This window comes from Caballeronia zhejiangensis, assembly GCF_000698575.1.
GTDB classification, from domain to species: domain Bacteria; phylum Pseudomonadota; class Gammaproteobacteria; order Burkholderiales; family Burkholderiaceae; genus Caballeronia; species Caballeronia zhejiangensis.
The window spans coordinates 1-56375 of the sequence record NZ_JFHD01000029.1 but is presented as its reverse complement, the minus strand read 5'-3'; the positions used below and the strand labels follow the sequence as shown (position 1 = coordinate 56375).

General features: G+C 64.2%; 58 protein-coding genes (1 of these 58 running past the window's edge). 41 read left to right on the top strand and 17 right to left on the bottom strand.

Annotated elements, in window-relative coordinates; all coding sequences use genetic code 11:
- The 7 genes in view from BG60_RS27180 to BG60_RS27150 are tightly spaced (at most 60 nt apart) and all read left to right on the top strand, a layout consistent with a single transcriptional unit that may run on beyond the window.
- On the top strand, positions 1-1015 hold the 3' portion of the coding sequence (locus BG60_RS27180) for an acetyl-CoA C-acyltransferase (protein WP_034473389.1). It extends 164 nt beyond the left edge of the window; 1015 of the gene's 1179 nt are visible here — the last part of the coding sequence; its start codon lies off the left edge, out of view; the stop codon is at positions 1013-1015.
- A gap of 60 nt (positions 1016-1075) precedes the next feature.
- Positions 1076-1378: a Dabb family protein gene (locus BG60_RS27175; protein WP_008349702.1), complete on the top strand. Its 303-nt coding sequence runs from the start codon at positions 1076-1078 to the stop codon at positions 1376-1378.
- Positions 1379-1383: 5 nt separating this feature from the next.
- Positions 1384-1866, top strand: coding sequence for a PaaI family thioesterase (locus BG60_RS27170; RefSeq protein ID WP_008349701.1), 483 nt, complete (start codon positions 1384-1386; stop codon positions 1864-1866).
- 27 nt (positions 1867-1893) lie between these two features.
- On the top strand, positions 1894-2898 hold the full coding sequence (locus BG60_RS27165) for an NADP-dependent oxidoreductase (RefSeq protein WP_034473387.1): 1005 nt from the start codon (positions 1894-1896) through the stop codon (positions 2896-2898).
- Positions 2898-3758, top strand: coding sequence for an SDR family oxidoreductase (locus BG60_RS27160; protein ID WP_034473386.1), 861 nt, complete (start codon positions 2898-2900; stop codon positions 3756-3758). Before BG60_RS27165 ends, BG60_RS27160 begins: the two co-directional genes overlap by 1 nt.
- A gap of 49 nt (positions 3759-3807) precedes the next feature.
- The gene (locus BG60_RS27155; protein WP_008349697.1) at positions 3808-4767 is read left to right on the top strand and encodes an alpha/beta hydrolase; all 960 of its coding nucleotides are present in this window, start codon (positions 3808-3810) and stop codon (positions 4765-4767) included.
- Positions 4768-4807: 40 nt separating this feature from the next.
- Positions 4808-5044 (top strand): hypothetical protein, encoded by a 237-nt coding sequence (locus BG60_RS27150; protein WP_008349694.1) that lies wholly within the window; start codon positions 4808-4810, stop codon positions 5042-5044.
- Here BG60_RS27150 and BG60_RS27145 read toward each other — a convergent pair whose 3' ends face one another.
- Together BG60_RS27145 and ygfZ are read right to left on the bottom strand one after the other, a co-directional pair.
- On the bottom strand, positions 5045-5863 hold the full coding sequence (locus tag BG60_RS27145; RefSeq protein ID WP_008349692.1) for an NRDE family protein: 819 nt from the start codon (positions 5861-5863) through the stop codon (positions 5045-5047). It abuts the gene before it with no gap.
- 12 nt (positions 5864-5875) lie between these two features.
- The gene (gene ygfZ / locus BG60_RS27140; protein WP_008349691.1) at positions 5876-6862 is read right to left on the bottom strand and encodes a CAF17-like 4Fe-4S cluster assembly/insertion protein YgfZ; all 987 of its coding nucleotides are present in this window, start codon (positions 6860-6862) and stop codon (positions 5876-5878) included.
- A gap of 104 nt (positions 6863-6966) precedes the next feature.
- Between ygfZ and mltG the strand changes: the two genes are divergently transcribed.
- The 9 genes from mltG (at position 6967) to BG60_RS27095 (ending at position 15976) form a co-directional block, all read left to right on the top strand.
- Positions 6967-7977 carry an endolytic transglycosylase MltG gene (mltG, locus tag BG60_RS27135; RefSeq protein ID WP_034473385.1) on the top strand — a complete coding sequence of 337 codons (1011 nt, stop codon included), beginning with the start codon at positions 6967-6969 and terminating at the stop codon, positions 7975-7977.
- Entirely contained in the window at positions 7978-8598 is a 621-nt protein-coding gene (gene tmk / locus BG60_RS27130; protein WP_008349687.1) for a dTMP kinase, read from the top strand. It begins immediately after the preceding gene.
- Positions 8599-8616: 18 nt separating this feature from the next.
- Complete coding sequence (locus tag BG60_RS27125) at positions 8617-9654, top strand: DNA polymerase III subunit delta' (RefSeq protein ID WP_008349685.1); 1038 nt, start codon at positions 8617-8619, stop codon at positions 9652-9654.
- Between the two features lie 61 nt (positions 9655-9715).
- Positions 9716-10501, top strand: a complete 786-nt coding sequence (locus tag BG60_RS27120; RefSeq protein ID WP_008349683.1) for a TatD family hydrolase — start codon at positions 9716-9718, stop codon at positions 10499-10501.
- A 54-nt stretch (positions 10502-10555) separates the two neighbouring features.
- Positions 10556-11302, top strand: a complete 747-nt coding sequence (locus BG60_RS27115) for an ankyrin repeat domain-containing protein (RefSeq protein WP_033535925.1) — start codon at positions 10556-10558, stop codon at positions 11300-11302.
- 103 nt (positions 11303-11405) lie between these two features.
- The gene (locus tag BG60_RS27110) at positions 11406-11762 is read left to right on the top strand and encodes a Rap1a/Tai family immunity protein (RefSeq protein ID WP_008349679.1); all 357 of its coding nucleotides are present in this window, start codon (positions 11406-11408) and stop codon (positions 11760-11762) included.
- A 188-nt stretch (positions 11763-11950) separates the two neighbouring features.
- A complete protein-coding gene (locus BG60_RS27105; protein ID WP_008349676.1) occupies positions 11951-13189 on the top strand; it encodes a mechanosensitive ion channel family protein in 1239 nt (412 codons plus the stop codon).
- A 101-nt stretch (positions 13190-13290) separates the two neighbouring features.
- Positions 13291-14676 (top strand): alpha,alpha-trehalose-phosphate synthase (UDP-forming), encoded by a 1386-nt coding sequence (otsA, locus tag BG60_RS27100; RefSeq protein WP_008349674.1) that lies wholly within the window; start codon positions 13291-13293, stop codon positions 14674-14676.
- A gap of 229 nt (positions 14677-14905) precedes the next feature.
- A complete protein-coding gene (locus BG60_RS27095; RefSeq protein WP_008349671.1) occupies positions 14906-15976 on the top strand; it encodes a glycosyltransferase family 4 protein in 1071 nt (356 codons plus the stop codon).
- Between the two features lie 111 nt (positions 15977-16087).
- Here the strand turns inward: BG60_RS27095 and BG60_RS27090 are convergent, their stop codons facing one another.
- The 3 genes from BG60_RS27090 to BG60_RS27080 form a co-directional block, all read right to left on the bottom strand.
- The gene (locus BG60_RS27090) at positions 16088-16678 is read right to left on the bottom strand and encodes a BPSL1445 family SYLF domain-containing lipoprotein (protein WP_008349670.1); all 591 of its coding nucleotides are present in this window, start codon (positions 16676-16678) and stop codon (positions 16088-16090) included.
- Between the two features lie 399 nt (positions 16679-17077).
- Complete coding sequence (locus BG60_RS27085) at positions 17078-17548, bottom strand: hypothetical protein (protein ID WP_008349668.1); 471 nt, start codon at positions 17546-17548, stop codon at positions 17078-17080.
- 225 nt (positions 17549-17773) lie between these two features.
- Positions 17774-18070, bottom strand: coding sequence for a PsiF family protein (locus tag BG60_RS27080; RefSeq protein ID WP_008349666.1), 297 nt, complete (start codon positions 18068-18070; stop codon positions 17774-17776).
- A 227-nt stretch (positions 18071-18297) separates the two neighbouring features.
- On the opposite strand from BG60_RS27080, the gene BG60_RS27075 reads away from it, so the two are divergent.
- The 12 genes from BG60_RS27075 (at position 18298) to BG60_RS27020 (ending at position 33840) form a co-directional block, all read left to right on the top strand.
- Positions 18298-18579 carry a hypothetical protein gene (locus BG60_RS27075; protein WP_008349664.1) on the top strand — a complete coding sequence of 94 codons (282 nt, stop codon included), beginning with the start codon at positions 18298-18300 and terminating at the stop codon, positions 18577-18579.
- 254 nt (positions 18580-18833) lie between these two features.
- Positions 18834-19796, top strand: a complete 963-nt coding sequence (locus tag BG60_RS27070; protein ID WP_008349661.1) for a sugar ABC transporter substrate-binding protein — start codon at positions 18834-18836, stop codon at positions 19794-19796.
- Between the two features lie 158 nt (positions 19797-19954).
- Positions 19955-21544, top strand: coding sequence for a sugar ABC transporter ATP-binding protein (locus BG60_RS27065; protein ID WP_008349659.1), 1590 nt, complete (start codon positions 19955-19957; stop codon positions 21542-21544).
- Complete coding sequence (locus tag BG60_RS27060; protein ID WP_008349658.1) at positions 21545-22534, top strand: ABC transporter permease; 990 nt, start codon at positions 21545-21547, stop codon at positions 22532-22534.
- 217 nt (positions 22535-22751) lie between these two features.
- Positions 22752-23774: a LacI family DNA-binding transcriptional regulator gene (locus tag BG60_RS27055; RefSeq protein ID WP_008349655.1), complete on the top strand. Its 1023-nt coding sequence runs from the start codon at positions 22752-22754 to the stop codon at positions 23772-23774.
- A gap of 36 nt (positions 23775-23810) precedes the next feature.
- A complete protein-coding gene (rbsK, locus tag BG60_RS27050) occupies positions 23811-24743 on the top strand; it encodes a ribokinase (protein ID WP_034473383.1) in 933 nt (310 codons plus the stop codon).
- Positions 24744-24925: 182 nt separating this feature from the next.
- Complete coding sequence (locus BG60_RS27045; protein ID WP_008349650.1) at positions 24926-26641, top strand: methyl-accepting chemotaxis protein; 1716 nt, start codon at positions 24926-24928, stop codon at positions 26639-26641.
- Positions 26642-26757: 116 nt separating this feature from the next.
- Positions 26758-27519 (top strand): hydratase, encoded by a 762-nt coding sequence (locus BG60_RS27040; protein WP_008349648.1) that lies wholly within the window; start codon positions 26758-26760, stop codon positions 27517-27519.
- A gap of 386 nt (positions 27520-27905) precedes the next feature.
- Positions 27906-29828, top strand: coding sequence for a PrkA family serine protein kinase (locus tag BG60_RS27035; RefSeq protein ID WP_008349646.1), 1923 nt, complete (start codon positions 27906-27908; stop codon positions 29826-29828).
- Between the two features lie 204 nt (positions 29829-30032).
- Positions 30033-31298, top strand: a complete 1266-nt coding sequence (locus tag BG60_RS27030; RefSeq protein WP_008349643.1) for a YeaH/YhbH family protein — start codon at positions 30033-30035, stop codon at positions 31296-31298.
- Positions 31295-32959 (top strand): SpoVR family protein, encoded by a 1665-nt coding sequence (locus BG60_RS27025; protein ID WP_008349642.1) that lies wholly within the window; start codon positions 31295-31297, stop codon positions 32957-32959. The genes BG60_RS27030 and BG60_RS27025 overlap by 4 nt, the downstream gene beginning before the upstream one ends.
- Positions 32960-33129: 170 nt before the next feature.
- Complete coding sequence (locus BG60_RS27020; protein WP_034473394.1) at positions 33130-33840, top strand: LysM peptidoglycan-binding domain-containing protein; 711 nt, start codon at positions 33130-33132, stop codon at positions 33838-33840.
- Between the two features lie 514 nt (positions 33841-34354).
- Here BG60_RS27020 and BG60_RS27010 read toward each other — a convergent pair.
- Both BG60_RS27010 and BG60_RS27005 read right to left on the bottom strand, forming a co-directional pair.
- Entirely contained in the window at positions 34355-35584 is a 1230-nt protein-coding gene (locus BG60_RS27010; protein ID WP_152563234.1) for a hypothetical protein, read from the bottom strand.
- 120 nt (positions 35585-35704) lie between these two features.
- A complete protein-coding gene (locus tag BG60_RS27005) occupies positions 35705-36766 on the bottom strand; it encodes an AI-2E family transporter (protein ID WP_008349635.1) in 1062 nt (353 codons plus the stop codon).
- A 244-nt stretch (positions 36767-37010) separates the two neighbouring features.
- Between BG60_RS27005 and rarD the strand changes: the two genes are divergently transcribed.
- Positions 37011-37886 carry an EamA family transporter RarD gene (rarD, locus tag BG60_RS27000; RefSeq protein WP_008349632.1) on the top strand — a complete coding sequence of 292 codons (876 nt, stop codon included), beginning with the start codon at positions 37011-37013 and terminating at the stop codon, positions 37884-37886.
- A gap of 4 nt (positions 37887-37890) precedes the next feature.
- On the opposite strand, the gene BG60_RS26995 is transcribed toward rarD, so the two are convergent.
- Together BG60_RS26995 and BG60_RS26990 are read right to left on the bottom strand one after the other, a co-directional pair.
- A complete protein-coding gene (locus BG60_RS26995) occupies positions 37891-38886 on the bottom strand; it encodes an aldo/keto reductase (protein ID WP_008349630.1) in 996 nt (331 codons plus the stop codon).
- A gap of 40 nt (positions 38887-38926) precedes the next feature.
- Entirely contained in the window at positions 38927-40318 is a 1392-nt protein-coding gene (locus BG60_RS26990; protein WP_008349628.1) for a DHA2 family efflux MFS transporter permease subunit, read from the bottom strand.
- A 153-nt stretch (positions 40319-40471) separates the two neighbouring features.
- Between BG60_RS26990 and BG60_RS26985 the strand changes: the two genes are divergently transcribed.
- Together BG60_RS26985 and BG60_RS26980 are read left to right on the top strand one after the other, a co-directional pair.
- The gene (locus BG60_RS26985; protein ID WP_008349626.1) at positions 40472-41332 is read left to right on the top strand and encodes a LysR family transcriptional regulator; all 861 of its coding nucleotides are present in this window, start codon (positions 40472-40474) and stop codon (positions 41330-41332) included.
- 113 nt (positions 41333-41445) lie between these two features.
- On the top strand, positions 41446-43104 hold the full coding sequence (locus BG60_RS26980) for a tannase/feruloyl esterase family alpha/beta hydrolase (RefSeq protein ID WP_008349624.1): 1659 nt from the start codon (positions 41446-41448) through the stop codon (positions 43102-43104).
- Between the two features lie 18 nt (positions 43105-43122).
- On the opposite strand, the gene BG60_RS26975 is transcribed toward BG60_RS26980, so the two are convergent.
- Positions 43123-43521 carry a DUF2917 domain-containing protein gene (locus BG60_RS26975; RefSeq protein WP_008349622.1) on the bottom strand — a complete coding sequence of 133 codons (399 nt, stop codon included), beginning with the start codon at positions 43519-43521 and terminating at the stop codon, positions 43123-43125.
- Between the two features lie 276 nt (positions 43522-43797).
- Here BG60_RS26975 and BG60_RS26970 point away from each other — a divergent pair, with 276 nt between their 5' ends.
- The 4 genes from BG60_RS26970 to BG60_RS26955 all read left to right on the top strand — a co-directional run bounded on the left by BG60_RS26970 (position 43798) and on the right by BG60_RS26955 (position 47618).
- Positions 43798-44151, top strand: a complete 354-nt coding sequence (locus BG60_RS26970; RefSeq protein WP_008349620.1) for a YciI family protein — start codon at positions 43798-43800, stop codon at positions 44149-44151.
- A gap of 77 nt (positions 44152-44228) precedes the next feature.
- A complete protein-coding gene (locus BG60_RS26965; RefSeq protein ID WP_008349619.1) occupies positions 44229-44627 on the top strand; it encodes a VOC family protein in 399 nt (132 codons plus the stop codon).
- Complete coding sequence (locus BG60_RS26960; RefSeq protein ID WP_051996652.1) at positions 44624-45928, top strand: RNA polymerase sigma factor; 1305 nt, start codon at positions 44624-44626, stop codon at positions 45926-45928. Before BG60_RS26965 ends, BG60_RS26960 begins: the two co-directional genes overlap by 4 nt.
- 304 nt (positions 45929-46232) lie before the next feature.
- The gene (locus BG60_RS26955) at positions 46233-47618 is read left to right on the top strand and encodes a glycosyltransferase family 9 protein (RefSeq protein ID WP_034473380.1); all 1386 of its coding nucleotides are present in this window, start codon (positions 46233-46235) and stop codon (positions 47616-47618) included.
- A gap of 4 nt (positions 47619-47622) precedes the next feature.
- Here the strand turns inward: BG60_RS26955 and BG60_RS26950 are convergent, their stop codons facing one another.
- Positions 47623-48129 (bottom strand): CBS domain-containing protein, encoded by a 507-nt coding sequence (locus BG60_RS26950; protein WP_034473379.1) that lies wholly within the window; start codon positions 48127-48129, stop codon positions 47623-47625.
- Positions 48130-48189: 60 nt separating this feature from the next.
- Positions 48190-48501: a TFIIB-type zinc ribbon-containing protein gene (locus tag BG60_RS26945; RefSeq protein ID WP_008349612.1), complete on the bottom strand. Its 312-nt coding sequence runs from the start codon at positions 48499-48501 to the stop codon at positions 48190-48192.
- A 244-nt stretch (positions 48502-48745) separates the two neighbouring features.
- Here BG60_RS26945 and BG60_RS26940 point away from each other — a divergent pair, with 244 nt between their 5' ends.
- The 3 genes from BG60_RS26940 (at position 48746) to BG60_RS26930 (ending at position 50231) form a co-directional block, all read left to right on the top strand.
- Positions 48746-49444, top strand: a complete 699-nt coding sequence (locus BG60_RS26940) for a carbonic anhydrase (RefSeq protein WP_008349610.1) — start codon at positions 48746-48748, stop codon at positions 49442-49444.
- An 84-nt stretch (positions 49445-49528) separates the two neighbouring features.
- A complete protein-coding gene (locus BG60_RS26935) occupies positions 49529-49753 on the top strand; it encodes an FmdB family zinc ribbon protein (RefSeq protein WP_008349608.1) in 225 nt (74 codons plus the stop codon).
- 202 nt (positions 49754-49955) lie between these two features.
- Positions 49956-50231, top strand: a complete 276-nt coding sequence (locus tag BG60_RS26930; protein ID WP_008349606.1) for a DUF1488 family protein — start codon at positions 49956-49958, stop codon at positions 50229-50231.
- A 39-nt stretch (positions 50232-50270) separates the two neighbouring features.
- On the opposite strand, the gene BG60_RS26925 is transcribed toward BG60_RS26930, so the two are convergent.
- Together BG60_RS26925 and BG60_RS26920 are read right to left on the bottom strand one after the other, a co-directional pair.
- A complete protein-coding gene (locus tag BG60_RS26925; protein ID WP_008349604.1) occupies positions 50271-50726 on the bottom strand; it encodes a response regulator in 456 nt (151 codons plus the stop codon).
- A gap of 68 nt (positions 50727-50794) precedes the next feature.
- Positions 50795-51277: an ElaB/YgaM/YqjD family protein gene (locus BG60_RS26920; RefSeq protein WP_034473377.1), complete on the bottom strand. Its 483-nt coding sequence runs from the start codon at positions 51275-51277 to the stop codon at positions 50795-50797.
- A gap of 323 nt (positions 51278-51600) precedes the next feature.
- On the opposite strand from BG60_RS26920, the gene BG60_RS26915 reads away from it, so the two are divergent.
- On the top strand, positions 51601-52551 hold the full coding sequence (locus tag BG60_RS26915) for a DMT family transporter (protein ID WP_008349600.1): 951 nt from the start codon (positions 51601-51603) through the stop codon (positions 52549-52551).
- A gap of 4 nt (positions 52552-52555) precedes the next feature.
- Here BG60_RS26915 and BG60_RS26910 read toward each other — a convergent pair whose 3' ends face one another.
- The 3 genes from BG60_RS26910 to BG60_RS26900 all read right to left on the bottom strand — a co-directional run bounded on the left by BG60_RS26910 (position 52556) and on the right by BG60_RS26900 (position 53790).
- Entirely contained in the window at positions 52556-53089 is a 534-nt protein-coding gene (locus BG60_RS26910) for a cupin domain-containing protein (protein WP_008349599.1), read from the bottom strand.
- Positions 53090-53157: 68 nt separating this feature from the next.
- Positions 53158-53409, bottom strand: coding sequence for a hypothetical protein (locus BG60_RS26905; RefSeq protein WP_235366340.1), 252 nt, complete (start codon positions 53407-53409; stop codon positions 53158-53160).
- Positions 53410-53439: 30 nt separating this feature from the next.
- Positions 53440-53790 (bottom strand): hypothetical protein, encoded by a 351-nt coding sequence (locus BG60_RS26900; RefSeq protein ID WP_008349595.1) that lies wholly within the window; start codon positions 53788-53790, stop codon positions 53440-53442.
- A gap of 235 nt (positions 53791-54025) precedes the next feature.
- On the opposite strand from BG60_RS26900, the gene BG60_RS26895 reads away from it, so the two are divergent.
- Positions 54026-54943, top strand: coding sequence for a LysR family transcriptional regulator (locus BG60_RS26895; RefSeq protein ID WP_008349593.1), 918 nt, complete (start codon positions 54026-54028; stop codon positions 54941-54943).
- Between the two features lie 166 nt (positions 54944-55109).
- Positions 55110-56375, top strand: a 1266-nt coding sequence (locus BG60_RS26890) for a two-partner secretion domain-containing protein (protein ID WP_241484895.1), incomplete at its 3' end; no start/stop codon positions are given.

The following is a 56375-nucleotide window of genomic DNA, read 5'->3' as shown; positions in this document are numbered from 1 at the left end:
CTGCGCGAATCCGGAAGGCGCGACGGGCGCGAACATCGCGCGGCAGATCGCGTTGCGCGCGGGCTTGCCGGTTTCCGTCCCCGGCATGACGGTGAACCGCTTCTGCTCGTCGGGCTTGCAGACGATCGCGCTTGCCGCGCAGCGCGTGATGACGGGCGAGGGCGATGTGTTCGTCGCGGGCGGCGTCGAATCGATCTCGTGCGTGCAGAACGAGCTGAACCGTCACATGCTGACCGAAGGCTGGCTCAGGCAACACAAGCCCGAAATCTACTGGTCGATGTTGCAGACCGCCGAGAACGTCGCGAAGCGCTACGAGATAGCGAAAGAGCGGCAGGACGAATACGGCGTGCGCTCGCAGCAGCGCGCGGCGGCGGCGCGGGCGGCGGGCAAGTTCGACGATGAAATCGTGCCGATCACCGTGCTTGCCGGCATCGCCGATCAAGCGACGGGGCGCATGTTCACGCAAGAAGTGACGCTCGCCGCCGACGAAGGCATCCGCGCCGATACGACGCTCGAAGGCGTGTCGAAGATTCGCACCGCGCTGCCTGGCGGCGTCATCACGGCGGGCAACGCGAGCCAGTTCTCGGATGGCGCGTCGGCGTGCGTCGTGATGAGCGCGACGCTCGCCGAGAAGGAAGGTCTCGCGCCGCTCGGCATTTTTCGCGGCTTCGCGGTCGCGGGCTGCGAGCCGGACGAAATGGGCATCGGTCCGGTGTTCGCCGTGCCGAAGCTTTTGAAGCGCGCGGGCCTGTCCGTCGACGATATCGGCTTGTGGGAGCTGAACGAAGCGTTCGCCGTGCAAGTGCTCTATTGCCGCGACCGGCTCGGCATTCCCGACGAGCGCCTGAACGTGAACGGCGGCGCGATCGCGGTCGGGCATCCGTACGGCGTGTCGGGCGCGCGCCTGACGGGTCACGCGCTCATCGAAGGCAAGCGGCGTGGCGCCAAGTTCGTCGTGGTCACGATGTGCATCGGCGGCGGACAGGGCGCGGCGGGTCTTTTCGAAATCGTGTGAGCATTTGCGGCCCGGCGATTTTTGCTACGCTTCGAGATTCGTTCGATAACAGGAGTCGCCGTGCTACGTCACATCGTCATGTGGAAGCTGAAGGAAAACGCCGAGGGCGCGAGCCGCGCCGAAAACGCGCAGAAGCTGAAGGCGAAGCTCGAAACCTGCCGCAGCATCGTGAAAGGGCAAGGGCATTTCGAAGTCGGCACCGCGCAGCCGGGTTTCGATTGCACCTATGACGTCGTGCTCGTGTCCGACTTCGACGACAAGGCGGCGCTCGAAGCGTATCAGGTGCATCCGAAACATCAGGCGCTGAAGGACTTCGTCGCGGCGATCCGCGAAGTGCGTCAATGCGTCGACTACGAAGTGTGAGCGCGATGTCCTCTTCCGATCAACCTGCAAGCAACGGCGTCGCGCTCGAGAGCCCGTTCATCGATACGCTCGGCGTCGAGCTCGTCAAGGCGCAGGACGGCGAAAGCGAAGTGCGGCTGCCGCTTCGCGACGAACACCTGAACACCTGGGGCATCGCGCACGGCGGCGTCACGATGACGATGCTCGACGCATCGCTGGCGCTCGCCGCACGCAGCGTCGCGGGCGATGGCATCGGCGTCGTCACCGTCGAGATGAAGGTCAATTTCATGCAGCCGGGGCGCGGCGAATTGCGCGGTTACGGCCGCGTGTTGCATCGCTCGACGACGATGGCTTATTGCGAAGGCGAGATTCGCGACAGCGAAGGCCACTTCGTCGCGAAGGCGCTCGGCACGTTCAAGTACATGAAGCGGCTCGCGGTCGGGCGCGACATCGTCCGGCAGAAGATGCGGTCCGATCCGAAGGCGACGCCCGGTCCGAGCGACGCCTGAACACCATTCGAGCGAAGGAGGTTCAGCATGGCAGACGCACAGATCAACCGACAAATTCTGCTCGTGTCGCGTCCGCAAGGCGAGGCGTCGGTGTCGAATTTCAGGCTCGTCGAGACGCCGCTTGCGCCGCTGAAGGACGGCGAAGTGCGCGTGCGCAATCACTATCTGTCGCTCGATCCGTACATGCGCGGCCGCATGGACGACGCGAAGTCGTACGCCGCGCCGCAACCGCTCGATGAAGTGATGATCGGCGGCACCGTGGGCGTCGTGAGCGAATCGCGCAATCCGGCGTTCAAGGCGGGCGATAGCGTCGTCGGCATGTTCGGCTGGCAGGAATACGGCACATCCGATGGCACCGGCCTGAACAAGGTCGATGCCTCGCGCGTGCCGCTTTCCGCGTATCTCGGCGCGGTCGGCATGCCGGGCGTCACGGCGTGGTACGGACTGAACCGCATCATCGAGCCGAAGGCGGGCGAGACGGTCGTCGTGTCGGCGGCGAGCGGCGCTGTGGGCAGCGTCGTCGGGCAACTGGCGAAGGCGGCGGGCTGCCGCGTGGTCGGCATCGCGGGCGGCGCGGACAAGTGCCGCTATGTCGTCGAGACGCTCGGCTTCGATGCGTGCGTCGATTACAAGGCCGGCAAGCTGCACGAAGATCTGAAAGCCGCGACGCCCGATGGCATCGACGGCTACTTCGAGAACGTCGGCGGCGACGTGCTCAATGCCGTGCTCGCGCGCATGAACGCGTTCGGGCGCATCGCCGTATGCGGGATGATCTCCGGTTACGACGGCAAGCCGACGCAATTGGACGCGCCACGGCTGATCCTCACGCAGCGGTTGAAGCTGCAGGGCTTCATCGTCTCCGAACATCTCGATGTCTGGCCGCAGGCGCTGAACGAACTCGGCGAGCGTGTCGCGACGAAGAAGCTGCATTTTCGCGAGAGCATCGCCGAAGGGCTCGAGAATGCGCCTGAGGCATTTCTCGGCCTCCTGCGCGGCAAGAACTTCGGCAAGCAACTGGTGAAACTCGTGTGATGGATCGCTTCGAAGGCAAGGTCGCCGTCATCACGGGCGCGGGCAGCGGATTCGGGCGCGAGTTCGCGAAGAAGGGCGCGGCGCTCGGCATGAAGCTCGTGCTCGCCGATCTCGACACCGCCGGGCTCGCCGCGACCGTCGATGCGCTACGCGCGGCGGGCGGCGACGCGATCGGCATCACGACGGACGTATCCGACGCTGCTCAGGTGCACGCGCTCGCGCAGGCATCGCTCGACACTTACGGCGGCGTGCACATGCTCTTCAACAACGCGGGCGTCGGCGCGGGCGGCTTCGTGTGGGAGAACAGCGCGAACGACTGGCAATGGGTCTTCGGCGTGAACGTGATGGGCGTCGCGAACGGCCTGCGCGCGTTCGTGCCGATCATGCTCGAACAGAACGAGCCGGCGCATATCGTCAATACGGCGTCGGTGGCGGGCCTGCTCGCCGCGCCCGCGATGGGCGTCTACAACGCATCGAAGCACGCGGTCGTCGCGCTGACCGAGACGCTGCATCACGATTTGCGGCTGGCGGGCGCGTCGATGATCGGCGTGTCGCTGCTGTGTCCGGCGTTCGTGCCGACTGGCATCGCGGATGCCGAGCGCTCGCGCCCCGACGCGCTCGCCAACGACGCGCCGTACACCGCCTCGCAAAAGCTCGCGGCGCGGCAACTCACGCGGGCGGTAGAGGGCGGGAAGCTGTCGGCGCGCGACATCGCCGATTTGACGTTCGATGCGGTGCGCGAAGGGCGCTTCTATGTCATCACGCATCCGGCCATCATGCCGTCGGTGCAACTGCGGCTCGACGATATCGCGCAACTGCGCAACCCGACCGATCCGATGTCTCTGAAACGTCCGCGTTGATGTGCACGGTTCGTGGCATGATCGTGTCCCTTTGACGCTCTTTCCGCCGATGCCGCTCAATCCAAAGATCGCGCAAATTCTGGAGATGGTCGCGCGCGCGAATCGACCGCCGTATCACACGCTCACGCCGAAAGAGGCGCGCGCAGCCTACGCGATGAGCGCGCAGATTCTCGATATCGCGCCATTGCCGGTGCACGCCATCGAGGATCTGCGGATTCCCGTGCGCGATGGCGCAACGATCGGCGTGCGCGTCTATCATCCGATCGAGCCGAGCTGGGCGCAGCCTTCTCCGGGGCTTCTTTATTTTCACGGCGGCGGCTTCACCGTCGGCAGCGTGGCGACGCACGACGCGCTGTGCCGCAAGCTCGCGCACGATGCGCAATGCGCGGTCGTATCGGTCGATTACCGGCTTGCGCCGGAGCACAAGTTTCCCGTCGCCGTGACCGATGCCTTCGATGCGCTGCAATGGCTGGCGCGCGAGGCTCCGACGCTCGGCATCGATCCGGCGCGGCTCGCGGTTGGCGGGGACAGCGCGGGCGGCACGCTCGCGATCGTGTGCGCGGTGCTCGCGCGCGATGCGGGCATCGACCTGAAACTGCAATTGCTGATCTATCCGGGCACGAGCGCGTGGCAAAAGAGCGATTCCCATGCGCGCCTCGCGGACGGGTATCTGCTCTCAGGCGAAACGATTCAGTGGTTTTTCGCGCAGTATCTGCGTGATGATCGCGATCGCGACGATTGGCGTTTCGCACCGCTCGATGCGGCGCGCGGTACGCCGGATTTCGCGGGCGTCGCGCCGGCGTGGATCGCGGCGGCGGACTACGACCCGCTACACGACGAAGACACTGCGTTCGCGGCGAAACTCGAAGACGCGCGTGTGCCGGTCACGCTCAAGCGCTACGAAGGCATGATTCACGAATTCTTCAAGATGGGCGGTTTCGTGCCGGAAGTAGCGGCGGCGCATGCGGATGCGGTGAGGGCGTTGCGGGAGGCGTTCGGGACGCTGTAGAAGCTGGCTCACCCATGATTAGAATCCGAATTATCGGCCCATGACCAGGAAAACGCCTCGCTCCTTCATCTATCTCGGCGCGCTGTTCATCTTGCTTCTCGTCGCCACATTGAATGTGTACAACCTCAATGAAGCATACGGCGACGGTCCGCCGTACTACGCGCGCACGACGAACATGGACAAGTGGACCGATCCTCTTCCCGCGCTCGTTGCGGTCGATGCCATTGCCGTCGTGCTGATCGCTGCGATCCTGTATCTCACACGAAGGAAACGCTGATCAACCGATCTCAAACGAAAAAGCCCGCTCAAACGCCCCCGGCCTCACGACGCGATGCGAGCCGTCATCGTCGCTGCGTTCCTTGATTTCCAGCGCTAACCCGAGCGCCGCCGGATTCACGCGCAAGGCCGTCGTGCTGCGCGTGCCGTAATCGGCCGTTTCGATGAACGCCGCCGACAGCACGCGCTCCCGCTCGATCGAAATCCCCGTCGATGGCAGATGTTCGTCGTTCGCGATGCGCGGGTCGCGCAACGTCTCGATGAGCACATCGAGCGACGGGCGTTCATCTGCGTGAATCAGATCGCACAGCGCCTCCCGCTGCGCGACGAGCTTCGGCCACGGCGTATTCAACAGGCTGTTCGACAAACCGTGCACGCCTGCATCGAGCAAAGCGGGCGGCGCGTCGGCACGATTGCCATACCAGCCGAGTTGGCGCCGCAAGAAGTCGCCGCAAAGCAGATTGAACCCGTTATACCGATGCCCTTCGTGCGCCACGCCCTGCAGATAGTCGAGCGGCGCCATGCGCTCGCCCGCGAGAAAAGCGCTCACGAGCGTGCCGCGCGTCGGCGCATTCGGCTGCATGTTGCCCGGCGCGCGATAGTTGGTCAGCGCCGCGAAGCGCCCGTCGCGCGATACGCCGAGCCACGTCCCGCCGCCCGTCAGATCGCGGCCGGCGAGCACGTCTGGCGCGTCTTGCCACCAGTGCATCGGTTCGGCGTCGCGGCGAAAGAATTCATCGCGATTGGCGGAAAGCGTCAGCAATGCGCGGCCGTTTTCCTGCGACGCCGCGGGTTGCCAGTCGAAGACGATCAGACACATGCGCGCTCGACCTCAGGCGTCGGCTGGAAACGCGTAGGGCAGCGGCACGAAGGTGAGCGCGGGACCATCGGCGGAACCGACATGCACCGAGCCATTGTCAAGCGCCGCGAGCTTGATCTCGACGAGACAATCGACGCCGCCATGCTCCGCGGGCGCGACGTTGACGACGAGTCCGCACGGCTGGCCGGGATCGTCCGAATGAAAGAGCTCCGCGCCGGGCGTCGCGCTCTCGACGTGCGCGAGCGCCGTGCGCCGCTTGATCGTGCCCCGATACTGGCTGCGCGCGACGATCTCCTGCCCGGGATAGCAGCCCTTCTTGAAGTTCACCGCGCCGAGCACGTCGAAGTTGACCATTTGCGGGACGAACTGCTCGACCGTCGCGTGCGTGATGCGCGGCTCGCCCGCGTGGATGTCGAGCCAGTCCCACATCTGCTCGGGCACGCGCTTGAGTTTTTCATCGAGTTTCGCGAGTTGCGCCTCGACATCGGCTTTCGGGCCGACCCACAGGAAGCGCGGCCGATGCGCCGCGTCCGGCACGCGGATCAGCGAACCGTGCGGGCCTTCGACCTTGACATGCACGCCGTCGGGCAGCGCATCGAAAATTCCGGAGAGCGCCGCGCGCACGTCGCCCGCGAAGCCGACGGCGGCCACTTCGGGCGTCGCGTCGGTGAGTTTCGCCTTCGCGCGCAGTACGAACATCGACAGGCGTTTCTGCACGGCCGCCTGCACGTCGTGTGCGATCAGGAGACGCACGGCGTCGGCGGTGCGCCACATCAGGAACGAGCCGAGGAGCCGGCCCTTGGCCGAGCAGTAGCCCGCGAGACGCGCGGTCGACGCGTCGAGATGCTGGACGTCGTTCGTAAGCTGACTGTGCAGGAACGAGGCGGCGTCCTCGCCCTTGACGTCGATCACGCCGAACTGGGTGAGCGGCATGTATGCGCCGGCGGTCTTGACGGAATCGAAGTCTGAAGCGGCGAGAGCGATGGTCTGGGAATTCATGAGTCGGCGGGCTGTCAATCCTATCGTTTGGGCGCGGGCCCGGGAATGCGGCTCTGGCGCAGGCGGCAAGTTATTATATTGGTCTTATCTCAAGCGTGTTTCGCATGTCCTTTCTGAAGAAATGCGTCGTGGCAGCGGTGCTCGCCGCCGTGCTCGCGGCAGCCGTCGCGGGCGGCGTGTACTGGTGGGCCAACCGGCCCATGGAATTGCCGACGCCCGAACTCGACGTCACCATCAAGCCCCACAGCAGCCTGCGCAGCGTGAGCGCCCAGTTGAACCGCGGGGGCGTGCCCGTCGAACCCGAGCTTTTCGTGCTGATGACGCGCGTGCTCGGCCTGTCCGCGCAACCGAAATCGGGCAATTACGCATTCAAGACCGGCATCACGCCTTATGAGGTGCTGGAGAAGATCGCGCGCGGCGACGTCAACGAATATGTCGCGACCGTCATCGAAGGCTGGACGCTGCAGAAAATGCGCGGCGAGCTCGACAGCAATCCCGCGCTCAAGCACGACACCGTCGGCATGACCGACACCGACCTGCTGCGCGCGATTGGCGCGGCCGAAGTCGACAAGGCGTCCGCCGAGGGCCTGTTCTTCCCCGACACCTATCTGTTCGACAAAGGCACGAGCGATCTCGCCGTCTACAAACGCGCGTATCGGCTGATGCAGGCGCGCCTCACGGAAGCGTGGAACACGCGCGCACCGAATCTGCCTTACAAGACGCCTTATGAAGCGCTCGTGATGGCGTCCATCGTCGAGAAGGAGACGGGGCGCGCTGCGGACCGGCCGCTCGTCGCGGCGGTGTTCGCGAACCGGCTGCGCATCGGCATGCCGCTACAGACGGACCCGAGCGTGATCTACGGCTTAGGCCCGGCCTACGGCGGCAAGCTGAAGAAAAAGGACCTGCAGACGGACACTCCGTACAATACCTACACGCGCATGGGCCTGCCGCCGACGCCGATCGCGCTGCCCGGCGTGGCCGCACTGAACGCCACGCTCAATCCCGCCTCGAGCAACGCGCTGTATTTCGTGTCGCGCGGCGACGGCAGCAGCATCTTTTCCGACAATCTCGGCGACCACAACAAGGCCGTCGACAAATACATCCGGGGTCAATGAATGGCGCGCGGCAAGTTCATCACGTTCGAAGGCATCGACGGCGCGGGCAAGACCACGCATCTGGACTGGTTCCGCGAACGGCTCGAAGCCAAAGTGGAACCGGGCGGGCATCGTGTCGTCATGACGCGCGAGCCGGGCGGCACGCCGCTCGGTGAAACCCTGCGCGGCATCCTGCTGAATCAGCCGATGGACCTCGAAACCGAAGCGCTGCTCATGTTCGCCGCGCGCCGCGAGCATCTGGCGCAGGTGATCGAACCGGCGCTGTCGCGCGGCGACTGGGTGCTGTCGGACCGTTTCACCGACGCCACGTTCGCGTATCAGGGCGGCGGCCGCGGTCTGCCGCGCGACAAGCTCGAAGCGCTCGAACGCTGGGTGCAGGGCGGTTTCCAGCCCGATCTGACCGTGCTTTTCGACGTGCCGACCGACACCGCGAGCGAGCGCCGCTCGGCCGCGCGCGCCCCCGACAAGTTCGAAAGCGAATCCGAGGCGTTTTTCGAGCGCACGCGCAGCGAGTATCTGCGCCGCGCGGATGAATCGCCGCAGCGCTTTTTCATCGTCGATTCGACGCGCTCCATCGACGAGATTCGCAAAAAGCTCGAAGAAGTTATCGCAAGCGTCTGAATTCAAAAGAATCTATCGATGATCTATCCCTGGCAAACCGACGACTGGCAGCGTCTGCAGCAACTGCGCGCGCACTGGCCGCACGCGCTCCTGCTGCACGGAGAAGCGGGCATCGGCAAGCTGCAGTTCGCCCAGCATCTCGCGCAGGGTTTGCTGTGTGAGACGCCCGCCGCGAATGGCGAGCCGTGCGGGACTTGTCCGGCGTGTCACTGGTTCTCGCAAGGCAATCATCCCGATTACCGCGCGGTGCTGCCCGAAGCGCTCGCGGGCCTTGCCGCAACCGGCGACGCAGCCGACGCTCCCGCCGACAAAGCCGATGGCGAAGAAGGCAAGAAGACCCGCACGCCGAGCAAGGAAATCAAGATCGAGCAGGTGCGCGGGCTGCTGGATTTCTGTGGCGTGGGCTCGCATCGGGGCGGCTTGCGCGTCGTCGTGCTGTATCCGGCCGAGGCGCTCAACGTCGCAGCGGCGAACGCGCTCTTGAAGACGCTCGAAGAACCGCCGTCGGGCGTCGTGTTCCTGCTGGTGTCGGCGCGCGTCGACCGGCTGTTGCCGACGATCATCAGCCGCTGCCGCCAATGGCCGATGAGTGTGCCGCCGGCGAACGAAGCGAGTGCGTGGCTCGCGTCGCAAGGCGTCGACGATCCGGCGGCGCTCCTCGCGCAGGCCGGCGGCGCGCCGCTCGCTGCGCTCGCGCTGGCGAACGACGAGAACCGCGCCTTGCGCGACTTCACGCTCGCGCAGCTTGCCGCCGGACCGAATTGCGATGCCTTCGCGTGCGGCGAAAACCTGCAGAAGCTGCCGGTGCCGCTCGTGCTCGGCTGGTTGCAGCGCTGGCTTTACGATCTGCTCGCGCAACGCACGGCTAGCCGTCCGCGCTATTTCCCCGCCGCGGCGAAGGCGCTCGCACGTTGCGCGCAAAGCGCCGATCCGGCCGCGCTCGCGCGCTACATGAAGACGGTCACGCGGCAGCGCGCGGTGGAAAATCATCCGCTGAACGCGCGCCTCGTGTTCGAGGAACTGTTCATGGGCTATCGCGGGATCTATACGGCCTGAGCGGCCAGAGCGGCCAGAGACCGTCGAGCCGCGCCGCAAGGAATGCACCAAGGAGCACCCGATGTTTGTCGATTCACACTGTCATATCAACTTCGAAGGGCTCGCGGACCGATTGCCCGACGTCCTCGACAAGATGCGCGCGCATTCCGTGACACATGCGCTGTGCGTGTCGGTGGATCTCGAGACGCTGCCTTCGGTGCTCGCGATCGCCGAGCAGCACGAAAACGTCTATGCGTCGGTCGGAGTGCATCCCGACCACGAGGATATGCGCGAACCGAGCGTCGCGGAACTCGTCGAGCTGGCGAAGCATCCGAAAGTTTGCGCGATCGGCGAAACCGGGCTCGACTACTATCGGCTGGAAGGGCGCAGCATCGCCGACATGGAATGGCAGCGCGAACGCTTTCGCACGCATATCCGCGCCGCGCACGCGACGGGCAAGCCGCTCATCATCCACACGCGGTCGTCGTCGGACGACACCTTGCGCATCATGCAGGAAGAGCGCGCGGACGTGCCGGGCGGCGTCATGCATTGCTTCACCGAACCGTGGGAGATCGCCGAACGGGCGCTCGCGCAGAATTTCCATATCTCGCTGTCGGGCATCGTCACGTTCAAGAAGGCAACCGATGTGCAGGACGTCGCGCGGCGCGTGCCGATCGAGCGCCTGCTCATCGAAACCGATTCGCCTTACCTCGCGCCGGTGCCGTATCGCGGCAAGCCGAATGAACCTGCGTACGTGAGTTATGTCGGACGTTTCATCGCGCAGTTGCGCGAGCAGCCGGAAGAGGCCGTCGCGCAGGCGACCACCGACAACTTCTTCCGGCTCTTCAAGATCGCGCGGCCAGTCTGAGGGCGGCCGGCCCGCGCGCAAAAAAACTGTTCCAAGGCAATTCGAAGGTCACTTATGAACACTTCCCCGATGGTTTCCACTCTGAACACGACGCGCGGTGCGCGCAAGGGCACGGCCGTGCGCGGACTCGTCGCCGGCGCGCTGCTGGCGGCCTGCGCGATCGCTCAGCCGGTCTGGGCCGCGTCCGTGGACTCGCTCATCAAGGCGGTCAAGTTCGACGACGTATCGGCGGTCAAGAAGCAGCTCGCGCAGGGCGCGGACCCGAACACCGTCGACAACACGGGCACGCCGATCCTCGTGATCGCCGCGCGCGAGAAGTCCGACAAGGTCGGCCAGTTGCTCGCCGACAACCCGAAGACCGACCTCGAAAAGCTCGATCCCGCCGGCGAAAACGCGATGATGCTTGCCGCGCTCAATGGCGACGCGACCTTCGTGAATCTGCTGATCGCCAAGGACGCCGAAGTGAACAAGAAAGGCTGGACGCCGCTGCACTACGCCGCGACCAACGGCCATGACGACATCGTGAAGATTCTGGTCGACCATTCGGCCTATATCGACGCGGGCTCGCCCAACGGCACGACGCCGCTCATGATGGCGGCGCGCGGCGGTCATCTTTCGACGGTCAAGCTGCTGCTCGACTCGGGCGCCGATCTGCGCGTGAAGAATCAGCTCGGCCTGACGGCGGTGGATTTCGCGCAGAAGTACAACGAGAAAGATGTCGCCGAAGGTCTGAAGGCGCGTCTGGACTCGATGCAACAAGGCGGCGGCGCTGCGCAAAGCGGCTCAAACGGTGCAAAATAACGGCGCGACATCAAGTCACGGGGCGAGCGCGGTCAGGCGCGGCCGCGCATCGCTCCGAACCCGTTGCTCCGACCAAGCCGCCGCTCAACATAAAAGGAAGACCATGCTGCGGGAATTCGTCCTCGCCTGTGCTCTCGCGACGCCCGTCTGTGCGTTCGCGTTTACCGGCAACGATCTGAACAAGCTCTGCACCAAAACGGATCCCAACTCACGGACCGCCTGCGCGGCCTATATCGAAGGCGCGGCGGACGGCATCTACAACACGATCGAGGCGATCGGCGGAACCTCCGGGCCGCAGGTCGGCCAGTACTTCTGCCTGCCGGCGGACGTGAAGCCGCAGCAGCTTACGGACGCGGTGCGCAAGTACATCGCCAACAATCCCGACAAGGCCGATTTCAACGCGACCACGATGGTTTCGCTCGGACTCGGCAAGGCGTTTCCCTGCAAGGCGGAACGCTGAGCATCTGGTGACGCCGGAGCACTGGCGTCACGCTTGCTGAACCAAGAGGCGACGGCCGCGCCCGGACGGCCATCGCCGCTGCTGTCTGCAACCTGGCGCAATATCGCGCAGCACCACGCATCCGTGCGATGCGACCGCCGTGTCCTCCTCGCCGCTTTCACTTTCTCGAGGCTGATCCCGCGACGCTCATGCTCTCACTCGACCATTTCCTGAATCTTGCGGAACGTCCGCTCGGCACCTGGCCCGGCGCGCTCGTCGTGGCCGTCATCGCGGTGGCGTTTGCGATTGCCGCGCATCGCATCGGCGCGCGCATTCTCGTGCGCATCGCGCGTCCTTATCCGCTGATGAGCGTCGTGCTGCGCTATATCGACACGCCCGCGCTCATCCTGCTCATCATCCTCGGGCTCGGTTTCATGATCTTCGAGGCGCCCGATACGCTGCCGTTCATCGGCGTGCTGCGCGATGTCGAGACCGTCGCGCTGATCGTCGCGCTCACGTTTCTCGCGGCGCGCTCGGCGGGCGCGGTGGGCGAGGCGATCGTGCAGGCGCATCCGCTCGACACCGACGACAATCTCAACGCCCGCCGCATCCACACGCAGGCGCGCGTGCTCGCGCGCTCGGTGATGGTGGTGATCGTAATCATCGGTTTCGGCGCGGCGCTGATGGCGTTTCCGAGCGTGCGGCAGATCGGCGCGAGCCTGCTGGCGTCGGCGGGCGTCGCCGGGCTCGTCGCCGGTATCGCCGCGCGGCCGGTGCTCGGCAATCTGATCGCGGGCTTGCAGCTCGCGCTGTCGCAGCCGATTCGCCTCGACGATGTCGTCGTGATTCAGGGCGAATGGGGACGCGTCGAGGAAATCACGGGCACGTACGTGTCGATCCGCATCTGGGATCAGCGGCGGCTTATCGTGCCGTTGCAGTGGTTCATCGAAAATCCGTTCACGAACTGGACGCGCAACAGTTCGCAGATCATCGGCACGGTGTTTCTGTATGTCGATTACCGGATGCCGCTCGCGCCGCTGCGCGAGGAGCTGGAGCGCATCCTCGAGCACGCGCCGGAATGGGATGGCCGTGTGCAGGTGCTGCAGGTCACCGACGCCACCGATCGCGCGATGCAACTGCGCGTGCTCGTCAGTTCGTTCGACTCGGCGCTGAATTGGGATTTGCGCTGCCGCGTCCGCGAAGGGCTCGTGAACTTCGTGCAGGCGACTTATCCGCACTATCTGCCGCGCGCGCGGGCGGATCTGTCGACCGACAAGGAAAGTCACGTCGATTTCGCGCCGCCGCTCGAAAGGGCGGGCACGGCACACGCGGCAAGCACGGCGAATACGGCCGCCGATCCGGTCGCGAGCCGCGGCGAGCCGACCGGGCCGGATCCGAAGGCGCACGCGGCGGCGTCCACCGCGCCGGCGCCGGCAGAAAAGACCTGACGGAAACCCGCGCGGCGTTTCCGGGTCGAAAATTTCGGGTTGATGCTGAGAAAGTCACGTTAAGTCACGTTAATCACGTTCGAAGAGGAAAAGGAAAGTCTATGAGCCGTCTCGTCGTCGTATCCAACCGGGTCGCCACGCCGACCGAAACCAAGGGCTCCGCGGGCGGGCTCGCCGTCGGTGTCTTCGGCGCGCTGAAGGACAGCGGCGGCGTCTGGTTCGGCTGGAGCGGCGACGTCGTGAGCGAAACCGTCGCGAATCAGGGACCGAAACTCGAACAGGACGGCGCGGTGACCTTTGCGACCGTCGGCCTGCCGAAAAAGGACTACGACCAGTACTACCGCGGTTTCTCGAACGCGATGCTGTGGCCGGTTTTCCACTATCGCAACGATCTCGCCGTCTACGACCGGGACGAGTACGCGGGCTACCGGCGCGTGAACGCGTGGCTCGCGCACAAGCTCATCAAGCTGCTCGAACCCGGCGACATCATCTGGGTCCACGACTATCACATGATCCCGTTCGCCGAGGCGCTGCGCTCGGCGGGCATCACGAATCGCATCGGCTTCTTCTTGCACATTCCGTTTCCGTCGCCGCAGATCCTGTTGAACATTCCGCCGCACGAGGAACTGGTGAAGTCGCTGTGCTGCTATGACGTCGTCGGGTTTCAGACGGAAAGCGATCGCGTCGCGTTTCACGACTACATCGTCCGGCACGCGCACGGCACCGCGACCCCCAACGGCCACGTCGAGGCGTTCGGACGCAAGCTGCGGACGAACGTTTATCGCATCGGCGTGTTTCCCGATGAAATCGCCGAGCAGGCCGAACGCGGCGAGGCGCGTCAGGACGTGATGGACCTGAAGCAGAGCCTCGAAGGCCGTAAGCTCATCATGAGCGTGGATCGGCTCGATTACTCGAAAGGACTGGTCGAGCGCTTCCGCGCGTTCGAGCATTTTCTGGAAAAGTCGCCCGAGTGGCGCGGCAATGTCACGCTCGTGCAGATCGCGCCGCCGACGCGCTCGGACGTCGAAACCTATCAGCAGATTCGCCAGAACCTGGAGTACGAAGCGGGGCGCATCAACGGACGTTACTCCGGGCTCGATTACACGCCGATCCGCTATCTCAATCAGCGATACGACCGCTGGAAGCTGATGTCGCTGTTTCGCGAATCGCAGATCGGGCTCGTCACGCCGCTGCGCGACGGCATGAATCTCGTCGCGAAGGAATACGTCGCGGCCCAGAATCCTGACGATCCCGGCGTGCTCGTGCTTTCCCAGTTCGCCGGCGCGGCCGATGAAATGACCGGCGCGGTGATGGTCAATCCGCATGATATCGTCGGCACGAGCGAGGCCATCGGCCGCGCGCTGGCGATGCCGCTCGCCGAGCGCAAGCAGCGCTACGAGACCAACATGGCGGCGCTGCGCAAGCACGATCTGGGCGTGTGGCGCGACAACTTCCTCGCCGATCTGCGCGGCGATGCCGAACGGTAACCGTCGCCGGAAACGAATGTTTCCGTGCTGTAACAGAGCGATGAAAGTGCAAGAGACGTCCGGAACGGGCGTATCCGCACTCGATAATGGGCTTCATCGCAGCGGATGGCGGAACGATTCGTAAGGGCAAACCTCGTTGTCCGGCCTTACGATCCGCTGTCATACTCGATGCGCGCCGCGGCTGGCAAGCGATCAGCCGCACGTCGATATCCGCATGGAGACGAGAACGATGAGAATTGCCCAGATTGCTCCGCTGACCGAATCGGTGCCGCCGAAGCTCTATGGCGGGACCGAGCGTGTGGTGTCGTACCTGACCGAGGCGCTCGTCGAGCTCGGTCACGAGGTGACGCTCTTCGCCACCGGCGATTCGCAGACCAGCGCCAACCTGGAACCCGTGTGGCCGCGCGCGTTGCGGCTCGACCCGGCGATCCGCGACCGCATCGCGCCGCACATGCTGCTGATGGAACTCGTGCGCCGCCGCGCCGAAGAGTTCGATGTCCTGCACTTTCACATGGACTATTACTCGTTCTCGCTGTTCAAGCGCCAGGACACGCCGTTCGTGACGACAATGCACGGCCGGCTCGATCTGCCCGAGCAGCAGCCCGTATTCGATACGTTCAACACCGCGCCCGTAATCTCCATTTCCGACGCGCAGCGGCATCCGCTGCCGCAGGCGAAATGGGTCAGCACCGTTTATCACGGCTTGCCGGAGAAGCTCTACGTGCCGCAGCCGGTGGAGCAGAAGTATCTGGCGTTCCTCGGACGCATTTCGCCGGAAAAGCGCGTCGATACGGCCATTCGCATCGCGGGCCGATGCGGCTTGCCGATCAAGATTGCCGCCAAGGTCGATTTCGCCGACCACGAGTATTTCGAGCGCGAGATTGCGCCGCTGCTGGAGCTGCCGTATGTCGAGTACGTCGGCGAGATCAACGACAGTCAGAAAGCCGAATTCCTGTCGGGCGCGCACGCGCTCGTGTTTCCGATCGACTGGCCCGAGCCGTTCGGCCTCGTGATGATCGAGGCGATGGCGTGCGGCACGCCGGTCATCGCGTTCAATCGCGGCTCGGTGCCGGAAGTGGTGGACGAGGGCGTGTCTGGCTTCATCGTCGAGGATGAAATCGGTGCGGTGGCCGCGGTGAATCGTCTGCATACGCTGTCGCGCGAGCGCGTGCGCAATCGCTTCGAGGAGCGCTTCACGTCGCATCGCATGGCTCGGCAATATCTCGAGGCGTATCAGTCGGTCGTGCGCGCGCAGAAGCGTGCGCGCTTCAAAGTGATCGATCGCGCGACGACGACCTGACGCGCGACCCGACACGAAGCGGGAAAAAACAAAAAACCGCCGTGTGGCGGGACCCGGAAGGTCGCACCACACGGCGGTTTTGCATTCGCCGCGAGGTAAAGCGCGACGCGCTCAGTACTTGATGCGCGACACCTTCGTGCCTTGCAGCGACACGTCGGCCATCAGGCCGGCGTTGGTCAGGACGATGGCCTCGACCGGTTTCGTGGCGGTGGTCGTGTCGATCACGCCGTTCGCGCCCATCTTCACCAACGCCACAGATGCGTCCGCGCCCGCCGACCAGCCGTCGGAGTTGCGGAATTTGTCGAGCGCATCCTGCGTCATGAACAGGAAGATCAGCGCCTTCGACTGCGCGCCTGCCTGCAGGCCGAACGAGCCGGACGTCGTGCTGTAGTACCCGACGCTGCTGCCACCCACACGCAGCGCACCCTTGCCGTATTGCGCGCCGACGATGAAGCCGGCCTGAAGCACCGACGGGAACACCAGCACGCCGCGCGCTTTCGCGACCAGCTCGCGCGAGCCGCCGACGGTGGCATAGAGACGCTGGATCGTGCTGTCGACATCTGCGTCGATGGCGCGGCGGTCATCGGCGGCGCCCGCGGCCGCTTCGCTGCCGGCGTTCCGGTTTGCCGTGCAGCCGGCAAGCGCGAGGCCACCCATTGCCAGCACGGCCGTCGACTTGAGCATGAAGTTTCGTCTTTGCATCATTGTTCTCCATCGTGGAATTTAGGAAACCCCATAAGAGCGGGAGGGTGAGGCACGCCAAGTTATAGCACAGCAAGGTGAAACCGCGAGCCTCGGCCCATGCGCCGAAAGCCTTGTCAGGCTTGGGTCTTCAGGCTCCGCAACATTCGGGCGAACAAGCCGGACCTAGCTTACTCCGAATCCGTCCCCATAAGCGTCAGGCGCGTCGTTAAATTACACAAATCTTTCGAAGCACACATCGTCTGATACAAGGTTAGACGAAGCTTTGACCAAACCGAAATGGAAACGGCGTTTTCGCCCGAAGTGCGGCCCAAGGCGAGCAGAATTTTCGTGACGCTGCCTTTAGGTCGTACGAGAAAACCGCTGAAGGAAGTAGCAACGACCGTACCCGAGGCTCGGTCACGGATGGGTCGTCGTTTTTACTTCGGCGGAGGGCGGCGCGGGCGTGTGTTGCGGACGGCGCAGCGCGCGCCGGATGCCGCCGATCAGCACGCCGAGCACGAGCAGGAACGCTGCGGGCACGATCCAGTAGCCGACGAACGCATGCCAGAGATAATCGGCGAGCGTCGCCTTGCGATGCGCGTATTCGTTGAGCGCTTCCTGATGCTTCACCTCGGTGGCGGCGATGGCATCTTCGGGACAACCGGCTGCGCGCGCTTCTTCGGACGTGCCGTGGCAGCGCGCCGCGGCGCCGGCCGCGCGTTGGGCATCGGTCAACTCCCAGCTGGCAAGCGACTTATGGAGATCGACGTTGTTGTACGCCATCTCCTCGCGCACTTCGTTCACCGCGACGATCAGCACCGGCACGAACCAGAACGTGATCGCCACGAGCCACCGCCTGAACCAGCGGTTCTTGTGTCTCCATGCCATCCGATGCCTCCATGCGAGGCTTTTCGCCTCGCTCGAAACGGCGGCGGCCGATGGCGTCTTTCTTGTATTTCGTAAGGGGCCGCCTTCGCGCCATCTTATGAGAAAAAGACGACGGTGCGAATCACTAGCTTGGGTGCAGTGCAATATCGGCCGGTAGGGAGCGTAAATACGCAAGGGGCGCCGCGCGCGAACGGCGCGGCGTGCAGAACGCGAACGCAGGCGAGATCAGCCCTTGTTGCTGAGGCAGCTTTTCATGAAACTCTTGCGGTCGTCGCCTTTCTTGTCGCCTGCTTGGCTGTTGCACGCCGTCATCTTCTGCTGCTGCGTCATCGGCGCGGATGCGGCAGCCGGCGCGGCGGACAGACAGCTCTTCATGAAGGCCTTGCGGTCGTCGCCTTTCTTGTCGCCCGCCTGCTTGTTGCAATCGGTCATCTTGCTTTGCTGACTGTTGGCGGCGAAGGCGACGTTCGCGCCGAGCGTCAGGCTCAGCACGGCGATGAGGGCGGTGGCTCGAATGGTCATGTGACGCTCCCTGATTTGAGTGACGGTTGTTGTTCGACGGCGCGTGTCTGTATCGGCATGTCGCCCGCGCATTATGGCAAACACAATATGAACGGTGTGCGGGATAGGGTGAAATCGGGAGTCGCGGGAACGAGGCTTGCAAACGCCTTTCGTCGCCGGCGATCCGCACGACCGATGCAGCCGACGTATGATCGTGCGATGCATGTCAATGCGAAAGGAGATCGTCCATGTCCACGCCGCTGTCGGATCATTACAAAGGCTTCGAGATCAAGGTTCAGGCATTGAGGCGCGCGAAGGATCGCGACGAGCCGGACGACAGCCCGCGACACTTCGACATAGTCGTGACGATCGCGAAGAGCGCGCACGGCGAAAGCGGCCGCTCGGTGATGTTCGGCGTGCCCGATCAGGAACCGTTCGACAGTCCGATCGACGCGACGCGCGCGGGCATCGACTACGCGCGCGACATCATCGACAACAAGGTCGAAGGGCAGTCGGTCGAAGATCTCTGAGTCTTGTCCGCAGGCAACTAAAAACGCCGTCGAGCAGCCGTTCGACGGCGTTGTCGTATGTGCTGCACTACACGTTAGCCCGATTGACCTCCGGCGCCTGTCCAACGAGAATCGACGGCGAGCAAACGTTCAAACGTGCGCGAAAGGGCGTCGAAGGCATTGGCGCGCGAGCGTCCGGCGCGTTTCGATTGGCGTTGCTCGCGTTCGCTGCATCTCGCAAGACCAACAAACCAGAATAAGCATTGGAGATCCGCATGAACCGAATCATCCGCCGACGCGTCCTCACGGCTGCCGTCGCGCTCGCCGCCTGCACCGCATTGCCGTTCGCGTCGTCATCGGCGTTCGCGCAGCCGGCGGGCAAGCCCAAGGTGGCGCTCGTCATGAAATCGCTCGCCAACGAGTTCTTCCTGACGATGGAAACCGGCGCGAAAGACTATCAGGCGCACAACGCCGGCCAGTTCGACCTGATCACCAACGGCATCAAGGACGAGACCGACACGGCGGCGCAAATCCGCATCGTCGAACAGATGATCGTCTCGAAGGTCGATGCGCTCGTGATCGCGCCGGCTGATTCGAAGGCGCTCGTGCCGGTCATCAAGAAGGCGGCGGACGCGGGGATCATCGTCGTGAACATCGACAACCGGCTCGATCCGGACGTGCTCAAGTCGAAGGATCTGAACGTGCCGTTCGTCGGACCGGACAACAAGAAGGGCGCGCGTAAGGTCGGCGACTATCTCGCGCCGAAACTGAAGAAGGGCGATGAAGTCGCGATCATCGAAGGCGTGACGACCACGACGAATTCGCAGGCGCGCAGCGCGGGCTTCAAGGAGGCGATGGACGCCGCCGGCATGAAGGTGGTCGCGCTGCAGTCGGGCGAATGGGAAATCGACAAGGGCAACGCGGTCGCGTCGCAGATCCTGAACGCCAATCCGAACGTGAAGGCGCTCCTGTGCGACAACGACAACATGGCGATCGGCGCCGTGTCGGCGATTCGCGCGGCGGGCAAGGCGGGCAAGGTGCAGGTCGTCGGCTTCGACAACATCGGCGCGATCAAGCCGATGCTCAAGGACGGCCGCGTGCTCGCCACGGCCGACCAGTACGCGGCGAAGCAGGCGGTGTTCGGCATCGACGTGGCGTTGAAGGCGATTGCCGGCCACAAGAAGCAGTCGGAGCTTTCGCAGGTCGTGGAAACGCCGGTCGATCTCGTGACGAAGTGAGCCGGCGCGAAGCCTCAAGTTCGCGGCGGGCGTGCCGATAACACACTGACGAGCGCGAAAGGCAGACGGCGCGGGCACGCTCCGCGGCCTTTCGCGCGGGCTTCGCCCAGCCGTGCTGGATCATTCCGAGGATGCACAACCGAGCCTTGAAGCGCCCCATGACCGGACCGAACGATGCGAACGTGCTGACGGTGACGGGCATCGGCAAGACCTATGTCGAGCCGGTGCTGACGGACGTATCGCTCGATCTCGTCGCGGGCGAGGTGCTCGCGCTGACCGGCGAGAACGGCGCGGGCAAGAGCACGCTGTCGAAGATCATCGGCGGGCTGACCGATCCGTCGACCGGCGCGATGACGCTCGCGGGCCAGCCCTACGCGCCGAAGAGCCGCTCGGAGGCCGAATCGCTCGGCGTGCGCATGGTGATGCAGGAGCTGAACCTGCTGCCGACGTTATCGGTGGCGGAGAATCTCTTTCTGAACCGCTTGCCGCGCAAGGGCTTCGGCTGGATCGACCGCAAGCGCCTCGCAGAAGACGCGCGTCACGCGATGGCGCAAGTCGGGCTCGACGCGATCGATCCGGATACGCTCGTCGGCGGTCTCGGCATCGGGCATCAGCAGATGGTGGAAATCGCGCGCAATCTGATCGGCGATTGCCGCGTGCTGATTCTCGACGAGCCGACCGCGATGCTCACCGCGCGCGAAGTCGATCTGCTGTTCGAGCAGGTCGAAAGGCTGAAGGCGCGCGGCGTCGCGCTCGTGTACATCTCGCATCGGCTGGAGGAATTGCGGCGCATCGCCGAGCGCGCGGCCGTGCTGCGCGACGGACGCCTCGTGCATATCGGTCCGATGGACGCGCTCACGAGCGACCGGCTCGTCACGCTGATGGTCGGACGCGAGATCGGCGAGCGCATCGATCTGGGCGAACGGCGGATCGGCGATGTCGCGCTGAAAGTGGAAGGCATGACGCGGCTGCCGGCCGTGCGCGACGTGTCGTTCGAGGTGCGCGCGGGCGAGATTTTCGGCGTGAGCGGGCTGATCGGCGCGGGCCGCACCGAGCTGATGCGGCTCATCTACGGCGCGGATCGCGCGGACGCGGGCACGGTGTCCGTCGCGCGCAAAGGGCAGGCGCTGCGGCGCGTGACGGTGCAATCGCCGTCGGATGCGGTCGAAGAAGGCATCGCGCTCATCACGGAGGATCGCAAGGGCGAGGGCCTGCTGCTCAGCCTGCCGATCGCCGCGAACGTTTCACTGGGCAACGTCGGCGCGGTGGCGCGGCACGGCGTGGTCGACGCGCGCCGGGAAGCGGCGCTCGCGCAACGGCAGATCGACGCGATGCGGATTCGCACGTCGGGGCCGGCGCAGGCCGTGTCGGAACTGTCGGGCGGCAACCAGCAGAAGGTCGTGATCGGCCGGTGGCTCGCGCGCGACTGCTCGGTGCTGCTGTTCGACGAGCCGACGCGCGGCATCGACGTCGGCGCGAAGTTCGACATCTACGGGCTGATGGGCGCGCTCGCTCGCGAAGGACGCGCGCTCGTCGTCGTGTCGAGCGACCTGCGCGAGCTGATGCTGATCTGCGACCGTATCGGCGTGATGTCGGCGGGGCGCATGACGGGCGTGTTCGAGCGCGCGAACTGGACGCAGGACGCGCTGCTCGCGGCGGCGTTCTCGGGTTACGCGAAGCGCGAGGCGATCCTGCACGAGCCCATCGCCCCGGACGCGAAAGCGCCCGAAGACAACGTGGAGCATTGAATGAGCGAAGCGAATCTGCCCGCCGATGCGCCGAAGAGCACGAAAGGCGTCGGCACGCGTCTGGGCATTTCGAATTACCTGGGTCTCGCGGGCGCGCTCGCCGCGATGATCGCGCTGTTTTCGGTGCTGAGCACGCACTTTCTGACGTACGACACGTTCAGCACGATCGCGAACCAGATTCCGGATCTCGTCGTGATGTCGGTCGGCATGACGTTCGTGCTCATCATCGCGAGCATCGATCTGTCGGTCGGCTCGGTGCTGGCGCTGGGCGCGTCGGTGGTGAGCGTGGCCGCGCTGAAGTGGCACTGGCCGGCGTTTCCGGCGGCGCTGATCGGGCTCGCGGCCGCCGCGCTGACGGGCGCCGTGACCGGCCTCGTGACGGTGGCGTGGCGGATTCCGTCGTTCATCGTCTCGCTCGGCGTGCTGGAAGGCGCGCGCGGGCTTGCGTATCAGATGACGAATTCGCGCACGGCGTACATCGGCGATGCGTTCGATTTTCTGTCGAATCCGATCGCGTTCGGCATCTCGCCCGCGTTCCTGATCGCGGTCGCGGTGATGATAATTGCCCATCTGGTCTTGACCCGGACGGTTTTCGGCCGATATCTCGTAGGGATCGGCACGAACGAGGAAGCCGTGCGTCTCGCGGGCGTGAATCCGCGGCCGTACAAGGTGATCGTTTTCGCGCTGATGGGCGCCTTGTCCGGACTCGCGGCGCTCTTTCAGATCTCGCGGCTCGAAGCCGCCGATCCGAACGCCGGCGCGGGGTTGGAACTGCAGGTGATCGCGGCGGTCGTGATCGGCGGAACGAGCCTGATGGGCGGGCGCGGCTCGGTCATCAGCACGTTTTTCGGCGTGTTGATCATCTCCGTGCTGGCGGCGGGACTGGCGCAGATCGGCGCGAACGAGCCGACCAAGCGCATCATTACCGGCGCGGTGATCGTGGTGGCGGTGGTGCTGGATACATACCGCAGCAGGAGAAAGCGGGTTTGATCGAAGGGCGGCGCAGGCGGGCGCTCCGAACGGGGTGGAGCAACGGCCGGCGACGAGAGAAGGCAGCGGGCGGCAGCGGCGAACGGGGATTCATCGCCGCCGCACACAATGAAGCAGGCAGGGCGCGGGGAAAGCAGAGCGGCGCATGAAAGTGGTCGCGCCGGACGCCTTACGACCAATAAGAGCAGTTGGACCAAAGCATAGCGAAGGACGATGTATGGCGACGATCAAAGACGTGGCAGCCATTGCCGGGGTGTCGTTTACGACGGTATCCCACGTAGTGAACAATTCGCGGCCGGTTTCGGCCGACGTGCGGGCGAAAGTCGAGCGGGCGATCCGTGAGCTCGACTACGTGCCGTCGGCGGTCGCGCGCTCGCTGAAGGCGCGCTCGACGGCGACCATCGGCCTGCTCGTGCCGAACGCGACGAATCCGTATTTCGCCGAGCTCGCGCGCGGCGTCGAGGACGGCTGCGCGAAGAACGGCTATTGCGTGTTCTTCTGCAACTCCGACGACGATCCCGCGAAGCAGCGCAACTATCTGCGCGTGCTGCAGGAAAAGCGCATCGACGGGCTCGTGATTGCATCGGCGGGCGAGGACTCGGTGCTCGCGCAATGCCTCGCGGGCGCGCGCGAGCCGCTCGTGATCGTCGACCGCAATATCGAGGGGCTGCAATCGGACCTCGTGCAGATCGACCACGAAAAGGGCGCGTATCTCGCGACGCGGCATCTGCTGCAGCTCGGGCATTCGAAGATCGGCTGCATCACAGGCCCCGTCGCGACCGCCGTTTCCGCGATGCGCCTGCACGGCTTCATCCGCGCGATGGCCGAGCGCGGCATGGAAATCGCGCCGAACGCGATCCAGCAGAGCGACTTTTCCGCGACGGGCGGTTACGCGGCGGCCTCGCTCCTGCTCGACAACATGAAGCCGACGGCGATCTTCGCGTGCAACGACATGATGGGCATCGGCGCGCTGCGTGCGGCGGCGGAGCGTCACATCAACGTGCCGACGGACTGCTCGATCATCGGTTTCGACGATGTCGAGCTGTCGCGCTACACCTATCCGGCCTTGTCGACGGTGGGGCAATCGGTGCGCGCGCTCGGCGAAATGGCCGCGCAGACGCTGATCGAGCGCATCACCGGCAAGCTGACGGGCACGACGCGCCGCCGCGTGGTGCCGCCGCGCCTCGTGCGCCGCGAATCGACCGCGGTAGTGCCCGAGTCGCGCGGCGCGAAGGCGTAACGACCGCGGTGCAGTAAAGGAACCAAAGGAAACGAGATGGGCGACAGTGCCAAGACCGGCCGCGTGACCGTGGTCGGCAGCCTCAACATGGATCTCGTCGCGCGCGCGCCGCGCCTGCCGCGACCGGGGGAAACGCTCGCCGGACACGCGTTCGCGCAGATGCCGGGCGGCAAGGGCAGCAATCAGGCGGTCGCCGCGGCGCGCCTGGGCGCGCATGTCGCGATGATCGGCTGCGTCGGCGACGATACGAACGGCGCCACGCTCAGAGGCAGCCTCGAAGCGGAAGGCATCGACTGCACGGCGCTCGCGACCAGCGCCAGCGCGCCGACGGGCGTCGCGCTCATCGTCGTCGACGATGCGAGCCAGAACGCGATCGTCATCGTCGCGGGCAGCAACGCCGAAGTCACGCCCGCGCGCATCGAAGCGCAGGAGGCGCTCATCGCGCGCGCCGACGTCATCGTGTGCCAGCTCGAAACGCCGCCGGACGCCGTGCGCGCCGCGCTCGCCGCCGGCCGTCGCCTGAAGCGCACGACGATCCTGAATCCCGCGCCCGCGGCGCGCAAATTGCCGCCGGACTGGTTCCCGCTGATCGACTATCTGATTCCGAACGAACTCGAAGCCGCGACGCTCTCCGGGGTCGCCATCGAAACGCCCGACGACGCGCGCCGCGCCGCGCAGGCGCTCAAGGCGAAAGGCGCGCGCAACGTCATCGTGACGCTCGGCGCGCAAGGCGTGCTGGCTTTGCTCGACGGCGCGGACGACGAAGGCGTTCATCTGCCGTCGCCGCGCGTCGAAGCGGTCGATACGACCGCCGCCGGCGACACGTTCATCGGCGGCTTCTCGGCGGAACTCGCACGCGGCGCGGCGGCAATAGACGCAATCGCGTTCGGCCAGCGCGCGGCGGCAATCGCGGTGACGCGCGAGGGCGCGCAACCATCGATTCCGCACCGCAGCGAAATTTCAGCATAACTTTTCAATATTCATTGAAAACACGGCGCGTCTGACGCGCCGTTTTCTTTTCATACGAAACAAATTCCTCAAGTGCCGACACATTCGCGCCGTTTACATCGATAGCGGTCGCGCGATGTCCAGCGCGCACGCTGCCACGCAACGACGACTCCGCTCGCGAGCGACATCAGGGAAAAAATTCAATGAAAACAGCTTTGACGATCAAGGCGCGCCTCGGCATCTCGATGGCGTTTCTGGGGGCGCTGCTCATCGCGATCGGCGCGTTGGGGCTCACCGGCATGAGCCATTCGAATCGCGCGTTTCAAGACACCTATTCGGTGCAGATGCCCGCGGCGATCGCCGTCGGCAACGCGGAAATGTATGCGGCGCGCGAGCGTCTCGTGTTCGATCGCGCGGCGCTGCTCGCCGGCACGCCGGAAGTGGCGGCCACGGTCGAGCGCGCGCGTATGATGCGCGAACGCGCGGACGGCTACTGGAAGCAATACCTGGCGCTGCCGCAAGCGCCGGAAGAAAAGCGCCTCGCCGACGCTGCTCAGGACCGGCGCCTCGCGCTGCAGGGCATCGTCGACAAGGGCGTCGCGGCGGTCTTGGCGAACGATCACGACGCCATCATCGCGAACGCCAAGGCGATGCAGGCGACGTACAACGAACTCGCCAACGCCAACGACGCGCTGCGCAAGCATCTGACCGAAGCATCCGCGAGAAGCTATGAGGAGACGCAGGACCGCTTCGGATGGTTCCGCGCGCTGAGCTTCGGCGCGATCGCGCTCGGCATCGCCGCGGCCGCGTTCGCGTGGCTGTCGCTCAGGCGCGCCATCGCGCGGCCGCTCGAAGCGGCGCTCGGTCATTTCGAATCGATCGCCGCGGGCGATCTGCGCCGCGAGGTCGCCATCACGTCGCGCGACGAAATGGGCCAGTTGCTCGAAGGTCTCGCCAAGATGCGCGCGAGCCTGCTGACGACGGTCCGCACGGTGCGCTCGGGCAGCGAATCGATCGCGTCGGCGACGCAGCAGATCGCCGCGGGCAATACCGATCTGTCGTCGCGCACGGAAGAACAGGCATCGGCGCTGCAGGAAACCGCGTCGAGCATGGAAGAGCTGACCGGCACCGTCCGCCAGAACGCCGACAACGCGCGGCAGGCGAGCGCACTCGCGGCGAACGCGTCGGAAATCGCCGGCAAGGGCAGCGCGGTCGTCACGCAGGTCGTCGACACGATGCGCGAGATCAACGGCAGTTCGTCGAAGATCGCGGACATCATCACGATCATCGAGGGCATTGCGTTCCAGACCAACATTCTGGCGCTCAACGCGGCCGTCGAAGCGGCGCGCGCGGGCGAAGAAGGGCGCGGCTTCGCGGTCGTCGCGGGCGAAGTGCGCAGTCTGGCGCAACGCTCGTCGGCGGCGGCGAAGGAAATCAAGGAACTCATCGACACGTCCGTCGCGCGCGTGCAGACGGGCACGACGCTCGTCGACGAAGCCGGCCGCACGATGAGCGAGATCATCGGCGCGGTGCAGCGCGTGACCGACATCATGGGCGAGATCGCGGCGGCGTCGGAGGAACAGTCGAGCGGCATCGAGCAGGTGTCGCGCGCCGTCACGCAGATGGACGAAGTCACGCAGCAGAACGCGGCGCTCGTCGAGGAAGCGGCGGCCGCCGCGCAGTCGCTCGAAGATCAGGCCGGGCGGCTGCGGCAGGCGGTGGCGGTGTTCCAGGTCGCGGACGGCGCGGCGCTTGCTGCTGTTCCGGCAGCATCCACGATGGCGGCGAAAATTGCACCGCGCGCAACGATGCCTGCGCGCGTTGCCTTGAAGTCGGCGAAGCGCGCACCCGCCGCGCCGTCGCCCGCGCCGAAAGCGTCCGCCACGACGGAGGCAAGCGGCGACTGGGAGACTTTCTGAGCGCGACAGACGGCGCTTAAGGCCCGAATGCGCGCGAGTGCACACGCGCGCGACCAACGTCGATCCGGTAACCCGTACACTGGTGGGTGCCTCACCGCTCACACGAGGATATCGACATGACCGGATCGACACTCGCCGCGAAGCTCGCGGACGCCCGCCGCCGGCATCAGCTGATCGACACGCTGGCGCCGGCCGACATACCTGCGGATGCGCCCACCGCCTACGCGATCCAGCACGAGATGCTGAGGGAGGCGGATGCGCGCATCGGCGCCTGGAAGATCGGCGCGCGCGCACCCGACGCGCTCGCCACGGGCGCGCCCATCGACGCCGCGCTCGTCCACGTTTCGCCCGCGCGCCTACCTTTTCAATCGTTTTTCCGCGTGCTCGTGGAACTCGAAGTCGCGTTCCGCTTTTCCTATGCGCTGCCCGCGCGACCCGACCCTTACACACGCGAGGAAGTATTCGACGCGATCGGCGGCATCGCGGTCGCGCTCGAAGTCGTCGACAGCCGTTTCGCTCAATGGCCCAATCTCGATCCGCTGGCCCAGCTCGCGGATTCGCAGAACAACGGCGCGCTCGTCGTATCGGGCATGGAACCTTACGACGTCGTCGCGCCGGGCTTCGACTTTCTGACGCCGCGACTGGAATTCACCCTCGACGGCGTGTCGATCGCACCGGCCGCGCTCGGCAATCCCGCGGGCGATCCGCGCGAATTGCTGCCGTGGCTCGTCAACCATTGTTCTCGCATGGGTTTGACGGTCGAGCCGTTCTGGACCATTACAACAGGTTCCTATACGGGCGCGTATCGCGTCGATGGACCGGGCATGCTGCATGGTGCGATCGATCGCATCGGCGAACTGGAATTGGTGCTCGCTTGATGTTCGGATGCGCCGCACCGGGAACGATTATTGATGATGTCGCACGCGCATCGTCTTTATCGGATGCGTGCATCTCTTGAGCGCTTGTCCACGTAACCAAGGATGTGAGGCGCACGTCGCATTGGCGGACGGAAGCAGTAGATAAGTAGCGAAGAGCGCGGGGAAGCGAACAGGCAGGGACCATGTCGCGCAAGAGGATAGCGACATTGGGATGAACATTGTAGGTGAACGAAAATAGCGCACCAAGCTAGGAATTCTTCGAAGCAAATGAACAACGCAAGTGCGTGAAAAAAAATTCGAAAGGGTTTAGGATGATTTCAAGCGATGTCGTTTCGATTACGCGCGTTGCGCACGGCATAGCTTTCTGACTTCGGCGAGGAGGTAGCATGGATATCTACAGCAGTTTCGCGACGCGCTTCGAAAAAACTCGCGAGGAGGAATTCTCGCTCGAAGAGTATCTCGCGCTCTGCAAAGAAGATCCTGCCACATATGCAACAGCGGGCGAACGCATGTTGACGGCCATCGGGGAACCGGAGATGGTCGACACTCGGCTCGACCCGCGTTTATCGCGTGTGTTTGCAAACAAGGTCATCAAGGTGTATCCGGCATTCCGCGAGTTCTACGGAATGGAGGAAGTGATCGAGAACGTCGTGTCCTACTTCCGGCACGCGGCGCAGGGTCTCGAAGAGAAGAAGCAGATCCTTTATCTGCTGGGTCCGGTGGGCGGCGGCAAGTCGTCGATCGCCGAACGACTCAAGCAGCTCATGGAGCGTGTGCCGTTCTATTCGCTGAAGGGCTCGCCCGTCAACGAATCGCCACTCGGCCTTTTCGATTACGACGAAGACGGTCCGGTGCTCGAAGAGCAATACGGCATTCCGCGCCGCTATCTCAAGAGCATTCTCTCGCCGTGGGCGGTGAAGCGCCTGCACGAGTACAACGGCGACATCCGCAAGTTCCGCGTCGTGCGCCGCTATCCGTCGATTCTTCGTCAGATCGGCATTGCGAAGACCGAGCCTGGTGATGAGAACAATCAGGACATCTCGTCGCTCGTCGGCAAGGTGGACATCCGCAAGCTCGAAACGTATTCGCAGGACGACGCCGATGCCTACAGCTATTCCGGCGGCCTGTGCCTCGCCAATCAGGGCTTGCTGGAATTCGTCGAGATGTTCAAGGCGCCAATCAAGGTGCTGCACCCGCTGCTGACCGCGACCCAGGAAGGCAACTTCAAGGGCACGGAAGGCTTCGGCGCGATTCCGTTCGACGGCGTCATCCTCGCGCACTCGAACGAGTCGGAGTGGAAGGCGTTCCGCAACAACAAGAACAACGAAGCACTGCTCGATCGTATCTTCGTCGTGAAGGTGCCGTACTGCCTGCGCTACGGCGAAGAGATCAAGATCTACGAGAAGCTGCTGCGCAATTCGTCCCTCGCCGAGGCGGTCTGCGCACCGGGCACGCTCAAGATGATGGCGCAGATGGCTGTGCTCACGCGTCTGCACGAACCGGAGAACTCGAGCCTCTTCTCGAAGATGCAGGTCTACGACGGTGAGAACCTGAAGGACACGGACCCGAAAGCGAAGTCGTATCAGGAGTATCGCGATTACGCGGGTGTCGATGAAGGCATGACGGGCGTGTCCACGCGTTTCGCGTTCAAGATCCTGTCGCGTGTCTTCAACTTCGATTCGAGCGAGGTCGCGGCGAATCCGGTGCATCTCATGTACGTGCTCGAACAGCAGATCGAGCGCGAGCAGTTCCCGCCGGAAACGGAGCAGAAGTATCTGTCGTTCATCAAGGACGTGCTCGCTTCGCGCTATGCCGAGTTCATCGGCAAGGAGATTCAGACCGCTTATCTGGAGTCGTATTCGGAGTATGGACAAAACATCTTCGACCGCTATGTGACGTATGCGGACTTCTGGATTCAGGATCAGGAGTTCCGCGATCACGACACCGGCGAGAGCTTCGACCGCGCGGCATTGAACGCCGAGTTGGAGAAGATCGAGAAGCCCGCGGGCATCAGCAACCCGAAGGACTTCCGCAACGAGATCGTGAACTTCGTGTTGCGCGCTCGTGCGGCCAATGGCGGCAAGAACCCCGCGTGGATCAGCTATGAGAAGCTGCGTGTGGTGATCGAGAAGAAGATGTTCTCCAACACGGAAGAACTTCTGCCGGTGATTTCGTTCAACGCGAAAGGATCGGCCGAAGAGCAACGCAAGCACGAAGACTTCGTCAATCGCATGGTCGCCAAGGGTTATACGCCGAAGCAGGTCCGGCTCCTGTGCGACTGGTATCTGCGCGTGCGCAAGTCGTCGTGATGTAAGCAAGGCAAGACGGGAGCCGGCGCTCGAAGCGCCTGGCTCCGGTCCCGCGCAAAGCGATAGTCAGGAAGTCCCGGCGGTCCGGGCGCGTGGATTGCAACCGGACCGCACAGTGGACAGTTTGCGAGACGAAAGACGCTGCGATCAGTCGAAGCTTCGCGCAGCGCCTCACAACCTCGCCAATAACGCGGGAGACTGGATGTGCTGCACCAAATCATCGACCGCAGGTTAGCCGGCAAGAACAAGAGCATCGCCAATCGCGAGCGCTTCCTGCGACGCGTCAAGAGTTACATTCGCCGCGCCGTTTCCGACGCGGTGCGCGATCGCAGCATCAAAGACATTCAAAGCACTCAGAGCATCACCATTCCCAAGAAGGACATCTCCGAGCCCTCGTTCCGTCACGGACCGGGCGGCAAGCGCGAGTACGTTCATCCGGGCAATGCGGATTACATTCGCGGTGACAAGATTCCGCGCCCGCCGGGCGGCGCGGGCGGCGGCGGCAAGAGCGCGAGCAACGAAGGCGAAGGGCAGGACGACTTCGTTTTCGAGCTCTCGCGCGAAGAGTTCATGCAGTACTTCTTCGACGATCTCGAACTGCCGCGCCTCGTCAAGACGCAACTGCTCGCCGTGCCGACGTGGAAGAACGTGCGCGCGGGCTGGGCGGCGGAAGGCACGCCCAACAATATCGACGTGGTGAGATCGCTGCGCTCCGCGCTTGGACGGCGCATCGCGCTCGGCTGGCCGCTTGCATCGCAACTGCGTGAGATGGAGCGCCAGCTCGAACAACTGAAGGAAGAGAACGGCGATCCCGAAGACATCGCCCGGCTCGAAGCGGATATTGTCATCATGCAGGGCCGGATCACGCGCATTCCGTTCATCGATCCGTTCGACCTGCGCTATATCAATCGCGTGAAGCAGCCGACGCCGTCGAGCAAGGCCGTGATGTTCTGCCTGATGGACGTCTCCGGTTCGATGGACGAGCAACGCAAGGATTTGTCCAAGCGCTTCTTCATCCTTTTGTATCTGTTCCTGCAGCGGAACTACGAGAAGATCGAAGTCGTGTTCATCCGGCACCATACGCGCGCGGAAGAAGTGGACGAAGACACGTTCTTCCATTCGACGGAAAGCGGCGGCACGGTTGTGTCGAGCGCGCTCGAACTCATGAAGAAGATCATGGACGAGCGTTATTCGCCGACTGAATGGAACATTTACGGCGCGCAGGCATCGGACGGCGACAACTGGACGGACGACTCGCCCAAGTGCCGCAAGCTGCTCGCGGAAGACATCCTGCCGAAGGTCCGGTATTTTGCCTATATTCAAGTTGCGCCGGAGGAGCAGAATCTCTGGTTGGAGTATGCTCAGCTTGCGATGGGCGCGCCTGAACTCGCCATGAAGAAAGTCGATTCGGCGGCGGACATCTATCCGGTGTTCCGCGAGCTGTTCGAAAAGCAGCAGGCGGCCGCATGACGACGCGGCATTTGCACAACGAGACGCGTGGGTATCAGCTGGAAGGCACGGACGATCGTGTGGATTCCCAGCTCGAATCAGAGGCCAGGCAACGCAAGGCGTCCGCGAAAGCAGACGGCGCGCACGAGGAAGGCAGAATGAATGTATCGGAGAAGCGGCGACCGCTGCCGTGCCCGTCGGACTGGAGCGTCGAACTGATCGAGGAGTACGACGCCGAGATATCGCGCGTCGCGAACCGTTATGGTCTCGACACCTATCCGATCCAACTGGAAATCATCAGCTCCGAGCAGATGATGGATGCGTATGCGTCCGTCGGCATGCCGGTGAATTATCGCCACTGGTCGTTCGGCAAGCACTTTCTTGCGACCGAGAAAGGCTATCGGCGCGGGCAGATGGGGCTCGCGTATGAGATCGTTATCAACTCGAATCCCTGCATCGCGTATCTCATGGAAGAGAACACCATGACGATGCAGGCACTCGTGATTGCGCACGCCGCGTACGGGCACAACTCCTTTTTCAAGGGCAATTATCTTTTCCGCCTGTGGACGGACGCGCACGCGATCATCGATTACCTCGTCTATGCGAAGAATTACATCGCGGAGTGCGAGGAGCGTTACGGGCTGGATCGCGTCGAGGAACTGCTCGATTCGTGCCACGCGCTGATGAATTACGGCGTCGATCGCTATAAGCGGCCGCAGAAACTGTCGCTGGCGAAGGAAGCGGCGATGCGCCGCGAGCGCGAAGCGTATCTGCAATCGCAGGTCAACGAACTGTGGCGCACGCTGCCCAAGGGCAAGGAGCCGTCGCCCGAGGAAACCGAGAGCCGGTATCCGCCGGAGCCGCAGGAGAATCTGCTGTATTTCGCGGAGAAGAATGCGCCGTTGCTTGAGCCGTGGGAGCGGGAAGTGATCCGCATCGTGCGCAAGATCGGGCAATATTTTTATCCGCAGCGGCAGACGCAAGTCATGAACGAAGGCTGGGCCACGTTCTGGCATTACACATTGCTGAACACGCTCTATAACGAAGGCCGTCTCGAAGACAGCTTCATGATGGAGTTTCTGCATTCGCATTCGAATGTGGTGTATCAGCCGCCGGTGACGAAGCCGTATTACAGCGGCATCAATCCGTACGCGCTCGGCTTTTCGATGATGAGCGACATTCGCCGCATCTGCGAAAACCCGACGGACGAGGATCGCGAATGGTTCCCGGAACTCGCGGGAAGCGACTGGCTGGAATCGCTGCATTATGCGATGCGCAACTTCAAGGACGAGAGCTTTATCGCGCAGTATCTGTCGCCGCATCTGATCCGGGAAATGCGTCTGTTCTCGATTCTCGATGACGATATGCGCGATGCGCTGGAAGTGTCGGCCATTCATGACGACAGCGGATATCGTTACGTGCGTCAGGCGCTGTCGCGGCAATACGATATTCATCATCGGGAGCCGAACATTCAGGTTTATTCGGTGAACACGCGTGGGGATCGCAGCCTGACGCTGCGGCATTTCATGACGGATAACCGCCATCTCGCGAACGATAGCGACGAAGTGCTCAAGCACATGGCGCGCTTGTGGCAATTCGACGTTTATCTGGAAAGCGTCGATGAAAACGGAACGGTGAGGAAGCGGTTCGAATGCCGGTATACGGCGCCGAGTACGCGCTGACACTACCTCCGACAGTTATCTGAACAACGCGCGCCGTCTTGAAAGGACGGCGCGTTTTTTTTTGCTCAGACGCGTCGCTTCGCATGGATCGCAGTCAGCCACGAATTAAGAGGATTCGTCTAAACAATCTGCGCTACATGACTGAGAATTGTCCGCAGGAGGATCGAACCATGGCGGACAATTCAGCACCCAGTTTTGATAAATGGCGCGACGGAATAAGTGCAGCGGTTGGGGATGATAGATGGAACAGTTGGGACAATGAAGTTCAGCTGGCGGTCAGCGAATTCAATCATCACCTGATCGGAAACGCGGGATATCGACCGCTCGATTGGCGGATCATCAAGGCAATGACATGGGTCGAATCCGGCGCCAACAGTTCCGAATGGAAAAAGAAGCCGATGCAAATAGGTGTAGCAGGAGATCCGGGGCTGTCAGCGCTGCTCTCTGCCAAGGAAGGTGGAGACTTGATTCTGCCGCCAGCATGGAAGTCCCGCCTCACGGTCGCGTCGGTCAGAGCAGACCCCCTTCATAACATTCGGGCGGGAGTGGGTTATCTGCTCATGCGTTCGGCAAGATTCGAGTACCGAAGTGTGCTGGACGGCGATTCCAGAACGTTCGATGTAACCGTCAAGGGTGGCGATAGCCTCGAAAAGATCGCAAAGGCGCAGGGGAGTACGGTCGATGTGCTCAAAAGCCTGAATCCGGCAGCGAATATCCTGCGCTCGGGTCAAATCTTAAAGTGCCGAAAGGCATCGATCGGACAAGTCATCACTGGCTGGCGACCGATAAACTCAGCCATGATTGCGAATCGCTATAACGGCGGTGGGGACAGCGAGTACGCAAAAAAATTCGACTACGTCTGGACCATTATTGCGCGATGAAGAATGAGAAGGCCATGAGTACGTTAAGGCGCGTCGGCGTGAGTCTAATAGCCTGCTTTCCATTTTTCGGTCATGCAAATTCAGTGTTGAGCGAAAAGGAACTACGCGCACAATGCAGTTCACTCCACTTTTCGCAGGTGCACGTGCGCGCGTGCCTGGAGGAAAAAGCAAATCAGAGCGAACGCGATTTGAAACAGGCCGAACAGAATGCTATCAGCGCGCTCGCGCAGTGGGATGAAGACGACAGATTCAGCCGCGCGGCCCGAGCGAGTCTCTCAACGTCGAATAAGTCGTTCACTTAGTATCGTGAGGCTCAATGCAAATTCTCAGCGTCACTCAATGGTGGGGCCGCAGGGAATTCTCACGAGATCAGGCGACTCGCGTGCATCGCAGAACTCAACAGCAGACGCGCAGAACAACTGCGCAGCGCAGCGTCGGAACTACCTTCGAAGTAACCGGGGTACGTGGCATGGCAGCGCGCCAATGCTGCGAGACCACCACTACGCGCCGCAATTCAGATCGCCCTCAACTTGATAACCAGCGTGCGTTTCCCTCGTTCGATAGTCACCTCGCCGGTCGCGGCCGCGTTCAACAGTTCGAGCAGACGGACGAACTTAAGCGTCGCAACCGACGTCCGCTCAACCATGACGACCCGATCGCCAATCTCGATGCCGCTTGCGGCCAATCTGCCGTCCGGTGCGAGTGCGGCGACCCTGTAGCGATCGCCAGCGCGCTGCAGGCCAGCGCCGATGATCGAGGGCGTGCTGTCTTTGGGCGTATCGGGAAGATCGAAGCAGAACCGGTAGTGACGGAAATCCATTTCGAAGCGGTCCATCTTTTCCAGCAAGCCCTGGCCGATACGAGGCGTTGGTGAGCCTGCCAGCACCGTGAGTTTCGGTAGCGCCTTCTGACCGATGGCGAATCCGGCGATCAAACCCTGCTGATTCGGCGTGAATCGATCGGTCGCATCGTAGGAAAAGGTCGTATTGATGCGCTCGAACCATTGCGCTTCCGCGATCGCATCGAACGTTTCCTGTGGCAGCGCGACATCCCCGTTGTCGCCCGTATCGAGCAGGAACGGCAAAGGTTCGTCCCTGAGACGCAGTTCGATGAGCGGCGTTCGCTGCGCGGCATCCAGCGTCATGAACGCGCACTGCTGCCATGCGTGCGCAGGTGCTTCGCCGGCATACGCGGAGAGGCGCCCGGCAACATAATCGGCTCGCCATGTCAGATTGCGCATCGACTCCATCCCGATGATGCCGTCGAAAGGCCTCTCATAGACGGAAGAAAGGCGCGCCATATCACCGATGAGCACCGGTCCGCCCGCCGGGATCGACCAGCCGTCGAGACGGATCGCCGGACTCGTGCCAAGCTCCATGCGCATCGTGTCGCTCGCCGTTCCGCTCGTGACGGCGCGGTCGCCAACGGGCTCCGATAGCAGGCCGTTCCTGAGGAAAACCGCTTCGGCGGCCGGCGTCATCGGGACGGCGGCCAGCCGACCGCGCCTATCGAGTACGTTCAGGGTCGCACCTGTATCCAGAAGGACCCGCACTGATTTGCCGTCCGCGCTGCGCGCCTCGAGGAGCCAGTGGCCGTCACGCTTGAGGGGAACCGAAAGCACCGGAACGTCGTCGGCCGCGGCGGGCATGTCGTCGTGCCTGCCGTTGCAACCGGCGAGCACCGCGCAAAGTAAAAAGCCAGTTGCCGTTGCTCGGAGTTTTGCGAGTCTGGGATCGGTTGTCATGCGGTACTGCCGGATGGTGGTTCGAAACCACCACATACAGACAGCCTGCACGCCAAGACACATCTTCTTGATGATTCGTTACAGACGAGCAGGCCACGACACCAGGCAGACCAACGCGCGTCACTCGCCCCGGCCGCTCACCCCATCCTGCGAAAACAAATCCCAGCTCGCCATGAACAGCGCCGCGACGAGCGGCCCGATCACGAACCCGTTGATGCCGAAAAGCGCCATCCCGCCGAGCGTCGAAATAAGCACGACCCAGTCCGGCATTTTCGTATCCTTGCCGACGAGAATCGGTCGCAGTACGTTATCGACGAGCCCGATCACCACGACGCAGAACGCGACCAGAATCAGCCCCTTGACGATTTGCCCCGTCATGAAAAAGTAGAGCGCGGCGGGCGCCCACACGATTGCCGCGCCGACCGCGGGCAGCAGCGACAAAAACGCCATCAGCACGCCCCACAAAAGCGAACCGCCGATGCCGAGAATCCAGAAAATCAGCCCGCCGAGAAGACCCTGCACGGCCGCAACCGCGATGTTCCCCTTGACCGTCGCGCGCACCACGGTCGTGAACTTCGCGATCAGATGCTGCTTCGGCTCGGGATCGAGCGGAATCGCGCGCCGGATGCGCCGTCCGATTTCGCCGCCATCGCGCAGTAGAAAAAACACCAGATAAAGCATCACGCCGAAGCTCACCACGAACTGGAACGTGTTCTGCCCGATCGACAGCGCCTGCGTCGCGGCGAACTGGCTGATCTGCGACGCGCCTTCCATCAGCTTGCGCTGCACGCCGGGAATGTCGTCGAGTCCATAACGGCCGAGCAGTTGCTGCACCGACGCCGGCAACGCGTGCAGCACATGCTGGAAGTAAAGCCCGAAATTCAGCTCGCCGCTCTTGATCCGCGCGTAGACGAGGGCGATTTCCTGCACGAGCGTCACCGCGACGATCGCGAGCGGAATGATGACGATGAGAATCGCGGCGGCCAGCGTCGTCAGCGCGGCGAGGTTTCGACGCTTGCCGAAGCGCGCGGCGAGGTAACGCTGCATCGGCTGAAACAGGATCGCGAGAATCGCACCCCAGAAGATGGCGCCAAAAAACGGCAGCAGCACCCAGGCGAGCGCGAGCGTCACGACGCACAGCAGGATATGGAAGAACTTCTGATTGACGTTGTGGTTATTCATTAGCGGCCAGGAAACAAACAAAAGGGCGAAGAGCGGGGCGTTCGCGCTAGGGTTCGAGCAAGAATTCGTCCAAGGGTTCGCCGCGAACCGGCCGATTGTTCGGTCACTGCTGGAGCCGAACCGCTCGCGTCGACTAAAATCCGGCTTCCAATCCTTGCGGATCGCTTTCCGGGAACACGGCGAGCAGGCGCGCGAACGAGCCGATCGTTCGTACGCGGCGTTTATCCGCTCAACGCATCGAACAATGAATCCAGGCGTCGTCTACGCATTCGCGGCCTTTGCCATCTGGGGCCTTTTTCCGATTTACTTCAAGGCCTTGCATTCGATCGGCGCGGTCGAGATGCTCGCGCATCGCATGGCGTGGTCGATGGCATTCCTGCTGATCGTCATGACCGTGCGGCGTCAATGGAAGTGGCTCGGCCCCGTCCTGCGCGACAAGCGTCTGCTTGCGCGTTTCGCCGCGAGCGCCGTGCTGCTGTCGGCGAACTGGGGCATCTATATCTGGGCGGTGAACGACGGGCGCATCGTCGAGGCGAGTCTCGGCTACTTCATCAACCCGCTCGTCAACGTGCTGTTCGGGATGGCGTTCCTGCACGAGCGGCTGCGGCCGGTGCAGTGGCTCGCGGTGACGATCGCCGCGGCAGGCGTCGCGTGGCTGACGTGGGTGAACGGCGCGCCGCCGTGGATCAGTCTCGCGCTCGCGCTGACCTTCGGCGGCTACGGGCTGTTGCGCAAGACCGCATCGCTCGGCGCGCTCGAAGGACTCACGCTCGAAACGATGCTGTTGTGTCCCGTTGCGCTGCTGTATCTCTTTTTTCTGAATTCGCACGGCGGCAGCGGCTTCGAACATGCCTCGCTCAGCGTGAAACTGCTGCTTGCGGCGGCGGGGCCCGTGACCGCGGTGCCGCTGCTGCTGTTCGCGGCAGGCGCGCGGCGCATTCCGCTATCGATGCTCGGGCTCATCCAGTACATCACGCCGTCGCTGCAATTGCTGATCGGCGTCGTGATCTATCACGAGTTCTTCGGGCACGATCAGGTGATCGGCTATGGCGCCATCTGGACCGCGCTCGCGATCTACTCGCTCGAAGGCGTGGTTCGCGCCCGCGCGGCCCGCGTCTGAACGATCAGCGCAACGCGTCGCCGAAGCGGTATTCGACTGTCGCTTCATCGAGCTTCGCCTTGATGTCGGGATCGATCGGCTGATCGACGGCCGCGAGCGTCTCGTTCAGCTGATCGGGCCGGCTCGCGCCGATGATCGCCGACGTCACCGCCGGATTCGCCAGCACCCACGCGAGCGCCGTGCTCGCGAGCGAGCGTCCGGTCGGCGCAACGATTCCGTTGATCGCTTCGATGGTGTGAAATTCGCGCTCGTGCCAGTAGCGCTGCGTATACATCGCGCCTGCCTTGCCGACCGCGCCGGTGAAGCGTCCGTCGCTCGGGGCGGCGTCGTAGCGGTGCTTGCCCGTCAGCAGTCCGCCGGCGAGCGGGTTGTAGGGAATGACGGCGAGTCCTTCCTCGGTCGCGAGCGGCAGCAATTCGCGCTCGATCTGGCGAAAGAGCAGGTTGTAGCGCGGCTGCACGGAGACGAAACGCGCGGCGCGCAGCACATCCGAGCGGCCGAGCGCGCGCGCCAGCCGGTACGCCAGAAAATTCGACACGCCGATATAGCGCGCCTTGCCTTGCCGCACGATGGTATCGAGCGCTTCGAGCATCTCGTCGAGCGGCGTGTCGTGATCGTCGTTGTGAAGCTGATAGAGATCGACGTAATCGGTATCGAGCCGTTTGAGCGATGCATCGATCGCGTCGAGCAGATGCTTGCGCGATGCGCCCTTGTGCCACGCGAGCGGCCCCATTTCATGCACGGCCTTGGTCGCGAGAATGTAATGGTCGCGACGGCCTTTCAGCCAGCGGCCGACGATTTCCTCGGTGCGGCCCGCGAGATCGTGCCCGCTGCCGAGCGGATAGACGTTCGCCGTGTCGATGAAATTGACGCCCGCGTCCGCCGCCCGGTCCATGATGCTGCGCGACACGTCTTCCTCGGTCTGCAGGCCGAAGGTCATCGTGCCGAGGGTGAGACGCGAAACGGTGAGACCGGTATTGCCGAATTTGCGGTATTGCACGGTTGCGCTCCAAAGATCGGTTGGACGGACAGAATACTTGCTATGCCGCGCGCTTGCCCGCTGCGGCAGGCGCGGAGCGGCCCGGCGCGTCATCGAGATAGCGGAACACGACACCCGACAGCAACGTGACGACGCCCATGCACACGAAACTCAGCTTGAAGCCGGTCGCAGTCGAGAACGACCCCTCGAAGAGCTGCACGAGCGAGCCGCCGATCGACACGCCCAAACCGATCGCGAGCATCTGCACCATCGAGAAGAGGCTGTTGCCGCTGCCCGCGTCCTTGCTCGACAGGCCTTTCAACGTGACGCTGTTCATCGCGGCGAACTGCATCGAGTTGCACGCGCCGAACACGGCGAGAATCGCGATTTCGACGGCGAGCGGCAGCGTCGGCGAAAACAGCGCGAACGCGACGATCGACGCGCCCACGAGCGCCGTGTTCACGAGCAGGAACATGTCGTAGCCGTAACGCTTCACGAGCTGCGCGATCCAGCGCTTGCTGATCGTGCCGGCGACGGCGATCGGCAGCATCATCAGACCCGAATGCAGCGGGCTGTAGCCGAGTTCGAGCTGCATCAGAAGCGGCAGCAGAAACGGCACGGCGCTCGATCCGATCCGGCATAGCAGATTGCCGATCAGCCCGACGCTGAAGTTCGGCTCGCGAAAGAGCGCGAGCTGAAAGAGCGGATTGCGCTTCTTGCGCGCGTACGGAACATAGGCGAACGTCGACACGGCCGCGAGCGCGAACAGCGCCGCCGATACCGCGCCGCGATGCGTCTCGACCGGGCAATCGAGCGCGAGCGAGAACGACACCATGCACATCGAGAGCAAGCCGCAGCCGACGAAGTCGAAGGGCGGGGCGTCATGCACCGTGTCGTTCGGCAGGAAGCGCTGCACCGCATACAGGCCGACCGCGCCGATCGGCACGTTGATCAGGAAGATCCAGTGCCACGAGAACGACTCGACGAACCAGCCGCCAAGCGTCGGGCCGAGAATCGGGCCGACCTGGCCGGCGACGGAGATCATCGCGAGCGCGGAAACGTAGGCTTCGCCCGACACGGCGCGCAATATGGCGAGACGCCCGATCGGCAGCAGCATCGAGCCGCCGACGCCCTGCAGCACGCGCGCGAGCACCAGTTGGTTCACCGAGTGCGCGTTCGCGCAGGCGAGCGAGCCGATCACGAACAGCGAAATGGACACCTGATAGACGCGGCGCGTGCCGAAGCGGTCGGCGAGCCAGCCCGATGCGGGTGTGAGCAGCGCCATCGTGAGCGTGTAGGCGACGACGATCGACTGCATCGCGAGCGGCGCGGCGTTCAGACTGCGCGCGATGGAAGGCAGCGCCGTGTTGACGATCGTCGTGTCGAGCGCCTGCATGAAAAAGCCCACGGCGACGATCCAGAGCAGTGCCGTGTGGGAGGAACCTTTGGTCATGTGGAAGCGGAGTTGCGGAGGGCCGCGCGCCCACGAAAGCCTTTTGAAAGCAAGGTCGTTTGCGCGATATGTGAAATCTTAATTACTCCGCACGTCATCGGGAAGACCGCTAGCCGCATTGACTGTCATCGGAATATGCGATAACAATATCGCATGCTCAATCCAGTCTGGCTGACGACATTCGCGACGGTGGCCGCGTCGCACAGCTTCACCGACGCCGGGCGCCAGCTCGGGCTGCGGCAGTCGAGCGTGTCCGAGCATATTCGTCGCCTGGAGGAGAGCGTCGGGCGGCGGCTTTTCGTGCGCGATACGCATTCGCTCGCGCTCACCGCCGACGGCGAAGCGATGCTGGTCCACGCCCGCGTGATTCTGGAAGCGATGGCGCACGCGCAGTCGCAGTTCAGCTCGCCGCGGCTGCGCGGACGCGTGCGGCTCGGCTCATCGGACGATATCGCGCTCGGGCCGCTGCCGAGCGTGCTCGCGGCCTTTCGCGACACGCATCCCGATGTCGAGCTGGAGATTACGATCGGCATGACGGGACGGCTCTATCAGATGGTCGATGCGGGCGAGCTCGATCTCGCGGTCGGCAAGCGGCGTCTGGGCGATGCGCGCGGCATGCGGCTTTTTTCCGGCCGGCTCGAATGGCTCGCGAAGCCGGGAACGGTCGTCGATACGAAAGAGCCGCTGCCGCTCATTCTGGTCTCGGAGCCGAGCGTCACGCGCGGCGTCGTGCTCGATTCGCTCGCGATGTCCGGCGCAAGCTGGCAGATGGTCTGCACGAGCAGCAGCCACGCGGGCTGCATCGCCGCGGCGCGCGGCGGTCTCGGGCTGACGGTGCGCTCGCATTTCCTGGCGGCGCGCGGACTCGCGCCGCCGGTGAATCGCGCCGACTTGCCCGAATTGCCCGAAGTGGAATTCATCGCGTTCGGCGCCAAACATCTGAGCCGTCCGGCCGAAACCTTGCTACAGCTTCTGGAAAATAGCGATCTGCGCGGCGAATGGGACGGCGAATGACATGCGCGGGCAGGGCACCGGACGCGGCCCTGCAACGACCGGCAGACCCGAATGGCTATCTGCAAACTGTTCTTATATATTGTGCGGCGTTTGAAGTAGCCACCTTAAAAGACGTGTTTCGGTTCTTCCTTTTCTTCACTTCCGGTTTGCCCGGCATCCGTGCGCTTCTCGCGGCGATCGCGTTCGCCGCGTGCTCGAACGCCCACGCGGCGACCTATCTGACGAAACACTGCGCCGATCTCGAAGGGAAAACCGTGCCCGCGTCGATCATCGGCTTGCCGACGCGCGGCGCGGCGATCGTTTCGGCATCGGTCGTGAAGGCGGCGGCGCTCGGCAACCGCAACGGCGAATACTGCCGCATTACCGGCTTCATCAGGGCGCTGCAGGACACGACGCCCGATATCCGCTTCGAAGTGAATCTGCCGAGCCGCTGGAACGGCCGCGCCCTGCAGATGGGCGGCGGCGGCTACAACGGCACCATCGTTTCCGGCACCGAGCCGATGTCCTTCGCCCCCGATTCGACGCCGCTCGCGCGCGGCTACGCGACCTTCGGCTCCGATTCGGGCCACGTCGGCAATTCGGGGCGCGCGGACTTCGCCGGCAACGACGAAGCCATCGTGAACTTCGGCTTCGGCCATCTGAAGAAAACCCGCGACGTCGCGCTCGCGCTGATCCAGATGGGCTACGGGCGGGCGCCCGAAAAGACCTATTTCGCGGGCGGCTCGACCGGCGGCCGCGAGGGCTTCACGGTGATCGAGCGGTTTCCGAACGACTACGACGGCGTCATCGCCAACGCGCCCGCCATCAACTTTTCCGGCGTGCGGCTGATGGGCGTGAAGGTCGGCCAGGCGTCGTATGCGAAGCCGGGCGGCTTCGTCGGCCTTGCGCAGCAGCGGCGCGTCTTCGAGACCGTCGTGCACGATTGCGACCGGCTCGACGGCGCGGCGGACGGGATCGTCAGCAATGTCGAGGCGTGCAGGAAACTGGAGCCGCAGATCATCGCGTCGCTGCGTTGCGAGAACGGACAGCGGCCTTCCTTGCGCGACAGTTGTCTGTCGGACGCGCAGATCGACACGCTCGAGACCCTGCGCGACGGCGTCACCTTGCCGTATCCGCTCGCGTATGACGTCAGCGCCTATCCGGGCTACAACGTGTTTCAGGGCGTGGACTTCTCCGGCGCGCTCGGCCTCGGCGATTCGCCGACGCTGCTCAATCCGCCGACGTTCGCCGCGAACGGCTATCTGTTCGCCCAAGGCGATGCCTATATCCGCCACTTCGTCACGCGCGATCTCGCGTTCAGCTCGCTCACGTTCGACGTCGACACGCCCGGGCGCTTCAAGCAGCGCCTCGTCACGCTCGCGTACACCGTCGGCGCGATGAACCCGGATTTCACCGCGTTCATCGCGCATGGCGGCAAGCTGATCGCGATGCACGGCCTCGCCGACGAAGTCATCAGCCCGAATCAGACGATCGCGTTTTATCGCGGGCTCGTCGATCGTTACGGAAAGGACAGCGTCGATGCGTTCATGCGGCTCTACATGGTGCCGGGATTCCAGCACGGCAACGGCGTGTTCATCCCCGCGTGGGACGAGCTCGGCGCGCTCGACGACTGGGTGAGCAACGGCATCGCGCCGGAGACGCTCATTGGCAGCGACATCGCGCCCGCCACCAACGGACGCACGCGGCCGATGTGCCGTTATCCGAACTATCCGCGCTATATGGGCAAGGGCAGCATCAACGTCGCGGCGAGCTTCCGTTGCGTCGAGCCGTGAGCATCGGCATCGGCATCGTCAGAATGCGTTGGCGTGCCGGTCCGACATGCGCGGCCAGTATCTCGCCAGCCAGCGGGACACGAGTCCGCGCTTCGCGACGCGATACGACGTGAGCGACACCTCGATCGGCTGATCGCTCTCGGACGTGAGCCACACACGCTCGCCGCGCGCGAGACGCACGACATCGCCGGGCTTCATCCAGTAATCGTACGGATCGCGATGACGCGTCAGCCAGATCGACGGCGCCGCCGCATCGCCGATGCGCAGTTCGGCGTCGCGCGTGAGCCGCCACGACACCATCTGATGCGGATGCACTTCGACAAAGACCACGACGCGCGCGCCCGATGCAGCAAGGCGCCCGGAAGCGACGCCGTGGCCGACGCCATGACGCGCGAAAACTTGCGATACCTCTTCCATCTCTGCTCTCCATGATGTGAGCCGAAGACGGAACCTTGCACGCAAAAACAAGAAGGCCCCGTCTTGCGGCGGGGCCTTCGGAATCTGTCTGCTTGCTTTTCTGCTAGCGCACACGCTGTCCCGATGACCCGCCACGGATGGCGTTCATGCGGTTTTTAATCGCGGCGATGGAGAAAAGGATGGCTGCGTGCATGTGTCGCAGTATCGATGGGCATGTTCGTGTTTGTCAATATCGAGATAGACTTGAACGCATCAAAAAACATTCGGAGGCTCGTCGTGGCTTATCTGCTACTCGTCGTGGAACCGGTCGAACAGCGTGGCCAGCGCACGGAAGAAGAGGGGCGCGAGGCGTATCGCCAGATGGGCGAATTCGCGGAAGGACTGAAGGCGCGCGGCGTGCTGCGCGCGGTCGAATCGCTGACATCGCTCAGGGATGCGGCGCGCGTCAGCGCAACGAAGGGCGATGCGCGCGTCATCGACGGACCGTTCGCCGAAGCTAAGGAGATGATTGGCGGCTTTTTTCTGATCGATTGCGAAACGCGCGCCGAAGCGGTCGCGATCGCGGCCGAATGTCCGGCAGCGAAATGGTGCACCGTCGAAGTCCGAAAAGTCGGCCCTTGCTATACCTGACACGCGCTTCGTGTCGATTTTCCTGCGCGCCGTTCGTCGTGGTATTGAAAACAGCGATCAACCCGGAGACCGCCGCCATGCACAAACAAATTTTCGTGAACCTTCCCGTTCGCGATCTCAAGCGTTCGATGACGTTTTTCAAGGCACTGGGCCTGAGCTTCGATCCGGCGTTCACGAATGACGACGCCGCGTGCCTCGTCATCGGCGAAAACATTTACGCGATGCTGCTCGTCGAAACGTTCTTCCAGACTTTCACCAAAAAACCGATCGTCGATGCCCACGCGAGCACCGAAGCGCTCGTGTGCCTGTCGTGCGAGAGCAGGGCGGAAGTCGACGATCTGGTTGCGAAAGCCATCGCCGCGGGCGGACGTGCGCCGCGCGCGCCGCAGGATCACGGCTTCATGTACGGCCACGGATTCGAAGATCTCGACGGCCATATCTGGGAGCTCGTGCACATGGATCCGGAAGCGGCGTGAGCGGGCGCGCGAAACGGGACAGCACGCCGGACGATGCCGCCCGGCGCGCCATCGACGCGGTGTGGCGCATCGAGTCCGCGAAGGTGATCGCGAGCGTGGCGCGCGTCGTGCGCGACGTCGCGCTTGCCGAGGAACTGGCGCAGGACGCGTTCGTCGCCGCGCTGGAACACTGGAGCCAACCGGGCGTGGGCGTGCCCGAGAAGCCGGGAGCGTGGCTCATGACGACAGCGAAGAACAAGGCGCTCGACCGTCTGCGGCAACACGCGCTGCACGCGCGCAAGCACGAAGAATACGGACGCGATCTCGACGCGCGGGAAGCGCATATCACGCCCGATTTCGTCGATGCGCTCGATGCCGCGCGCGAGGACGACATCGGCGACGATCTGCTGCGGCTCATCTTCACGGCGTGTCATCCGGTGCTGTCCGTCGATGCCCGCGCCGCGCTGACACTGCGCCTGATCGGCGGACTCACGACGGATGAAATCGCGCGTGCGTTTCTCGTGCCGGAGCCGACGATCGCGCAACGTATCGTGCGCGCGAAGCGCACGCTGTCGGCCGCCCGCGTGCCGTTCGAGGTACCGAAAGCCGATGCGCGCGCCGCGCGGCTCGGATCGGTGCTCGAAGTCATCTATCTGATTTTCAACGAAGGCTATTCGGCGACCGCCGGCGACGACTGGATGCGACCGGCGTTGTGCGAAGACGCGCTCAGGCTCGGGCGCATCCTCGCGGAGCTGACGCCGGATGAGAGCGAGGTTCACGGGCTCGTCGCGCTGATGGAGATTCAGGCGTCGCGGACCAAGGCGCGCGTCGACCGGGAAGGCCGTCCGGTGCTGTTGCCCGGTCAGGACCGCAGCCGCTGGGATCCGCTTCTGATCCGGCGCGGGCTTGCCGCGCTGGAGCGATCCGAAGCGCTGGGCGGTGCGCGCCGCGTGTATGCGTTGCAGGCGGCGCTCGCGGCGTGCCATGCGCGCGCGCCGAGCGCCGCCGACACCGACTGGCCGATGATCGTCGCGCTCTACGACGCGCTGATGCAGACTGCGCCGACGCCTGTCGTCGAACTGAATCGCGCGGTCGCCGTGAGCATGGCGTACGGGCCGGAAGCCGCGCTGCCGATCGTCGACACGCTCGCCGACGCACCCGCGCTCAAGAGCTATCACTGGCTGCCGAGCGTGCGGGCGGATCTGCTGGCGAAGCTCGGGCGCAAGAACGAGGCGCGCGCGGAATTCGAGCGCGCGGCTTCGCTGACGAAGAACGGGCGGGAACGCGCGTTTCTGCTGGAGCGGGCTGGCGAGATGGGATGAGACCGTGAGAGATGGGCTTCGTCCGATCGCGTCATTGATTTAACATAAGACAGATTATCGGCATTTTTGATGTTACGCCGAATTGGAATGTCGTGTTTTGGTCATCGCGCCGGGACCGACTCGAGCGAGTTTCCCCGCCGGCACGCCACCTATAATCGAACGAGACGCGCCGCTATTTTTCAAAAATTGTCGGATTATCAACGCATTAATCAAGAATCCGAAATTTTTGTGAAAAGGCTTGCCGCCTGCGCGCCCGACGCTTCGGCGCACGCAATAATGCCGCCACCTGACTCGGCAAGCTCCCATGATCGACAGTTACCAACAGTTCCATTCCAACCTGTATGCAGGCGAAATCGACGCATGTTTCCGTTTTCTCGATGGTCGCTTCGCCGCCGACGGACACACCTCGGAGTACCTGCACGCGCGCGCGCTCGCGCATCTGCGAGGGGGCGAATTTCTGCGCGCCGTCGATATCGGCTGCGAGCTCACGCGCCGATCGAACACCTTCGGCTTCCAGCTTCACAGCCTGTGCGACGCGTGCGCGCATCTCGGATTGAAGGAAGTCGCGCTCAGCATGATCGAGTACGTGGGATGCAAGCCCGATGTCGCACCGATCTTCGCATTCCTGTGGCGCGTCTACGGCTGGCATTATCTCGGCTGCGACGACCGGGTTCTGGAACTGAGCGCGCAAGACGTCGACGAACATTCCGCCTATGTGCTCGGACATCATCAGGGACGCAGCGCGATGCGCCTGAACGGCATCGCGAGCGGCGTCGAACTGTTGCATCGCTATTGGTCATCGCACGAAGCGCGCCGCGTGCTGTTTCCCGATGTCGATATCGAGCATTACTGGTGCGGACAGCGGGTCCTGCCGGCGCATCTGACGATGACGTCGATCGCGTCGGGCCACGGCGATCAAGTGAACTGGGTGCGCTACGCCGGCGCGCTTCAGGCGCTGGGCGTGCAGATCGCCTACGCCGACGGCTCGGACCGGAACTATCGCTTCGCGATGCCCGATGCCGAATCCGCCCGAGACGCCGAAGCCATGCGCGCGGCCGGCTTCGCCGTCGCAACGGACGGCGCGCTGTGGACCGATCCTTTCGCGCTCTTTACCGCGCTTTTCCCGGTGCTCGGTTATGCGTCGTCGGCACGCTATATCGAGCCCGCCGATCCCTGCGCCGCCGATGCAATCGTCGATGAGATCCGCCAGCGCGCGCAGGGCCGGCGCTGCGTCGGCATTTTCTGGTCGTCGTGCGAATCGGCGAACAATTTCGCCAGCCGCAGCCTCGCCCTGCCCGATCTCGTCCCGCTTTTCGACAGCACGCCCGACATCCACTGGGTCGTCATGCAGCGCGGCTTCGAGCGCAAGCGCTGGCTGAACGCCCCGCGTTCGAATGACCTCGACCGCTTCACCACCCTCGCCTCCGACGTCACGCTGACGCAAAGCGTGAGCATCATCGACAGGCTCGATGCGTTCGTCGGCAATGATGGCGCGCTGTCGCACATCGCGGGGGCGCTCGGCAAGCCGTGCTACTTGTTTCTCAATCAGGTCGCGGAATGGCGTTACGAGCGCGATCCGCATGTCACGCCCTGGTATGCCTCGATGCGCCTGGTTCGCGCCCGCGGCCTCGGCGACTGGAACGATGTCGTGCGCAACCTGCAGGCGCTTCTGACGGCGCAAGCGCGCTGACGCGCTACACGATACGCAGCGCGAGTGTCTGCGGAATCTCGCTACGCCGCGTGAGCGCGCACGTCGGTGCATCGTGGCGCGGGCCGCGCACATAGCTTTCGAGCTGGTCGATGGCGAACTGCTGCTCCTCGATCAGATGCCGCACCATATCGCCGATCGAAATCATCCCGACGAGCCGGCCGCCCTCGATCACCGGCAGATGGCGAATCCGCTGCCGCGTCATTAGCGTCATGCATTCGTCGGCGCTCGTTCCGAGGCTGACCGACATCACCGGCGCGGTCATGATCTCGCATACGGTGGTCGTCCGCGAGACGTTGTCCTGCAGGATCACCTTGCGCGCATAGTCGCGTTCGGTGACGATGCCGCACACCGCGTCGCCCACCACGACGACGAGCGCGCCCACTTCCGCCCGCGACATCAGCGCGATCGCTTCGTACACGCTCGCCTCCGCGTCGATGGTGTGAACCGTCGTGTCGCGCTTTGCCTTCAGGACTTGCTTCACCGTTGACATTTGCCGTTCTCCTTGCTGTTTTGCCGCCGAATTACTGCCGATGCGCGTGACGCTCGCCGATCAGTCGAAGTCGAACAGATCGCCGAGAAAGGATTTTTTGCGCCGCGCATGTTCGCGCTTGCCGCGCGAATCGCCGTAGTGGTAACCGTCCTGCCGATGCGTGCGGCGCTCGCGATCGTGTCCGCGCTCGTCCCATTCGTCGCGCCCGGACGCTTGCGCCTCCGCGAGCGACGCCTGCGCCGCGCGCCGGATGATCTGATCGAGCTCGCCGCGGTCGAGCCACACGCCGCGACAGTGCGGGCAATAGTCGATTTCGATGCCCTCGCGCACGGTCATCAGTAGTTCGGTCGCGGGACATACCGGGCATTTCATGTCGGTTCCTTTCTGATTGCTTTCAATGAAAACAATCTAGCCGAATGGTACGCGTCGAAAAATAGGAGATTTTGAGCGCGTCACTTCGAGAAAACCGAACCGGATGACGCCCTCGCACCGAATTGGTGCGCCCGTGAAGGTCTTGAATCGGAGCGACTTGCGATCCATCTCAAAACCCCGCAAGCTTTCGCCTTGACGTGACGCGCACGCACGCGCGTCGGAACCGCACAACAAAGGCGACACCATGTCCGACAAATCGATGAGCGAAGAACGCCACGGCGCCGAAACCGGCGACCTGCTGTACCTGCTGCAAGGCGCCGACGACTTCAGCCGTTTCGTGTTCCCCGACAGCGAAGCGCTGTTCAAGAGCCTCGCGCGCCAGCAGGCGCCGCATACGCTCTTCATTACCTGCGCGGACTCGCGCGTATCGCCGGAAATGATCACGCAGACGCGCCCTGGCGAGCTTTTCGTGTGCCGCAACATCGGCAACATCGTGCCGGCTTATGGCGAGATGCTCGGCGGCGTGTCGGCGGTGGTGGAATTCGCGGTGCTCGCGCTCAACGTCCGGCAGATCGTGATTTGCGGCCACTCGGATTGCGGCGCGATGAAAGGTCTCGCGTCAGGCGCGGCCATCGCCGATGAAATGCCGACGGTTCACGCATGGCTGCGCAACGCCGAAGCCGCGCGCAGCGTCGTGATGGCGCGCAAGCTGGAAGAAGAACGCATCGTCCAGGCGATGGTCGAGGAGAACATCCGCCTGCAACTGACGCATCTGCGCACGCATCCGGCGGTCGCGGGCCGGCTCGCGCTCGGCAAGCTGCAGGTGCAGGGCTGGGTGTACGACATCGGGCGCGGCAAGGTGTCGATCTACGACGAGGCCGACAGCAAGTTCGAGTCGCTCGAAGAAGCGCGTCTGCGCCTGTTGCGCAAGGACGGGCGTTGACATCGGCACGCCCGGCTTCGCGGCGAGGCGTTGCATAGCGCTTGCTACCGTGATTGATGCCCTCTTTCTCCGAGTGAAAACGTCATGCCTGTCTACGATTACGAATGCGCGGATTGCGGCGCGTTCGAAGCCGTCCGCCGCATCGCCGAGCGCGACGATCCCGCGGCCTGTCCACAATGCGGCGCGACCGCTGCGCGCGTGACGATCGGCGCGCCGAGCGTGGGCGGTTCGAGCGCATCCGCCGGCGCCGCCGAAGAAGCCGGCAGTTACGGCATGAGGCATCGCGGCGGCTGCCTCTGCTGCGGATAGGGCGCTTTGTACCGCGCGGGCACGGTCATTGCAAAGTCACCTCCCGTACGCCCCGCGCAGCGCGGGCGTATCATGCAAGACGACGTGCGCGGCGCGCAAGGCCGCACGCAGTCGTAGGCATCGACATCGCGGGCGCGTCGTTGCAAGTCTCGCGATGATCGCGCTCAACCGTGTTCCGAACGAAAAACAGGAGGTGATAAGGATGACGATAGAGTTCAGCGGGCGCCGTCATGTCGTGGCGGCAGCGCGTGTCGCGTTCGAGGCGAAGGTGGACGGCCGCGAGGTGTGGTGTAGCATTTCCCTCGATGCGCTCAACGATCACTTCGGCAATAGCGGGACGTCGTCGCACGATCTCCTCTCCGCGTTCGAAGGCGGACGCGTGCAAATCGAAGACGCCGCCCGGCGCGCGCTCGAGCGCAACGGCGGCCAGTCGGTCGAACTGGAAACCAACGATTTCAAGGCATCGCGAGCGGTTTAGGCCTCAAGCGGCGGGCGGCGGCGCAATGCACCGCCCGCATCAGTGGACGTAGAAACACTTCAATACGTCGAACATCCACCAGACCGGGCACGGCGTTCTGCAAAAGCCGTCGTAGCCCGCGGCGTGCAATGCATCGCGCGGATCCTGCTTGGCATCGGCGGCGAGCGCAATCAGCAACTCCACTTCGCCCTCCGTCCGATCGACGGTCAGCGCTTCGCGCAGCGTGCGCGCCGGCGCGTGGTCGTGCGCGTCGCCGATGAGCGTATCCACGAACAACACCTGCGGCCGCCAGTTGCGGATGAATTGCGACGCGGCCGCCGCATCGCCGATCTGCACGGCCTCGAAACCGCGCATCGCGAGGAGCAGCGCGAACGAATCGCCGACGTTCGATTCCGAATGCACGATCAAGACGCGCCGCGGACTGGCGAGCGCCATCGTCAGCGGATTCCAGATTTCGCACCGGTCGGTGCAGAGGTCGTACGATCGTTCTTCCATGTCGGTCCGGCACGGCGATAAGCCTCTGCCGATATCAGCAACCCAGCAAGGTTGAGGCCCGCCGCGCTTCAGCGTGCGGCCAGCAGACCGACGATGAGCCCGCCGACCGCCGCCAGCGCGATCGATTTCCAGGGATTGTCGTGCACGTAATCGTCCGTGCCCTCCTTCGCCTGCCTGTACTGCGTCGCGATGATGTCCTGCGCGCCCGCCAGCACGTCGCGCGCGCGCCGCGGCATCGGTCGCGACGGATGGTACTGACTGCCCTGTCCCGCGGCGTGCGTCGCGGCGGGCTGCGCGAGCACCGTCGGACTGTCGCCGCCTTCGAGCACATCGCCGTGCACGTGATACGGCGAATACCTTGCGGGCTTGTGCGCCTCGCCCGGCGTGAGCGGCGTCACGCTCGCGGCCTGTCCGTGTGCCATGCCGGGCGCGAGCGCCGCGTCCATCGCGCTCGCGACCGTGCGGCGCGAGAGCGGCGGATCGGCCGGATCGCCCCGGTCGCTGTTTTGCATCGACTGAATCGTGGATGCGTTGCCGTTTGCATTGTCCATGGCTTCTCTCCCGTTGACTGCGTCCATCGCGCTGCAAGAACCATCGTCCATCTTTCGATCATGCAAGAGTCGCACCGATCGGGCCTGCCAGCAACCTCGGCGTCCGCGGTCGGTCGAGCCGCGCGGCGCTTGGCAATTTTTCTCACATAACGGTGAGAAATGCTCGTTTGCGGCGGCATCGGCGCGCGCCTACGATGCGGGATTCCGGGAGCTGGGCGAGCGGGTGAATCGCGCCGCATCTTTCGTTTCACGCCGCGCCGAAACGTCGGCACGACGCACGCCGATACGATGGTTTCGCTCCCGACTTCTATCGCCAAGCCGCCATGAATCCCGTCAATCTCGCTCAACTGTTCGTTCTCGCCGCGCTCTGGGGCGGCTCGTTCCTGTTCATCCGCGTCGGCGTGACCGATCTCGGCGTCGCGCCGCTGATGGCGTTGCGCGTGGGCATCGGCGCGCTGTTTCTGCTTCTGGTGCTAGCGCTGCGCGGCAAGGCGCGGCCAGCCTTCTCGACGATGCGCGAACGCGCGTGGCCGCTCCTCGTCGTCGGCGTCCTCAATTCCGCCGCGCCGTTTTGTCTCTTCGCGTATGCCGAGCTGACGCTGTCGGCGGGCGTCACGTCGGTCATCAACGCGACGACGCCGCTCTGGGGCGCGATCGTCGCGTATCTGTGGTTGAGCGACCGGCTGACGCGCATGCGCGTGGCGGGACTTGCGATCGGCTTCGCGGGCGTGCTCGCGCTCGTCTGGGATCAGATGTTCGCGCACGACGCGAGCGCCGCCGCCGCCTCCCCGGTGGCGACCGCGCTGGCCGCACTCGCCGCGCTCGCCGCATCGGCTTCGTACGGCGTCGCCGCGAGTTACACGAAAAAGCATCTGATGGGCGTCGATTCGCTGACGGTCGCCACCGGCACGATGAGCGCGGCGACGATCGTGCTTCTGCCGTTCGCGCTCTTTTTCTGGCCGGCCGGCGCCGTATCGTTGCACGCGTGGGGCGCGGTGCTCGGGCTGGGCGTCGCGTGCACGGGCCTCGCCTACATGATGTTCTTCCATCTGATCGCGGTCGCCGGGCCGGCACGCGCGATCACCGTCACGTTCCTGATTCCGATCTTCGGGATTCTGTGGGGCGCGCTCTTTCTCGCCGAGCGCGTGTCGATGGGCATGGCGGCCGCCTGCGCGATCGTGCTGGTCGGCACGGCGCTCGCGACGGGCGTGATCAAGCGCGTGCCGCTCGTCGGCGCGCGCCGGTCTCAATGCGTGAAGGAAAGCAAAGCGTGATCGGCTAATGCCAGTGACGCGCGAGCGGCCCGTCCTCTCCGGCGACGGGATCGCTTCGCGGGAACGGCAGTTCTTCCATCGCGATGCGTTCCTGCTCGCTGATCGCTTCGCGGCGGATATCCCATTGCTGCCCCGGCGGATAAGCCCCGACGACCTGAAAGCGCCGTCCGGCCGTCAGCAGGCAATGGCCGGTGCCGGCAGGCAGGACGAGCGCGTCGCCGGCGCTGACCGCGATCACGCGGCCATGCGGGCCGCCGAGAATCAGTTCGGCGTCGCCCGATGCGACGCCGAGCGCCTCATGCGCGGTCGAATGGAAGTGGTGATAGTCGAAGACACTGTCGCGCCACTGCGGCGGCCAGCCGTTCTGCGCGAAAAGCGCTTCGAAGCGCTCGGCGCAATCGGTGGCTTTCGGGTCGATCGCGCCGCGCCACACCAGGACGGGCAGCCGCGTGTTATTTGGCACCCAGCCGTTCGGCGGCAGCATGAAATGCTCGCAGCGGGCGTGTTGCGACAGCAAGCTTGCAGTTTGCTCGGTCATGTTGCGCTTTCTCCGAAAGAGTCAGAGAAATCGCAGCAACGCACGTTCCAGTCGGAATGGACCGCGCGTCAGCGGCCGTGCCAGTGACCGCCGCCGCCGCTCGAGAAGCCGATGCCGAGCGACACCGATGGCGCCGCGTAGTAGCCCGGTCCATACGCATAGCCATAGGCAGGCGCGTAGCCATAAGCGGGCGCGGGCGCATAGCCATAAGGCGGCGCATAAACGCAGCCGCCGAGCCCCGCCGCCGCCACGAGCGCGACGGGCACGATCAGCGAGCGCGCGAGGCGCGACCGGGTTCGAGTTCGAGTTGAATTTTTCATGATGATGCCCCGTTGCCGCCGGCTTCCGGCTTACCAGTGCCGATAGCCGTAATAGCCGCCGTGATGCGCGTACCAGTCGCGGCGTCCCCAGTAGCGATAGCCATCCCAGTAGCGGTCGCCGTGCCAGCCGACGACGATCGCCGGCGCGGGCGCAACCATGACCGGCGCGGGCTGATAGGCGACGGGCGGAGGCGGCGGCGCGTACATGGGCGGCGGAGGCGGCGCATAGACGGGCGCGGGCGCGACGTACACCGGCGCCGCATAAACCGGCGCAACCGGAACCCCGAGATTGATGCCCAGGCTCACGCCCGCCACGGCGGCTTCGCAAGCGAGTCCCGCCGACAACGCGATACCGATCCCGACCAAGCCCTTGATGTTCATTTCGTCCTCGTCTGAGAAGGCCGACAAGCAGACCGCGATGCGATCCTGGATTCATATGCAGCCATGAATCCATCGTAGCCGCGCCGCGTGCGGGCTGCGTTACAACGCCTGTAACAGATGTGAATCCTGAAACGAATGTGCGAAAAGCCGATGCGACGCCGCTTCGCCCGCGCAGGTTGCGCGCTGTTGCGCCGACGTGGGATAGTTCCGGCTTCGTCAAACGGATGCCTGGACGATGGACTTGTTGCGGAGCATGAGAATCTTTGCGCGCGTGGCTGAAGCGGCCAGCTTCACCGTCGCGGCGCAGCAGATGGACATCACGACGGCGCAGGCCTCGCGCGCGGTCACCGAACTCGAAACGCATCTGCGCACGCGGCTTCTGAATCGCACGACGCGCCGCGTCGCCCTCACCGATGCCGGCAACCGTTATCTCACGCGCTGCAAGGAAGTGCTCGAACTCGTCGATCTCTCCGAGGCCGAGGCGAGCAACGCCCAGGTTTCGCCGACGGGCGTGCTGCGCATGCATGCCCCGATCACCTTCGGCCAGCACTACGTGGTGCCCGCGCTCACGCGCTATCTCGAGCAGCATCCGCAGGTGCGCGTCGAGCTTACGCTTTCGCAACATATCCCCGACATGCTCGACGAAGGCTTCGACGTCTTCCTGCAAGTCACCACGTCCGCACTGCCCGACTCCGCGCTCGTCTCCACGAAAATCTGCTCGATGCCGAGCGTGCTGTGCGCGTCGCCGGGCTATCTCAAACGGGCGGGCACGCCCCAGCGCATCGACGATCTGAAGAACCACGCGTGCCTGCAACTCGTGACGACGTTTTTCCCCGTCGACCGATGGGTCTTCGAAGGCCCGCGCGGCCACGTCGAAGTGGAGCTCGACCCGGGCCGCCTGCGCGTCAATTCCGCCGATGCGCTCGCGGTCGCGCTGTCGAACGGTCTCGGCATCGCGCCGTTGCCGATGCTCGCCGCGCTGCCGTGGCTCGACAGCGGCGCGCTCGTGCGCGTGCTGCCCGAGTGCGAACTTCAGACAATGACCATCTACGCGATGTACGCGTCCCGCCAGTATCTCGATGCGAAGATCCGCACGTGGGTCACGTTCCTGCGCGAGTTCGTCGAAGAGACGCTCGCGAGCCAGGCCGCGTGATCGTCGGATAAAACGCCGCGTTCCTAATACGAATGGCGAAGAACAGCGCGTATGCGAAGGTTCTCTAAACGCGTAGTTGCAAGCATGCTTCGGAACACTAAACTGCTTGATGGTGCGCCTGCATCTCGTCACGACGATGCGCCGCAACAGAAAGGAGTCGGCCGACATGAACAAGACTCTGCGCGCGAGCACCGCGTTCCCCGCGCGATGGCTCTGCATCGCCACGCTCATCGTCATGGCGTGCATGTCCGCGCGCGCGGAACCGAGCGGCGCGCGCGTCGTCGCCGGTTCCGGCTCGGTGACGAGCGCGGGCGCCAGCACGATCATTCAGCAGAATAGCGGCCGCCTCGCCATCGACTGGAATTCGTTCAGCACGCGCCCTGGCGAAGCGGTCACGTTCAATCAGCCGGGCGCGAATTCGATCGCGCTGAACCGCGTCGTCGGACCGCGCCCGACGGCCTTCTTCGGCAAGCTCGACGCGAACGGCCAAGTGTTCATCGTCAATCCGAACGGCGTGATCTTCGGGCCGGGCGCGCAGGTGAACGTCGGTGGATTGCTGGCATCGACGCTCAATCTGTCGACAAGCGATTTCATGAGCGGCCACTACACCTTTTCGGGCGACGGGCGCTGGCATCGGCATCATCATCACGAGGACGGCGCGGCGGTCGTCAATCTCGGCACGCTCACGAGCGCGCCCGGCGGTTATGTCGCGCTGATCGGCGCGCGCGCGATCAACGCCGGCACGATCGACTCGCCCGGCGGTTTCGCGGCGCTCGCGGCGGGCGAGCGCATCGCGGTCACGCTCGGCGATCACAGCATGATCGGCTTGTCGGTGGAGCGCGGCGCGTTGCGTGCGCTCGCCGCCAATCACGGTCTGATTCAGGCCGATGGCGGTCAGGCCTGGCTCGTCGCGAGCGCCGAGGACGCGCTCCTCGCCAATGTCGTGAACAACACGGGCGTCATCCGCGCGAGAAGCGCCGTGAACCAGAACGGCGTGATCCGCCTCATCGCGGACAAAGGCGTCGTGCAGGCCGGCGGCACGCTCGACGCATCCGCGCCGGATGGCGGCAACGGCGGCGCCATCGAAACGGCGGGCACGCAGGTGCGCGTCGCGCCGGACGCGCAGGTCACGACGGCGGCGGCATCGGGACAAACCGGAACGTGGCGCATTGCAAGCGACTTCGCCGCGCTCGTCGGCGGCGGCGATGCATTCGGACAGCGCTTCGGCACGATTCAGGGCGCGACGCTTTCGCGCGTGCTCGAATCGACCAATGTGTCGATCAGCGCCGCGTCGCCGGCGGGCTTTGCGGCGTTCGGCCTCGTGCTGATCGACGGCCCGGTCGCGTGGAGCGGCGTCAACACGCTTTCGCTCGCGGCGCAGAGCGCTATCCGCGTCGACGCGTCGATCAGCGCGCCGCGCGGCACGCTCGCG

Coding starts and splice junctions, on each gene's coding strand:
- BG60_RS26925 (WP_008349604.1), bottom strand. CDS start 50,726: ATGGAAGAACGATCGTACGACCTCTGCACCGACCGGTGCGAAATCTGG.
- BG60_RS27045 (WP_008349650.1), top strand. CDS start 24,926: ATGAAAACAGCTTTGACGATCAAGGCGCGCCTCGGCATCTCGATGGCG.
- BG60_RS27040 (WP_008349648.1), top strand. CDS start 26,758: ATGACCGGATCGACACTCGCCGCGAAGCTCGCGGACGCCCGCCGCCGG.
- BG60_RS27090 (WP_008349670.1), bottom strand. CDS start 16,678: ATGCAAAGACGAAACTTCATGCTCAAGTCGACGGCCGTGCTGGCAATG.
- BG60_RS27105 (WP_008349676.1), top strand. CDS start 11,951: ATGCTCTCACTCGACCATTTCCTGAATCTTGCGGAACGTCCGCTCGGC.
- BG60_RS26975 (WP_008349622.1), bottom strand. CDS start 43,521: ATGGAAGAGGTATCGCAAGTTTTCGCGCGTCATGGCGTCGGCCACGGC.
- ygfZ (WP_008349691.1), bottom strand. CDS start 6,862: ATGAATTCCCAGACCATCGCTCTCGCCGCTTCAGACTTCGATTCCGTC.
- BG60_RS26945 (WP_008349612.1), bottom strand. CDS start 48,501: ATGAAATGCCCGGTATGTCCCGCGACCGAACTACTGATGACCGTGCGC.
- BG60_RS27170 (WP_008349701.1), top strand. CDS start 1,384: ATGTCCTCTTCCGATCAACCTGCAAGCAACGGCGTCGCGCTCGAGAGC.
- tmk (WP_008349687.1), top strand. CDS start 7,978: ATGGCGCGCGGCAAGTTCATCACGTTCGAAGGCATCGACGGCGCGGGC.
- BG60_RS27115 (WP_033535925.1), top strand. CDS start 10,556: ATGAACACTTCCCCGATGGTTTCCACTCTGAACACGACGCGCGGTGCG.
- BG60_RS27155 (WP_008349697.1), top strand. CDS start 3,808: ATGCCGCTCAATCCAAAGATCGCGCAAATTCTGGAGATGGTCGCGCGC.
- BG60_RS27035 (WP_008349646.1), top strand. CDS start 27,906: ATGGATATCTACAGCAGTTTCGCGACGCGCTTCGAAAAAACTCGCGAG.
- BG60_RS26990 (WP_008349628.1), bottom strand. CDS start 40,318: ATGACCAAAGGTTCCTCCCACACGGCACTGCTCTGGATCGTCGCCGTG.
- BG60_RS26920 (WP_034473377.1), bottom strand. CDS start 51,277: ATGGACAATGCAAACGGCAACGCATCCACGATTCAGTCGATGCAAAAC.
- BG60_RS27055 (WP_008349655.1), top strand. CDS start 22,752: ATGGCGACGATCAAAGACGTGGCAGCCATTGCCGGGGTGTCGTTTACG.
- BG60_RS27020 (WP_034473394.1), top strand. CDS start 33,130: ATGGCGGACAATTCAGCACCCAGTTTTGATAAATGGCGCGACGGAATA.
- rbsK (WP_034473383.1), top strand. CDS start 23,811: ATGGGCGACAGTGCCAAGACCGGCCGCGTGACCGTGGTCGGCAGCCTC.
- BG60_RS27080 (WP_008349666.1), bottom strand. CDS start 18,070: ATGACCATTCGAGCCACCGCCCTCATCGCCGTGCTGAGCCTGACGCTC.
- BG60_RS27075 (WP_008349664.1), top strand. CDS start 18,298: ATGTCCACGCCGCTGTCGGATCATTACAAAGGCTTCGAGATCAAGGTT.
- BG60_RS26915 (WP_008349600.1), top strand. CDS start 51,601: ATGAATCCCGTCAATCTCGCTCAACTGTTCGTTCTCGCCGCGCTCTGG.
- BG60_RS27160 (WP_034473386.1), top strand. CDS start 2,898: ATGGATCGCTTCGAAGGCAAGGTCGCCGTCATCACGGGCGCGGGCAGC.
- BG60_RS27010 (WP_152563234.1), bottom strand. CDS start 35,584: ATGACAACCGATCCCAGACTCGCAAAACTCCGAGCAACGGCAACTGGC.
- BG60_RS27150 (WP_008349694.1), top strand. CDS start 4,808: ATGACCAGGAAAACGCCTCGCTCCTTCATCTATCTCGGCGCGCTGTTC.
- BG60_RS27165 (WP_034473387.1), top strand. CDS start 1,894: ATGGCAGACGCACAGATCAACCGACAAATTCTGCTCGTGTCGCGTCCG.
- BG60_RS26955 (WP_034473380.1), top strand. CDS start 46,233: ATGATCGACAGTTACCAACAGTTCCATTCCAACCTGTATGCAGGCGAA.
- BG60_RS26910 (WP_008349599.1), bottom strand. CDS start 53,089: ATGACCGAGCAAACTGCAAGCTTGCTGTCGCAACACGCCCGCTGCGAG.
- BG60_RS26950 (WP_034473379.1), bottom strand. CDS start 48,129: ATGTCAACGGTGAAGCAAGTCCTGAAGGCAAAGCGCGACACGACGGTT.
- mltG (WP_034473385.1), top strand. CDS start 6,967: ATGTCCTTTCTGAAGAAATGCGTCGTGGCAGCGGTGCTCGCCGCCGTG.
- rarD (WP_008349632.1), top strand. CDS start 37,011: ATGAATCCAGGCGTCGTCTACGCATTCGCGGCCTTTGCCATCTGGGGC.
- BG60_RS27085 (WP_008349668.1), bottom strand. CDS start 17,548: ATGGCATGGAGACACAAGAACCGCTGGTTCAGGCGGTGGCTCGTGGCG.
- BG60_RS26905 (WP_235366340.1), bottom strand. CDS start 53,409: ATGAAAAATTCAACTCGAACTCGAACCCGGTCGCGCCTCGCGCGCTCG.
- BG60_RS26930 (WP_008349606.1), top strand. CDS start 49,956: ATGACGATAGAGTTCAGCGGGCGCCGTCATGTCGTGGCGGCAGCGCGT.
- BG60_RS26895 (WP_008349593.1), top strand. CDS start 54,026: ATGGACTTGTTGCGGAGCATGAGAATCTTTGCGCGCGTGGCTGAAGCG.
- BG60_RS27145 (WP_008349692.1), bottom strand. CDS start 5,863: ATGTGTCTGATCGTCTTCGACTGGCAACCCGCGGCGTCGCAGGAAAAC.
- BG60_RS27095 (WP_008349671.1), top strand. CDS start 14,906: ATGAGAATTGCCCAGATTGCTCCGCTGACCGAATCGGTGCCGCCGAAG.
- BG60_RS26900 (WP_008349595.1), bottom strand. CDS start 53,790: ATGAACATCAAGGGCTTGGTCGGGATCGGTATCGCGTTGTCGGCGGGA.
- BG60_RS27070 (WP_008349661.1), top strand. CDS start 18,834: ATGAACCGAATCATCCGCCGACGCGTCCTCACGGCTGCCGTCGCGCTC.
- BG60_RS27120 (WP_008349683.1), top strand. CDS start 9,716: ATGTTTGTCGATTCACACTGTCATATCAACTTCGAAGGGCTCGCGGAC.
- BG60_RS27060 (WP_008349658.1), top strand. CDS start 21,545: ATGAGCGAAGCGAATCTGCCCGCCGATGCGCCGAAGAGCACGAAAGGC.
- BG60_RS27110 (WP_008349679.1), top strand. CDS start 11,406: ATGCTGCGGGAATTCGTCCTCGCCTGTGCTCTCGCGACGCCCGTCTGT.
- BG60_RS26965 (WP_008349619.1), top strand. CDS start 44,229: ATGCACAAACAAATTTTCGTGAACCTTCCCGTTCGCGATCTCAAGCGT.
- BG60_RS26940 (WP_008349610.1), top strand. CDS start 48,746: ATGTCCGACAAATCGATGAGCGAAGAACGCCACGGCGCCGAAACCGGC.
- BG60_RS27005 (WP_008349635.1), bottom strand. CDS start 36,766: ATGAATAACCACAACGTCAATCAGAAGTTCTTCCATATCCTGCTGTGC.
- BG60_RS27125 (WP_008349685.1), top strand. CDS start 8,617: ATGATCTATCCCTGGCAAACCGACGACTGGCAGCGTCTGCAGCAACTG.
- BG60_RS27065 (WP_008349659.1), top strand. CDS start 19,955: ATGACCGGACCGAACGATGCGAACGTGCTGACGGTGACGGGCATCGGC.
- BG60_RS27025 (WP_008349642.1), top strand. CDS start 31,295: ATGACGACGCGGCATTTGCACAACGAGACGCGTGGGTATCAGCTGGAA.
- BG60_RS26985 (WP_008349626.1), top strand. CDS start 40,472: ATGCTCAATCCAGTCTGGCTGACGACATTCGCGACGGTGGCCGCGTCG.
- BG60_RS26935 (WP_008349608.1), top strand. CDS start 49,529: ATGCCTGTCTACGATTACGAATGCGCGGATTGCGGCGCGTTCGAAGCC.
- otsA (WP_008349674.1), top strand. CDS start 13,291: ATGAGCCGTCTCGTCGTCGTATCCAACCGGGTCGCCACGCCGACCGAA.